Raw genomic sequence first — 57326 nt, forward strand, 5'->3', positions numbered from 1 at the left:
TTCCTACGTCGGTCCCTCCCGGGGCGAGAGCCGTGACGGATATTATCAACGCTACTGGCACTACAATGCCCGTGGCAAATGCCTGTTACCCGGCTTCGTCGACTCGCATACACACTTTGTTTTCGGTGGCGAACGTGCCGAAGAATTCTCCTGGCGGCTGAAAGGCGAAAGCTACATGTCCATCATGGAGCGTGGCGGCGGCATTGTGAGCACCGTGAAGGCTACCCGCGAATGCAATTTTATTCAACTTCGCTCCAAAGCCGAAAGTTTCCTGAAGCAAATGAGTTCCATGGGTGTCACCACTGTAGAGGGTAAAAGCGGTTATGGACTTGATAAAGATACGGAACTTCTGCAACTCAAAGTCATGCGCAGTCTGAATAGCGACGAGCATAAACGGGTAGACATCGTTTCCACTTTCCTGGGTGCACATGCTGTGCCCGAAGAATACCGGGGGCGTACGGACGAATATCTCGATTTCATCATCCGCGACGTCCTGCCTTGTGTGGTAGAAGGCGAGCTTGCCGAATTTTGTGATGTCTTCTGCGAACAAGGCGTTTTCTCTGTAGAGCAATCCCGCCGTCTGTTGCAGGCCGCCAAAGAATATGGGCTTGGTCTGAAACTCCATGCCGACGAAATCGTACCGTTGGGCGGTGCCGAACTGGCTGCGGAACTTTCCGCCGTTTCTGCCGACCACCTGTTGCACGCATCCGATGCCGGTATTCGTGCCATGCGAGATGCCGGAACCGTAGCAACCCTGCTCCCTCTGACCGCTTTCGCTTTGAAAGAAAACTACGCCCGTGCCCGTGAAATGGTAGATGCCGGCTGTGCCGTGGCTCTTGCCACCGACCTTAATCCCGGTAGTTGCTTCTCAGGTTCCATTCCGCTGACCTTTGCCTTGGCGTGCATCTATATGCAACTTACCATTGAAGAAGCCATCACCGCCCTCACCCTAAATGGTGCCGCCGCCCTGAATCGTGCGGACAGTATCGGGAGTATTGAGGTAGGTAAGAAAGGGGATTTCGTGGTATTGAATACGGATAATTATCATTTCCTGCCCTATTATGTAGGTATGAACTGTGTCAACACTACTATTAAGGAAGGAGTGATTTATCCCGTGCTATAACTTTTCATAAGCGAGAGTAACTGTCATCCTGAGCTTGTCGAAGGATCTTATCCCCCTGAAAACATAAAAAGAAGAGATGCTTCGGCTTCGCTCAGCATGACGGGAATAGAACTGAACTATGATTGAGAAGATGAATCACAATCGATAACCATTAAAAGAAAAATACCATGTTAGTTGATTTAACTGTAAAAGACTTTTTGAATAAAGTGGCGGGCAATGACCCTGTTCCCGGTGGCGGAAGCATTGCTGCCTTAAACGGTGCCGTAGCTTCGGCACTCACCGCTATGGTTGCCAATCTCACCATCGGCAAGAAGAATTACGAAGAACACGAGGAACTGATGAACCATATAGCTTCCCTTGCCATGAAAGAGAAAGATGTTTTCATAGCTGATATCGACCGTGATTCGGAAGCCTACGATGCTGTGTTTGCCTGCTTCAAGATGCCTAAAGCTACCGACGAAGAGAAAGCCGCCCGCAGTGCTGCCATTCAGGAAGCCACCAAGCATGCGGCTCTCGTTCCCATGCAGGTGGCTCGCAATGCCTATGAATTGATGTCCGTCATTACCGATGTCGCCCGCCTCGGAAATCAAAATGCCGTGACTGATGCTTGCGTAGCACTGATGTCCGCCCGTACTGCTGTGCTGGGTGCTTTGCTGAATGTCCGCATCAATCTGGGTTCCATTAAGGACAAAGCCTTTGCCGATGATTTGCAAAGGGAAGCCGACATCCTGGAACGCCAGGCTTGCGAACGCGAAAAAGAAGTGTTGGATGCTATTAACCAAGAATTAAGAGTATGAAAAATGTCTATCATATAGGGTCCGGTGAACTCACATTCGACATCATCGAACGCATCATTAACGAAAACCTGAAACTGGAACTGGCTCCCGAAGCCAAGGAGCGGATACAGAAGTGCCGCGACTACCTCGACCATAAGATAGCCGAGTCCGAAGAACCCCTCTACGGTATCACTACAGGTTTCGGCTCTCTGTGTAGCAAAAACATTTCTCCCGATGAATTGGGTACCTTGCAGGAAAATCTGATTAAGAGCCATGCTTGCAGTGTCGGCGAAGAAATACGTCCCGTTATCGTTAAGCTGATGATGTTGTTGAAAGCTCATGCCCTTTCGCTGGGACATAGTGGCGTACAAGTCATTACCGTGCAGCGTATTCTTGATTTCTTCAACAATGATGTGATGCCTATCGTCTACGACCGAGGTTCACTGGGCGCATCCGGCGACTTGGCTCCCCTTGCCAATCTCTTCCTGCCGCTTATCGGTGTGGGCGATGTCTATTATAAAGGTAAGAAGCGCGAAGCTATCAGCGTCCTCGATGAATTTGGTTGGGAACCGGTGAAACTCATGAGCAAAGAAGGGCTGGCCCTGCTCAACGGTACGCAGTTCATGAGCGCCAACGGTGTATTTGCCATTTTGAAAGCTTTCCGTCTTTCTAAGAAAGCCGACCTTATTGCTGCTCTTTCCCTCGAAGCTTTTGATGGGCGTATCGATCCTTTCATGGATTGTATTCAGCAAATCCGTCCTCATCAAGGGCAAATCGAGACTGGCAATAACTTCCGTAAACTCTTGGAGGGCAGTGAAATCATTGCTCAGTATAAGGCGCATGTACAAGATCCGTACTCTTTCCGTTGTATTCCCCAAGTACATGGAGCTACGAAAGATGCCATCCGTTATGTTTCCTCAGTCCTGCTGACAGAAATCAATTCCGTAACGGATAATCCTACCATCTTCCCTGATGAAGACCGTATCATTTCCGGCGGCAACTTCCACGGTCAGCCGCTTGCCATTTCCTATGACTTCCTTGGTATTGCTCTTGCCGAATTGGGTAATATCTCCGAACGCCGTGTGGCACAACTTATCATGGGGTTGCGTGGTTTGCCCGAATTTCTGGTTGCCAATCCCGGTCTGAATTCCGGTTTCATGATACCGCAATATGCTGCCGCCTCTATGGTCAGTCAGAATAAGATGTATTGCTATGCTGCCAGTAGCGACTCCATCGTTTCCTCCAACGGACAGGAAGACCATGTCAGCATGGGTGCCAATGCGGCTACCAAGTTGTATCGTATCATGGACAATCTGGAACACATCCTTTCTATCGAACTGATGAATGCCGCCCAAGGCATCGAGTTCCGCCGTCCGCTGAAAACCTCTCCGGTCTTGGAACGCTTCCTGAACGAATATCGCAAGGAAGTTCCTTTTATTAAAGACGATATCGTCATGTACAAGGAGATTCATAAGACAGTTGCTTTCCTGAATCGGACAAAGTTCGATTATTAATCAGCATTCTTCCAAATAAATATGCTATATCTATAATAAATATTAATATAGCAAACCTTAATAAGAAAACTCAATCCATAGGTTGAGTTTTCTTTCTATATTTGCCCAGTTTTATTCCGAAAGTGGACATATCTCTGCTTGAAATCAAAAATTCTAAGGAGACAATAGAAATGAAAACGGGCGACAACATGAAAGAAACCCCTTCGAGGTTGGAGTTACGGGAGCGTATCATTGATACTGCTCTGGAATCTTTTGTTACACATGGTATCAAAAGCATTACGATGGATGACATTGCGGCAGCACTGGGCATCTCCAAACGTACTTTATATGAAGTCTTTGCTGATAAAGAAACCTTACTGATGGAATGTCTTCGAAAGGCTCAGGACGAGGGGGATGCGTATGTGAAAGAAGTCTACGAAAAAGCCTCTAACGTACTGGAAGTTTTGTTAAAGCTCTATCAAAGGAGCATTGAGAAGTTCCATAATACGAATAAAAAGTTCTTTGAAGATATCAAGAAATACCCCAAGGTATATGATATGTTGGTAAAACGTCGTAACCGTGACTCTGAAGAGACAATTGCTTTCTTTAAATTAGGCATAAAGCAAGGCTACTTCCGCGATGATGTTAATTTTTCTATTGTAAACCTGTTGGTACGCGAACAGCTCGACTTGTTGATGAATACAGACCTTTGCAAGGAGTATTCTTTCCTCGAAGTGTATGAGTCCATCATGTTCACCTATCTTCGTGGAATTTCGACGGAGAAAGGAGCCCGGAAGTTGGAGGAATTCATTCAGGAGTACCGGCAGAAGCGACAAACCAGTTCGGAATGACCAAATAATCTTTAAACATATAGATTGATTTTTTTATGGACAGACAACTAATTTTAGTAGGCAAAAAGATGATGTTGACTGTGGTTTTGGCGTGGGCTGTAGGCTCCGTGCAAGCACAGGAAACGAAAGAAACCCTAACCTTGACCCTCGACAAAGCACTGGAAATTGCACTCAGCGATAATCCGACCATAAAGGTGGCTGAAGAGGAAATAGCCCTGAAGAAAGTGGCTAACAAGGAAACTTGGCAGAATCTGTTGCCGGAAGCCAGCATTGGCGGAACATGGAACCATACGATTACGGCAGCCCAGATGAATCTTGGCGGGCAGTCATTCAAGATGGGTCAGGACAATTCAAATACTGTGAGCGGAGCTTTGAATATCAGCTTACCGTTATTTGCCCCTTCGGTTTACAAAGCAATGTCTATGACGAAAACAGACATAGAGTTGGCAGTAGAGAAATCCCGCGCTTCCAAGCAGGATTTGGTTAATCAGGTCACTAAGGCTTATTATCAGTTGATGCTATCGCAAGACTCTTATGACGTTTTGCAGAAAAGCTATAAGCTGGCAGAAGACAACTACAATGTGGTCAATGCGAAATACCAACAAGGCGCTGTCAGCGAGTTCGATAAGATCAGTGCTGAAGTGCAGATGCGCAGTGTTAAGCCGAATGTGATTTCAGCAAGCAATGCTGTCACTCTATCCAAACTTCAGTTGAAGGTACTGATGGGGATAACGGAAGATTTTGATATTAAGATAGATGACAGTCTGGCTAAATATGAAACGGATTTGTTTGCCAACCAACTCAATACGTTTGATGAAGGATTAGTGAACAACACTACTATGAAGCAGTTCGAATTGAATCTGAAATTGCTTAATCAGAACCTGAAATCCTTGAAGACGAATTTTATGCCGACATTGGGCATGAATTATCAATATCAGTATCAGTCGTTGTATAATGACAACTGGAATGTCTTCGATTACAACTGGGGTGGAAGTTCTTCATTGGTGTTCACCTTGAATATCCCTCTTTATAAGGCAAGCAACTTCACAAAACTGAAAAGTACACGGATTCAGATGAACCAGTTACGGGAGAATCGTACGAATACGGAACGCCAACTGAATATGCAGGTAACCAGTTACAAGAATAATATGGCGGCAAGTTCCGAGCAGGTTGTCAGTAACAAGGAAAACGTGATGCAGGCTCAGAAGGCGGTGGAAATTGCCGGTAAGCGTTACGAAGTAGGTAAGGGCACGGTGCTGGAACTGAATAGCTCACAAGTATCTCTGACTCAGGCTGAGTTGACTTATAACCAATCTATCTACGACTATCTGGTGGCTAAGGCTGACCTTGATCAGGTTTTGGGTCGTAATTATTAAATTAACAAGTAGAAATATATAATCACAACGATATGAAAAAAAGTTTTCAATTAATTGCCCTGGTGGCCGTTGCACTACTGAGTTCATGCAGTGGTGGAGAGAAAGACAAGGCTGCGACTGAAAAAGTAGAAGAAAAACCAAGAGTGAAACTGGCCTCTGTGACCGCACGTCCTGTTGACCAGATACAAGAATATACAGCTACGGTGCAGGCTGAGGTGAAGAACAACATTGCTCCTTCTTCTCCCGTACGTATCGACCGGATTTTTGTAGAAGTAGGCGACCGCGTGGCTAAAGGCCAGAAGCTGGTGCAGATGGATGCTGCCAGCCTGAAGCAGGCGAAGTTCCGTCTGGACAACCAGGAAATAGAGTTCAAGCGTACTGATGAATTATATAAGGTGGGCGGTACTTCCAAATCCGAATGGGATGCGGCCAAGATGGCGCTGGACGTACAGCAGACCACTTATAAAAATTTGTTGGAAAACACTGCTTTGCTTAGCCCCATCAATGGTGTGGTGACAGCTCGTAACTATGACAATGGTGACATGTACAGTGGCGGCAACCCTGTACTGACCGTAGAGCAGATAACTCCGGTGAAGCTGATGATTAACGTTTCCGAAGGTTATTTCACGAAGGTAAAGAAGGGGGCTCCAGTAGCCGTAAAGGTAGATGTTTACGGAGACGAAGAATTTGAAGGTAAAATCAGTCTCGTTTATCCGACTATTGATGCGAATACCCGTACCTTCCCTGTAGAAGTGCAGTTGGCTAACCGCGACCAAAAGGTACGTCCGGGAATGTTTGCGCGTGTGACGTTGAACTTCGGAACGCAGGATCACGTGGTTGTGCCCGATTTGGCTATTGTGAAGCGTGCCGGTTCAGGTGACCGCTATGTTTATGTGTATAAAGATGGCAAAGTATCTTATAACAAGGTGGAACTTGGCCGTCGGATGGACACTGAATACGAATTACTTTCAGGTGTGGACAATAATTCGCAGGTGGTTATTGCCGGACAGTCGAAACTGGCCGACGGTGTGGAAGTGGAAGTAGAGAAATAATTATAAATGAAGAATTAAGAATTAAGAATGAAGAATCTGGTTGTGCAACGCAGTCTTGCCGCAGGGTAATTCTTCATTCTTCATTCCTCATCCTTAATTAAAAAAAACATGAGTTTATACGAAGGAGCGGTTAAAAAACCGATTATGACCTCGCTTTGCTTTCTGGCAGTAGCGATATTTGGTCTGTTCTCTTTGTCGAAATTGCCGGTGGACCTCTATCCGGATATCGAGACCAACACCATCATGGTGATGACCTCCTATGCCGGTGCCAGTGCGTCGGATATTGAGAACAACGTGACCCGTCCGTTAGAGAATACGCTGAACTCTGTCAGCAACCTGAAGCATATCACCTCCCGTTCATCGGAGAACATCTCCGTAATTACGCTGGAGTTCGAGTATGGATACGACATCGATGTGTTGACAAACGATGTGCGCGATAAGCTGGACATGGTGAGCTCTCAGCTCCCCGATGAGGTGGAGACACCTATCATCTTCAAGTTCAGCACGGATATGATTCCTATCTTGTTGCTTTCCGTGCAGGCGGATGAAAGTCAGCCGGCACTCTATAAGATATTGGATGATAACATCGTGAACCCGTTGGCGCGTGTGCCGGGCGTGGGCACGGTGTCTATCTCCGGTGCACCCAAGCGCGAGGTCAATGTGTATTGCGACCCCAATAAGCTGGATGCCTATAATCTTTCCGTGGAAACCATCAGTTCTATTATCAGCGCTGAAAACCGCAATACTCCGGGTGGTACGTTCGATGTGGGAAATAATACCTATTCGTTGCGCGTAGAGGGTGAGTTTAAGGATCCTAAAGAGATGGCGAACATCGTGGTGGGCACGCATAACGGTGCTTCGGTTTATCTCCGTGATGTGGCAACCATAGTGGACTCTGTGGAGGAACGTGCACAGAAGACTTACAGTAACGGTGTGCAAGGTGCCATGATTGTGGTACAGAAGCAGTCCGGTGCCAACTCTGTGGCCATTTCGCAGAAGGTTATCGACATGTTGCCGCAGTTGCAGAAGTCGTTGCCGAGCGACGTGAAGTTGGGCATCATTGTCAATACTTCCGATAACATTCTGAATACCATTGATAGTTTGGAGGAGACCATCATGTACGCCATGCTGTTCGTAATTCTGGTGGTATTCATCTTCCTGGGACGCTGGCGTGCTACGGTAATTATCTGTATCACAATTCCGATGTCATTGGTGGCCTCATTCATTTATCTGGGCATCATTGACGGTGGTTCGCTGAATATCATCTCGCTCTCTTGTCTCTCCATTGCTATCGGTAATGTGGTGGACGACGCCATTGTGGTACTTGAGAATGTAACGACCCATATTGAACGAGGGTCTGAACCGAAACAAGCGGCTGTGCATGCCACGAATGAGGTGGCTATTTCTGTAATTGCCTCGACGCTGACCATGATTGCGGTATTCTTCCCGTTGACTATGGTAAGCGGTATGTCCGGTGTGCTGTTCCGTCAGTTGGGTTGGATGATGTGTGTGATTATGACCGTTTCCACAATCTCAGCTTTGTCGTTCACTCCGATGATGTGTGCGCAGCTTTTGCGTTTGCAGAAAAAGCAGAGCAAGATATTCATTGCATTTTATAAACCTATTCAACGCGGGCTTGATAATCTGGACGTGTGGTATCAGAACCGTCTGAACTGGGCTGTCCGCCATCGTGCTACTATTATCGTGGGTTGTGCCATTTTCTTTGGGGCAAGTTTGTTCTGTGCCAAGTACATTGGCTCGGAATTCTTCCCGGCAGCCGACAATAGTCGTATCGGAGTGAAATTGCAGTTGCCTATCGGTGCTCGTGTAGAGCGTGCACAGGCTTTGGCTTCGGAATTGACGGATAAGTGGATGAAGCGTTATGAAAATGTTATGAAGGTTTGTAACTATACTGTGGGTCAGGCTGATTCGGATAATACTTTTGCTTCGATGCAGGATAATGGTAGCCATATCATTAGTTTCAATATCAGTTTGGTGAGTCCTGCTGAGCGTGACGTTTCGTTGGAAAAGGTCTGTGACGAGATGCGTGAAGATTTGAAGGCCTATCCCGAATTGGACAAGGCGCAGGTAATCCTCGGTGGTAGCACTGGTGGTATGAGTGCCCAGGCCAGTGCCGACTTTGAGGTTTACGGTTATGATTTTACCGCTACGGATAAAGTTTCGGCCGAATTGAAAGAGAAGCTGCTGAATGTAAAAGGTGTAAGTGAGGTGAATATTAGTCGTCAGGATTATCAACCTGAATATCAGGTGGATTTCGATCGTGAGAAACTTGCTTTGCACGGTCTGAATTTGTCGACGGCCTCCGGTTATCTTCGTAATCGCGTGAACGGATCTTTAGCTTCTTATTATCGTGAGGACGGTGACGAGTACGATATCCGGGTGCGTTATGCTCCTGAGTTCCGTACAAAGATTGAAGATTTGGAGAATATTCTGATTTATACACCTTCGGGTGAGGGTATCCGTATAAAGGATCTCGGTAAAGTGGTAGAACGTTCTGCTCCTCCTACCATCGAACGTAAGGACCGTGAACGTATTGTTACCGTATCTGCGGTTATTTCCGGCGTTCCGTTGGGTGATGTGGTAGCTGACGGTAATAAAATTATTGAAAATATGGATCTGCCGAGTGGTATTTCTATCCAGATTTCGGGTTCTTACGAAGACCAGCAGGATTCGTTCTCCGATTTGGGTACACTGGCTGTGTTGATTATCATTCTGGTATTTATCGTGATGGCAGCCCAGTTCGAATCTCTGAGTTATCCGTTCATCATCATGTTCTCCATCCCATTTGCGTTCAGCGGTGTGCTGATGGCACTTTTCTTTACGGGCACTAACCTGAACGTTATGAGCTTGTTGGGTGGTATCATGTTGATTGGTATTGTGGTGAAGAATGGTATTGTGCTTATCGACTATATTACGCTTTGCCGCGAACGAGGCATGGCAGTGCTCCACTCTGTGGTTACGGCAGGCCGTAGCCGTTTGCGTCCGGTATTGATGACAACGCTGACCACTATCCTCGGTATGGTGCCGATGGCTGTTGGACAGGGTGAAGGTGCCGAGATGTGGCGTCCGTTGGGTGTGGCGGTAATTGGTGGTCTGACGGTATCTACTATTCTGACATTGATTCTCGTTCCTGTGCTTTACTGTTCGTTTGCTGGTATCGGTATTAAGCGTAGCCGTCGCAAGATTAAGAAAGACCGTGAACTGAACGATTACTATCAGGCTCATAAGGAGAAGATGACGAAACCTAAAAAACAATAAATCAAAAAGATATGAAATCCGTATTTATAACATTCGACCAAGCGTTCTTTGAACGCATCATGGCGTTGCTCGACCGCCAGGGGTGTCGTGGATTCAGCTACTGGCAGCAGGTGCAGGGGCGTGGAAGCAAGACGGGTGAACCACATTATGGCAGTCATGCGTGGCCCAGTATGTGTTCTGCTATCATAACCATAGTGGATGATGCTAAAGTAGACCCATTGCTCGATGCACTTCACCGGATAGACGAGGAAACCCAACAACTCGGACTCCGGGCATTTGTCTGGAACATTGAGAAGACGATATAAGTGTGACCATACAGGATAGGCACCCTGTACAGTGAAGAAAGGGAAATCTTACAAAACGTGAAGATTTCCCTTTCTTTTTATGTCTTTTCCCTATCTTTGCAGCTCCTTTATGGGTAATATGGAAAAGAATTATCTGAAATATACTTGCATTTGGGCATTTACGATATTGGCAGGGCTGCTACTGATGTACTTTCTGCCGGGATTTTCGGTAGGTGAACACGGGATGAGGCGTGTCGATCTGCTGGGTGATGTGCGTGTACAGGTTGAGCCTGTCGAAGAAGTGGACAGCTTGCTGCCCCCGCCGCCAAAGGTGAAACCGGCTTTTGTGGATACCTGCCGTGCAGGCATGACGTGCATTGAAGATTATAGTGATTCTACCCTACGGGGAATGACGCCTTTCTATCGGGCACTGGATGAACTGGCTCAACGCCCGCGCCAGGTACGCATTGCCGTTTTTGGAGACTCTTTTATCGAAGCGGACATTCTGACGGCAGACTTGCGCGATATGTTGCAGAGCAAATACGGTGGTTGCGGAGTCGGCTTCGTTACCATTACTTCCATGACCAGTGGCTTCCGTCCCACGGTGCGCCACTCCTTTAGTGGTTGGCAAAGCCATTCCGTGATGGATTCCACCTTCTTCGACCGTAAGAAGCAAGGAATTTCCGGACATTATTTCGTTCCCCGTCCCGGCGCTTATGTGGAACTGAAAGGACAGAGTAAATACGCTTCACATCTGGATACTTGCCAGCAGGCTTCCATCTTTTTTTATAGTAAAGGCGAAGTTACCCTTTCCGTCAATGTCAATCGGAATGAGAAACAAACCCGCACTTTCTCTCCTACAGAAGACTTGCAGGAAATGAAAGTGGACGGTCACATCGGTTCTGTCCGTTGGATGGTGGATGAGGCGGATTCTACCTTATTCTATGGTTTGGCAATGGATGGCAAGCAGGGAATTATCCTGGATAATTTTTCTCTGCGTGGCAGTTCGGGTTTGTCATTGCGTTCAGTTCCTATATGGATGATGCACGAGTTTAATGACCAGCGTCCTTACGATTTAATCATCCTGCAATATGGTCTGAATGTTGCCACCGAGCGCGGGCGGAATTATGATAAATACATTGCAGGCATGCAGACCACTATTGAGCATCTGAAGGAAGCATTTCCACAGGCGGGTATATTGATTGTGAGTGTGGGTGACCGCGATTATAAGACCGAGGACGGAACCCTGCGCACTATGCCCGGCATCAAGAATCTGGTGCGCTATCAACAGAACCTTGCGGCCAACAATGACGTTGCTTTCTGGAATATGTTTGAAGCGATGGGCGGAGAGGGGAGCATGGTGAATCTGGTACATGCCAAGCCTTCTTTGGCGAATTACGATTATACACACATCAATTTCCGGGGTGGAAAACATCTGGCAGGCTTACTTTACGAGGCGCTTGTGTATGGAAAAGAACAGTATGACAGGAGGCGGGCGTATGAGGCGGAATAATTTCTTTAGTATACTCTTTTTCTTGTTGTGCTTCTTGCCTCTTCATGCCCAGGACCCTATTCCTTCCTGTCCCCTTGTCAGCAAAATCACGGCAGATTGTGATACCATCCGTTCCTATTCCCAGCGCACGGACACTGTTTTCATTCCTCAAATCGCTTTCCCGGCTGCTTTCCGGCAACCCGGTGTCAACGAACTGACGGATAGTCTCGGCATCCTTAACCCTTTCTGGGAGAAGTTGCGCCTGTTGCACTCCGGCTTTTCTACTGATACCATCCGTATCGTACACGTCGGTGACAGTCATATCCGTGGGCGTATTCTTCCCCGCACCACCGGAACACTGCTGGCAGAAACTTTCGGTGCCGTTTCCTATATAGATAAGGGTATCAATGGTGCCTTTTGCATCACCTTTACCCGTCCCGACCGCATCTCAGAAATTGCCGCCTTGCATCCCGACCTCGTTATTCTCTCTTTCGGGACGAACGAGAGTCATAACCGCCGTTACAATACTCTGGTTCACTACCGCCAGATGGACGAATTGGTGCGTATGCTTCGTGATAGCCTACCCAACGTCCCTTTGCTGATGACGACACCACCCGGTTCCTATGACAGCTTCCGGAAAAGTCGTCGTCGCCGCACGTATAGCATCAATCCCCGCACCTCCATTGCCGTAGAAACCATACGGCGCTTTGCCGATGACAACGGACTTGCTGTGTGGGACATGTACGAAGCTGTGGGCGGAAGAAGACGTGCCTGCCTGAACTGGCAGGAAGCCGGACTGATGCGTCCGGACCATGTGCACTATCTTCCTGAGGGATATGTATTGCAGGGAGAATTACTTTATCAAGCTCTTTTAAAAGCCTATAATGATTATGTGGGATATTGACTTCAACCGTCTGCGTGATGTATTCGTTTATGACCCGCAAGCGCCGATGATATTCAGTAGCGGCATTTTCTTGTGGTTGTTTGCAGCATTTATTCTGATATATCTGCTGTTGCAACGCCGTCTGACTGCACGTTTACTATTTGTAACCGCGTTTTCTTATTATTTTTATTATAAAAGTAGCGGCACTTACTTTTTCCTGTTGGCGCTTGTCACGGTGGCGGACTTCTTCATAGCCCGTCTCATGGCAATCAGTACTGTGAGCTGGCAACGTAAAACGTGGGTAGTGGTGAGCCTTTTCATTAATCTCGGTTTGCTTTGTTATTTCAAATATACCAATTTTCTGGGAGATGTGTTTGCTTCACTTGTGGGCGGTACGTTTCATCATTATGATATATTCCTTCCTGTTGGCATTTCCTTCTTTACTTTCCAGTCGCTCAGTTACACGATTGATGTGTATCGTAAAGACATAACTCCTCTGACCAATTTGCTGGATTACGCCTTTTATGTTTCTTTCTTCCCGCAGTTGGTTGCAGGACCCATTGTGCGTGCCCGTGACTTCATCCCGCAGATTCGTCGTCCGTTGTTTGTCTCCCACGAGATGTTCGGGCGAGGAATATTCCTGATAGCAAGCGGCCTTTTCAAGAAAGCGATTATTTCGGATTATATCAGTGTGAATTTCGTAGAGCGCATCTTTGATAATCCTACGCTCTATTCAGGAGTGGAGAACTTGATGGGTGTTTATGGATATGCCCTGCAAATCTATTGCGATTTCTCCGGTTATAGTGATATGGCTATCGGCATCGCCTTGCTTCTTGGCTTCCACTTTAATAAAAACTTCGATTCACCTTACAAATCCGCTTCTATTACTGAGTTCTGGCGACGTTGGCATATCTCACTTTCCAGTTGGTTGAAAGATTATCTTTATATCTCTTTGGGAGGAAACCGGAAGGGAAAGATACGGCAATATGCCAACCTAATCATCACTATGTTTCTGGGTGGTTTGTGGCATGGCGCTTCCTGGAATTTTGTCGTTTGGGGATTATTCCATGGCGTGGCTCTGGCTGCACATAAATTCTGGATGACGTTGACCGGACGGAAAAAGGGAGAAAAAAGTCACGGCATCCGCCGCTTCTTCGGCATACTTATCACATTCCATTTTGTTTGTTTCTGCTGGATATTCTTCCGCAATGCAGATTTTTCCACTTCGTTGGATATGATAAAGCAAATCTATACCACTTTCCGCCCGCAACTTTTCCCGCAACTGATTGCAGGCTATTGGGAAGTGTTTGCACTGATGGCATTGGGTTTCTTCCTGCATTTCTGCCCCGACCGTTGGGAAAATGCTTGCTGCAGAGCAGTAATCCGCCTCCCCCTTGTGGGAAAGGCGGTTCTGATGCTTGCTTTAATTTACTTGGTAATCCAGATGAAGAGTACGGAGATTCAGCCTTTCATTTACTTCCAGTTCTGATAGGATCACTCTCAAACTCTTTCAGTTCCGTCAAACCTTGCTCTACTTCTTTGATTCTTTGTTCGTGCTGTTTCATTTTCATATAACTGTAGATGCAGCCCACAATCATTACTGCCAGTACAGGCACGAAAGCGTAGGGATTGGTAATTTTACTCTCTGAAATCAAAAAGACTATTACGGAGCCAAGGCCAAGAATAGTACCATACTTCTTGTTATAGCTATAGAATCTTCTATATTTCAAGATGGTACGGGTCAACTCATTTACTTTCATATAGTTCAGCTTAAACTTGGATAAGCTATAGAGGATTACCAATTGAAACAGTAAGGCCAGAAACATCACAGCTTCCAAAAGTATGAAAGAATTCAGTTTCATATTGATTCCCAGGAACCTGTTTACAGGCAGTACAATCAGGCCGCAGAGCAGGATTATATAAAGTCCCCGTAATTCCTGATTATAAATACTGTCATAAGCAGATTTTGTTTTACTTGCAATCATTTCTTCGATGATCCTCTTGTTCAATATCTCATTTTGTTCCAAACGCTCATTCAGGACATTCCAGCTATTTTTCATTTCATCTATATTCATCGTTCATTCTATTTTAGGAATTAGACATGTTTTTCAGATTCTCTTTGATACGATAGAGTTTTACGGCTACATTATTTTTGGAGATACCCAATATATCGGCAATTTCCTGATGACTCCGTTCTTCGAGCCAAAGCAAAATCAGCGCGCGTTCCAATTTGCCCAGTTTATTTATCATATGATAAAGTTCGCGGAGTTGTGATGTTTTTTCTTCCTCATCGGCAAAGTCAGATTCCATATCAACTGTGATAGGGATCACGGTTGGTCTTGAATTGGATTTGCGGAAGAAAGAGATACAGGTATTCAAAGCAATCCGGTAAACCCAAGTGGATGCTTTGCACTCGCCCCGGAAGCAAGGAAAGGATTTCCATAGATTTATCACTGTCTCTTGATACAGATCATTGAGATTGTCGTTGTCAGTGGCGTAGATATAGCAGACTTTGTAGATAATCTGTTTATGTTCCGTCACGAAGTCGACAAATTGCTTTTCCAACATTCTTGTGTCCATAAATTAACTCTTTTACTTCATTAGTCGCACGAAAAATAAAACGATTACAAGACTTTTGCAAAATTATTCAGATGTAAAAAAAGCGAATTATATGGATTCTCAATTAGATGAATCCGTATAATTCGCTCAATTTCCGCTAAAAGAGGTTGTACAAGATAACCTCCGGCGTATTTTTCTGAGAATGGTCAGAAGTTGATATCAACAATCAGTCAATTTCTATTTCGTCAATGAACATATAAGCCGCTTTGCCCTCACCTGCATGTCCTTTCGGTAGGGCGGGGCTACGTTTGATGACCACCTTCACATACCGTGCTTTCACCGGATCGAAAGTGATGTCGTAGTTTTCCACACCTTTCTTATCGATATTTGTTTCCGCCGGAATATCTTTTGAAGCGATTTCGTGGAACTCTTTATTATCATCAGATACAGATACTACCAGTCCCGTGCTGCCCATAATCCAGGCACTCATATCAACCACTGCATTTGTAGCTACCCGCTTGATTTCCGTTTCCTGGCCGAGGTCGATAATAGCTTCCACATCGCCGCCTACAAAACCTAACCAGGCACCGGTGGCATAGCTGTCATTTCCTTTCATACCATCCACCAAAGTAATGGCACCACTGAATTTATATTTTTCCGATGGCTGGAACGTCAGTTCAATGGGGCAATAAGTAGCCTTGTTGAAAGAAATCTTCTTGTTTACTACTTTGCTCTTTCCTTCCGGGCGGATCACTGCTGCCTGGAAATCTGCTGTTTCAGTGATGATAACAGGTTCTGTATATTTCAGTGAAGCAGTAGTCGGTTCCGTTCCATCCAATGTATAATAAATAGGAGCGTCATCAATGGTGCTCAATGTAACTACAACCGCTTTCTTATCTGTATCAGGTGTGAAATCAGCTTTCAGGTCGAACACATGCTTGGCATAGTTGAAGCCGTCTCTTTGATAGAACTTCATCAGGCGGGCCAGACGTGTGGTGAAATCCTTGAAATCTTTCTTTTCTGGCTGTGTCCATTGCACTTCGGCAAGGGCAGCCATACGGGGCAATATCATGTATTCCACATGTTCGGTGCTGGCTATATACTCTGTCCATAAGTTGGCCTGGGCACCGAGAATATGCTTGCTTTGCTCTTTGGTAAGTGCTGCCGGCACAGGTTCCAGACTATATACTTTCTCAATGGGCACGTAGCCACCGATACCAAGCGGCTCATCTTGTGTGTCTGCGGTCTGGTAATAGTCGAAATAACAGAAAGAGGTGGGGGTCATGATAACATCGTGCCCCAGTTGTGCAGCTTCGATACCACCTTCCATACCGCGCCAAGACATTACTGTTGCATTGGGTGCTACGTCACCTTCCAAGATTTCATCCCAACCGATAATCCGGCGTCCCTTGCTGTTCAGGAAATTCTCGATGCGTGTCATGCAATAACTCTGCAGGCGATCTTCGGCCGTATGGTTTTTATCTGCTTTCAGACCTTCCGCTTTGATGCGTGCCTGACATTTCGGACATTCTTTCCAACGGTTACGCGGAGCTTCATCACCACCGATGTGTACATACTCTGATGGGAATATTTCGATGATTTCACTCATTACGTCTTCCAGGAATTGCATGGTTTTATCATTACCGATGCAGAGCACGTCTTCAAATATACCCCAACGCGGACACACTTCATATGGACCGCCCGTACATCCCAATTCGGGATAAGCGGCCAATGCAGCAAGCATATGTCCCGGCAAGTCTACTTCCGGAATTACTGTGATGTAACGTTCCTGCGCATATTTCACGATTTCTTTCGCCTCTTCCTGTGTATAGAAACCGCCATACGGAGTGTTGTCATACTCTTGCGTATTTTTCCCGATTACAGTGCGGCTGCGTTGTGAGCCTATTTCTGTCAGTTTCGGGTACTTCTTGATTTCAATCCTCCAGCCTTGGTCTTCGGTGAGGTGCCAGTGGAAAGTGTTCATATTATGAAGTGCCAGCAGATCTATGTACTTCTTTATGAATTCGATGGGGAAGAAGTGACGTCCTACGTCGAGGTGCATACCGCGGTATGAGAATCGCGGTTCGTCTTTAATTTCTCCTGCCGGTATCAGGATGGTTGCTCCTTTGGCTTCGGCGGGGATGGATTTACGCAGAGTCTGAATACCGTAGAATACTCCGTTTTCGGTCTGGCCGTTGATGCTGATACCTTCGGGGGTGGTAGTCAGCATATAGCCTTCTTTGTTTGTAATGCCTGGGTCGAGTCCCAGTGTGATTGCATTTTTAACTTGCTCGCCTGCTGCGATAGCTTTTGTTTTTGGTGCATAATCCGTGGATTGCCGGATGTACTCCGACAGAAACTCTGCGTTGCATTGCAGCAAGGCAGAGTTTTCCGGATAAGCAATGAGAACATTTCCGTTTAGTTTGAATGGGGGGGCCTGGGTTAAGCTTGCCTCTTGGGGGAGAGGTGTCACTTGGTAGTTAGCTTCTTTCTCCGCGGTACACGAAGCGCATGCCAAGGCGAGAGCACCTGCAAGAAGTGCGTGGTTAAGTTTTCTCATGGTGTTAGTATTTAATTGATTCGTGTACAAAGTTATCAAATAAATGCTAAAAACCTATACTAATTGGTATATTCATGTATTTGCGGGGGCCTTTAGCAGTATTGAAAGATAAAATATTCATATAGTATTTGTATGCTTATTAGCTAAATAAAAGTTTCATGCTTTTAATATATTTGATATTTATTCTTCCTGCTGCTTACTTTAGCATCTGTTATACGAAAAGAAAAATCCCAGTTGTTAGTTGCTTTTTCCAACTTAAGTAATATTCTATTTCTCCCTGTTTTAAGATGCAGTTTACATTGATATTCGTCTGTAATCATAGTCTCACTACCCTGTTTCTTAAAGACAGATACTCCATTACAAATAATATCAAGTTTTCCGGTAAAGCCAAAGCTGGCAGTTACAATTTGTTCTTCCGATGATTCTAATGTACAGTAAGCATAAGACAGGGCTTTGCCTTTTGCTTCTAAAGGTATATCCAACGAAACACGATCGGAAAGTGAGGATGAGTATTTCATCCACTTGATATTTTCTCCCTTATCGTTGAAGAATGAGAATCCGGGGAAAGGAGCAGCAGTACTTTCTCCACCCATTCCTTTTAGTAAGTCTGTATCGAATGTTGTTCCATTTTCAAAGTTGAAAACTGGGGATATCAGCCAGTATGTGAAGTATGAGTTTTTGAGTTCTCGGATATCTAAACGAATATCAGCCGGAGCAATTAAAGGCAAACCTTGCTCAAAATATCCGACTGATTTATCGAGTGAAGTTATTATGTCATCGTAATCTGTTAATAACTGATTAAACGGCTCCATTTCAAAGTTATTCCAGTACTCACGATTTTCTGCTTTCCAAATAGCATCATAATCTTTTTGAACTTTAGCTAAATCGTTCCGGCATTCGGTTATGTTAGCGTAAACTTTATCCAATAAAGTTTTGGCTTTTATTTTATCCTGGCGTTGAATATCAATAGCTTCAACATATAAAGATGCAGCTTCGGCCAATTTCAGTTTGGCTTTTGCCAGATATTTATATTCAGCGGTTACCATGCCAAATGCTTTATATTCACGTGTATAATTTAGGGCAGTTGGGTTACTTAAAATAGAATCAACTTCTAAACAGGCCTCAAATACATCTTCCCAGTCTGTTAGGCTATATTTAATGTGTTTACCTCTTTCAGGGATTATCGTTTTCCAAAATACAAGCTCACTCATATTATCAAGTGCCTCGATTTCGCTCATTTCTGTAAGTTTGCGGATGGCTGTGATAAGTTCTCCCTTTTCACTTCGGTAAATGGCTTTAGAAAGACGAACATCAAAATCACTGAGTTCCTTTTTATTCGGATTCCATGAGTGTTCTGCACCATAAGCAACTCCATACCAGTCGCGATCGAAAGTATGTAAACTACCTTCGTCCCACACTGTATTAAGTACTCCTATGGCTCCTTTCTCAATTCCTTGTTTTATAAACTTCTGAATGTTAGGAATGGCCATTTTGTAGTTTGGAGAGATACGAGATGAATTTAATACACCGGGGCATACGATAAAATCAAATCCCTTTTCTACAAACGGATCAATCCATTTGCTGTAGGAATCATAATCACTGTACTCCCAAGTCATCATTACTGTTTCCTTTGGAAGAATATCTAATATTTCTGGATGTTGTAGTACGATATCTCCCCACATCATCATACGTTTGCCATTGTCTTTTAATATTGAAGACAGCTGGTTCATATAATCTGTATACACACGTCCTACACCAAGTTCTTTCACTTTTTCGGATGATGGCCCGCGTCCAATATCAAAAGTCTCATCACAATTCACATGAAAGAACTTAGATTCAAATGCAGGACTCATTTCTGTATAAATATCCCGCATGAATTCTAATGTTTCAGGTTTAGTTAAAGCATACATTGTATTGCTTTCAGCGATATTTTGAAATTTAGGACAAAGTAGCACTTTTTCGGCATGACCAAGTGACTGAAAATTGGGTATTAACTCTATATAATACTCCTTTGCATACTCTGATAATTCTTTCCATTCGGCTATGGACAATGCTCCGCCAGGAGGTGCAAACTCAGGATGCTTTTCTGTACGTACTACATGTTCCGTATAGTAAGTTAATGTATTTATTTTCAATTCAGCGAATCGGCGAATCTGATATTTCATGTACTCCAAGGTCGGAACGGGACCACGACTTATATCATCCATTACCCCACGGTATTTCACTGCTGGCTTATCTATGATATGAAGTCCCTGAAGTGTATTATCCTGTGCTCCACGAATCAGTTGAATTAAAGATTGCTTTCCATAGAAAAGTCCTTGAGGGGTATTAGCTGCCAATACAACCTGATTGTTGTCTATAAAAAGTTCATAACCTTCATTGCCTAGTTCTTCTTTGAAAAAACCTAGTTTCTGGAAAAGTCTATCCATTTTTTCTCCACGAATACCTATTTGAAACGATTTGATAGATGTATCTTTTCTCATCAAAAGTCTCTCATAATCAACGTCCTTTTCTAAGGAGAACTTTTTATTTGTAGTTGTTACTTTATAAGGTAATGGTACTATATCCACCGCAGAAAGGTTGAATATCATTATTACCATCAATAAGCCTATACTTAATATACGTTTCATATTTAATCTGTTATTTATTTAAAAAATGATACATTTCCGCCCCAAAGGTTAGTACGGCACCCATTCCGCGCGGATCACTTTCAAGCGTTTTCTGTTTTTTATAATAATTGGCATCTTTACCCATGTCTGTTCCTTGACAAATACCATATATTACACCATTTTCATCGATCTGTGCCGAAACAGCTTCCCATGTTTTCATTAATTGGGGAATGTAACGTTGTGAGATCCATTTATGGTTAATCGCCCTTGCCAATGCCAATCCGAACATGGCGCTTCCAGAGGTTTCAAGATAGGAGTCTGGGTCATTTAGGATTTGATGCCATAAACCGTTTTCAGACTGATAATTGAGTAAATCTATTAAGCGTTTAGTAAATGTATCTTTTATCTTTTTATACTTCTTGTGGTTTGTTGGCAACTTGAGCAACGTTTCGGACATTGCCCAGACTATCCAACCATTTGCCCTTGACCATGCAACAGGTGCTAACTCCTTTGTTTGATTGTACCATCCATGTCTGCACAGGTTGGTGCGTGGATCAGTTAGATAATGATTGATGTGCAATACCTGGAAAGCAGCTTCATCATATAATTTGCTATCTTTATTTAATTGGGCCATGTTCAACAAGAACGGAACGGACATAAACATATCATCGGCCCAAATGGTTTGTTCAACCGGTTCGGGACGACACAATGTTCCGTCCGCAAGACGCGATTGTTTGTTAAGTATATGATTGAGGACCTGATCAAGTATTTCCCGATGTAAAATTTGTGGCTTGGCATTTAAAGCTGTTTCAGCTAAAGGTAAAGCAGCACCTCCAGTGTCATCAAGCATGGTAGCTCTGAATAAACGAAAGTATGCTCCCCGCATTATACGCAGTGAACAATATTGTTCTTTAAAAAAATGATAATGGTCGAATACGTGCTGATTGAATTTGTCGACAAATGCCTGATATGTATAGTCATTCGAAGCTTTGTACAAGTTCAACATTCCTAGTAAAGTATTTGAATTTGCATAATGCCAATCGGCATTAAAACCTTTTTTGTTATTTGTAAATGATGAAATTTTTATGGCTTGCTGGATGAGAGGCTGCTGCATTTGCCACGTAATCATCTGGTCGTTATAGACATAATATTCACGTATCGTTCGTTCAGGTTCGAACATAAAATCCATAGGGTTAACAGAAGTTGTTTCAAAAGGTGCTGTTACCAGCCAGTTGTTGGCGTATGAGTTTGCAATATTATTCCTTATTTCAATAGTATTATCGAACAATTGATCTGGTTTCAAAGCACAACAGGCAAATTCAAGCCCTTTACTTTCACCAGATGTTTTTAATAAAAGTCGATTTTCTCCTTTATATAAATTGACCTTTATTTCATGGCTAAACCGAAAGCGGTTATAGGTATATTCTTCAAACTGTTCTTTATCGGATTTTCCAGCATAAATAAGATTCCCGTTCAAATAGAGTTTTATATTACCACGGAAGGAAAAACCGAGTTTTGTTTCTTTTGCTTCTTTGGTGTTTAGATTTATCAGCCCATAAGCGATCTGACCTGGATGATTCAGTATCTGCTCGGAAATTCGTAATCGGGATATATTAGCATTGAAAGTTACCACTTTGGGCTCAAATTCAAATAGTGTGTTCTGTATTAAATAATCTGCAGCTTTCTTTGCTAATGCTAATGCTTTCTGAGCTTCTGAAACTAGTTTCGTAGGAATAGATGATGCCCATAAAGTGACATCATCACCATCTATACTTTGAGGCTTTTTAATAACTGACAAATAAATATTATTAAAGGGCAATGTCTTATTTGCTGTTAATATAAGTAAACAGTTCTCTTCCTGGAGACTAAAACGTTGAAAACTAATATCATTTAGCATGAAATTTCCAGTATTAACGGTCTGTTCGTTTAGAGGATAGGAGAACCAGAGTTTCAAGGTATTATTTTCCACTTTATGTTTCACAATACGGGGCTTTTCCCGGTCTGGCATTTCTATACCTGGATTTACATACCGGAAGATTGGCCCTTCTACTAACTTGCCATCATCATAAGCACCAATATCCAACTTTTTTCCGGTATAATAAATCGAAATATCATCCGGTATTATTCCTGCATTCTTACAAGGCGAGTTCTCTTTTAACAAAAAGTTACCATAAGCACCATCAATAAACATTGGGTCAGCTACTATACTCGAATATTTACTGGTTCGGGCTACTTTATTCGGAAAAGGGATATTAGCACAGTCATTCTCAAAATAGTTGTTTTTTCCTAAATAATAGATACCAACTGTATCGGCATTTGAGAGATGATAAGCATTGTTGAAATGATGAATGTAGTCATTGTGCCAATGTTGTTCATTAATACGTCCTAATATATCAGAGTTAACCTGCCAACTATTATTGAATATATATAACGGTTTCGTCAGGCGTCTTTCTTTGCCTACGAATTTGAAGATCGTCCAACCGTCATTACAATTAGGTAATTTGACTCCTGTATTTCCATAGAAGTAGATTGGTCCTCCTCCTACTTCGGTTATTGAGATAAAGGCATGGCTGTTGATCATTTTATTATGATAAAAGTGAAGATTTTTGCAATAAACTTCGGGCTCAAAGGCATTATCAGCCGAATTTTCAATTGTATTCCGATAGATCTCTCCATTAGTACAAGCTAAAGTATCATTTTCTGCATCGCCCATTATCGATAACCGTATTCCGTTATATACATTTTTAATATAGTTGTCGCGAATAACAAAGGATCCTCCAATCATTTTTGCTTGAAAGATGCTACCGTTGTAATGTTTAAACTCTCCATGATGTAACTCAGCCCACGAGAATTTACCTTCTTTTGTCCAAACATGTTTACCTTGTTCCCAATAACAGTTCTCTACAAGAAAATGATGACTTCTTCGTCCCTGAGCAAAAAGTGCGCGCCGTCCACCTTCTATAGTACAGTTGACCAATGATATATAATTTGATTCATGAACTCGCACAACATCTACCCAGCAATTCTTGAAAGATAAGTTGTCTATCGTGATCCATGAACTATTTTCAATGAATACCCCGTAATTTTTCAAGTTACTGCCCGGTTTAGTTGCTCCACCATCTATCGTAGTATATGCCCGATCTTCCCCCCTTATCACGATAGGGGTATCCTGAATACCGCTTTTATTTATCAACTTCAGATTTACACGATAATAGCCTTTTTTTAATAAAAGTGTATCTCCACTTTGAAGAGCAGCAAGCTTATCATTGATTGTTTTGGTTGATATTTTATCGTCAACAACAACAGTCTTACTTGATGCGCAAACACCTGAGAAAAGGAGAACTATAGTAAAAGCGAATTGCAATTTATTCATATATTATAGGTTTTGAATTGTTTTTAATTACCGGGTAATTTTATTCAGTTTCAAAGTTTTTTCAGACCTTTCATTTCTGTTTTATCTGTTACTTCTTTAATGCTGATAGCCACTCCACCACCTGGGGCTAAATATTGTTTAAGATTCGATTTATGGGTAACGACTACTTTTCTTATTTGATAAGACATTGGGTTCGTTTGCCAATGTGCAGTCTTTGAATCTTCATAAATAGTTGCAATATACTGTTGTCCCGATGGCAGATAATCGAAGGTTATATTTGCAGTGCGGGCATTCTCGTCAGTGATACCACCAATAAACCATTCGTTCTTGCTTTTGGCTTTACGGGCAATTGTGATGTAATCACCAGGTTCTGCTTCCAGAATATAGGTATGATCCCAGTCTATTGCCACATCTTTGATGAATTGAAAAGCATCAGCAAAACGCTCATATGTTTCGGGAAGATCGGCAGCCATTTGCAGCGGACTATAGATGGTTATATAATAAGCTAATTGTTTAACAAGTGTAGTACCTGCCTGTTTTGTTTTCTTTGGGTTATGATAGCTGAATATGGTTTGTAGAATGCCTGGCGTATAATCCATTGGTCCACCTATTAAACGAGTGAATGGAAGTATAGTTGTATGTTCGGGTGGTAATCCTGCCATAGCTTCAAATTCGGTTCCACGGGCAGATTCCTGCGCCAACCAATTGGGATAAGTACGGTGTAAACCTGTAGGACGTACTGCTTCATGTGAATTTACCATGATCTTGTATTTGGCAGCTGTATTGGCTACATGTATATAGTGATTTATCATCCATTGTCCATCGTGATGTTCTCCTTTGGGCCTAATCCAACCTACATATCCCGTCTTCACGGCATTGTATCCATGGTTACTCATAAATTGGAAAGCATCATCTAACTTACGTTCATAATTGGCTACGGAAGCACCTGTTTCGTGATGCATCATTATTTTTACACCTTTACTGGCAGCATATTGTTGTAACTCTTCTACGTTAAAATCTGGATATGGGGTTACGAAATCAAATAAATTGCTTCTTACTTTGCCTCCCCAGTCTTCCCAACCAATGTTCCAACCTTCGACTAATACCTGATCAAATCCATGTTTTGCAGCAAAATCAATGTAGTATTTTACATTTGTTGTGTTTGCGGAATGTGTTGTATTCTGCTGCACTTTTGAGTAGTCAGTAATACCAAGTTTTATATGAGTATCATCCGTGTAATTCCATGTTCCTTTACCTACAAACATTTCCCACCAAACTCCGATGTATTTTATAGGTTTGATCCAGGAGACATCTTCGAACTGGCAAGGTTCATTTAAATTAAGAATAAGCTTTGAGGCTAAAATATGGCGAGCATCATCACTTACGATAATCGTTCGCCATGGGGATTTCCCCGGAGTATAGACATCTCCTTTTCCTCCCCAAACATCGGGCACCAGATGAGAACGAAGTTTCAGATCATTTACTTCGACATTTAAATGCATAGCAGGGTAATCGACCAATGCTGCTTCATGGATGTTGATATATAATCCGTCATCCGATTTCATCATAAATGGAGTTTGTACAGCAGCATCTTCAATGGGTACTTGTGTTTTTATACGTGTAAGAGCCTTTTTCCTGTTAGCTGCTATTTCTGATATCTTGGTTGTAAGATACATATATTCATTGGTTTCATAATCGCCCGGCATCCAGAATGCATTGTGATCTCCTGCCAGATTGAATTCCGTTATTTCTTCTTTTATAATGAAGTCATATAGTATCTTCTGTTTCGGGAACTCGTAGCGGAACCCTAGTCCGTCATCGAATAAACGGAAACGGATATTCATCAAACGATCTGTATTTGATAGCTTTACAAGCATCTCGTTATAATGGTTTCGAATTTCTTTTTCTTCGCCCCAAACAGGTTTCCATACTGAATCCTCTGAATCAGTAGTTACACTGATAACTGTAAAATTCCGAGTTAAATCAATAATTCCCAATTTGCTCAAAACAATCTCGAAGCCCAGCTTGCTTGGCTTTATTACTTCTTTACCTTTATAGTTGAGTGTGTAGATAGGTGTACCTTGCTGGTCAAGTGTAAATGATAAAGCCATGTTTTGATTCGGTGAGTTCAAGATCTGAGCGTGAACAGGCAGACTAGCCAGATATATCCATAAAACAAAAAATATATTGCGCATATAAGATTCTTTTTAGAAATAGTTCTGAATTTATTTTCTTACAGTGGAGTTAAAAGTGATATACTTTGAAACTCTTCTTTTAAATTAATTTATAACAAAATTGGATAGTTCTTCTCAAGTCATTTTTTTTGCAAACTATATTTAGGATAATTGGGAAAGCCTTTAAGGCAGGATAACTCCATTTGTATTTTTCCTTATCTGTTCCTAATTCAAGATCTGCATTGTTTGATGTTATTTTCATTTCTACTATCTTGTTATTCATTTTTATATGTACTGTTTTAGAGTCTATTTGCTTGAATTCCATGCCAGGATAATAGATGATTGGTTCAATAATACGTACAGAGGATTTAGTATCATGATAAATAAGTTCAATCTCTTTGCACAAACTATTATCGTTTATTATATGCTTCAATTGATAAGCAATGCCACCTTCCTGTTGTTTATTATTTTTTAGTTCACCAAAGCTTGTTACGATATACGCTCCATTTTTTTCATTGTTGGTCATGATAGCATCAAATTCATACAGATTGGTGAAGTAGCCTAAGTCACTACTAAATTCAATCCTTGGGGTCAATGGTAGTGGAGTCGGAATTTCCGGGAAGCTCATTGGTTCCCATCTTTTATAGATGGTTTGCGAGGATGCTTGAAAGTATCCATGTCCATTTAACCAAAGGTTGGTTATTGTACCTCCACCAGGGCGGTGCATATATTTTGTGCGATCTCCCGCCGGATCTTTGTACGTATATCCTGATATAGTAACACACCACTGTGCTGTTCTTGACACCGTCAGGTTCAATGTCGGAAAATAATGTATGCCCTTTTTATCAAGAGGTAACTGTGGCACTTTACCCACATCTGCTTTTGCTAATGCTACTGCCATTGCCATATTCTTGGCTTTGGTAAAAGTGGGATAAATGCAAGGTTGGTAATCATATATATCGTAATGCAAAGGTCCAAAACCAACAATACCGTTTTTCATACAAGTTTTAAGAAATTGTATGTTTCGGATAGCGGCCGTACGATACTGATCGTTTTTATCCATAAACAGGCTAAAGAGTACCTGACATCCATCAGAAGTACCACTACCAAAACAAGTCCATTTATTGGAACGGATTCCCCACGAAGCGTCCATTGAACCGTCAGGATAAATGAAATACAGGTGCTGTGCTAGTGATTTTTCTACAATTTGTTTAATCACATCATCTTTTGCCAATTGCGCAAATAAAGCTAATCCCCAAAGAGACATTTCAAGGTTATATCCTAGATCTATTCCATATTTCACTCCGAATACACGACCACCTTCGCCTGTAAGGAAGTAATCCTGATCCATTTTACCAACCACTTGGTAGGCCAGTTCTCGTGCTTTATTCTGATAGGATTGTTTATTTATGACTTCGTTTACAGCCATTAGACTGGCGGTAGTTGTTGCACAATAATTGATACTGGCGAATTGGGGTGACATCACTTTGACAAGATAATCGCCTGCTTTCTCAATGGAATGCAGCCACGAATCTTTCTCTTTCTTCGATAAATGTGATTTTAGAATGGGATATGCTAATGCCATCATTAATACCTGATCGGTAGTTGTACCTGTCCATTCTTCCGGTGTTTCGAGCCATGCTCCGTTATCTTCCTGCTGTTTTATGAGCCAGTTCCCGGCATTGATTGCCGCTCTCAAATAGGTCTTATTTCTCGTTTTATGATACTCATATGCAAAAGGATAAACTGTCTCTGCTGCTCGCGTATGATATAATTTACAATGTGGGCAGTAGATGCCACCATAATCCGGAGAGTCTTTGTCAGAATTGACATGCTTCATCACAGAAGCATTCAATTCCGAAAGCATACGCATAGCATGTAAACTGAGGGTGTCAATCCTCTTTGTTGTGTAATATTCTTTACTAGATATACGACATGTATCTCTATAAGAAAATGTCTTTGGTATCAGGAATATAAAACTGACAAATAGTAAAATCAATTTCAACTTGTTCATCCTATTTTTTTTTTATAAATCAGTAATCGGTTTATATCTGGGGACCAATGCTTTCATAACCACCCAACCAATCAAGTGAGAGAAGGCACAAACTGAAAATATAATAAAATATCCGGCTTCTTCTCCTTTGAAGCCCATGAAAACCATTTGCGTTTGATCTGCATAATCAAATAATACGCCTGAACCTTTGTTGATGATAAACGCACCAATACCACCGGCCATTCCACCAATTCCGATAATTGTTCCGACCGCTTTCTTAGGAAACATATCACTAACAGTAGTGAATATATTTGCCGACCAGGCTTGATGACCTGCCATTGCAATACCTACACATATGATCGGTATCCAATAAGATATGTGTCCTAATGGCTGGGCAAAAAGGGCAATCAGTAAGAAGGATGCAAAAATCAACATTGTTTTCATGCGTCCATCATAAGGATTCATTTTTTTCTTGTCTACAAAATAAGATGGTAACCAGCCTCCAACAATGGATATTAGTGAAATCAGATATAACAAAAATATAGCTAATTGTCCTTTGGGGTCGGATGATTTAATATCATATACGGCACTTAGATAAGCTGGAGTCCAAAATAAAAAGAAAAACCAAACACCATCTGTTAGAAACTTGCCTAAGGCAAATGCCCAGGTTTGCTTATATTTTAGACAGGTCAGGTAAGGAATTTTCTCTTTTCCCTTCTTCGTATCCTGTCCATCCTGATAAATGTACTGTAGCTCACTCTCGTTTACTTTTGGATTCATATATGGTTTTTTATAAATCAACATCCATGCTCCCATCCAAATGAAGCCAAGTGCACCGATCACAAGAAAGGCCATTTCCCATCCCCATGCTTCCGCTATGGCAGGGATGGTTACAGGAGCTGCCAATGCTCCGACAACGGAACCGCAATCAAAAAGACTTGTTGCCAAAGCTCTGTCTTTTTTAGGAAAATATTCCGCTGTTGTTTTTATTGCTGCTGGATAGTTACCAGACTCACCAAGTGCCAGAATCATACGGGCGATGATGAATAATGTTACGCTTACTGTTACAATAAGAGTGGTATTACCAATTGTGGTAATTGCTTCTTTGGCGCCGGTAAATCCAACTAGCCATTGACCGGCAACAGCTCCTGAGGTGATAATACCACAGAAAGCGTGTAAACATGCTCCGATGGACCAAATACCAATGGCCCACAAATATCCTTTCTTTGTACCTGTCTTATCAATAAACTTTCCAGCAAACAGCATACTCACAGCATAGAATATGGAGAATAAAGCTGTTATTGTTCCATAATGGGTGTTTGTCCAGTGGAATTCCGGAGCGATGAAATCTTTCCAGGTAAGCGAAAGTACTTGACGGTCCAGGTAATTAATGGTTGTAGCAAAAAACAGCATAGAACATATGACCCAACGATAATTGGTTCTTTTGTTCATTGTTACGTGGTTGAGTGTATTGTTCATCATTTCTTATTTTTGATTATTCTTTTCCAATTTCATTATTTCTGATCCGGCTAGGAGGAAAGCGCCTACACCATACACATCTGTTGTATTCTCATCAGCTGGTTTTGGATCATGTCCTACAGGTTGAATATACCCCATTTTCCCATCTTTATGTATATAGCTGCATAATGTAGCCCATGCCCTAAGCACTGGTTCCATATAGGTTCTTCTATCAAGTAATCCATTTCTTATTCCCCATGCTATGCCATAACAGAAGAATGCCGAAGCACTGTTTTCGGGTAAAGGGTATGAATCATTATCTAATAAACTCGCATGCCAGGATCCTCTCTCATCTTGTGTTCTCAAAATACCTTCAGCTAAATCTTTGAACAAGTTGATATAATATTGCCTGTTGTGATAATCCTTTGGCAGATTGTCTAAGATAATCGGGATACCGGCTAATACCCATCCATTACCACGTGCCCAGAATTGTTTTTCTCCGTTTGCTTCGCGAAGGTTGATCTTCGTACAATCGCGGAAATATAATTTTGCACTTTTATCGTAGAGTGAGTCGGTACATTCTTTAAATTCTTTATCCATAAAGTCGGCGTATTTTTTATTACCGGTTAACGTATATAACCCGGCATAAACAGGTGGAGCCATGAACAGTGCGTCGCACCATGACCAACGCTCATCCCGGCCCTTGGGGTGTTTTTTTTCCAAAGGTGCTTTTGATGGGTTGTTTATTACATAGTCAAGTCGTTCTATGGTATGAGTAATGAATTCTTTATCACCATATCTTTTGTATAGCTCCAGATACATTTGCGAGACACAAATGTCATCGGCATGATAAGGTCTGTAATAAACGTTATAGCCGTGACGTTCACCCTGGGCTTTTAAGAAATCAAAATAAGTTTCTTTGTTTGTTTCTTTTGCCCATTCTGACAGACCTTTATACCAGGCTCCGTTTGTCCAATCCAGTGCGTGATGTTTTGCCGAGGCTTGGTGGTTTATCTGCCAAGTAGCAACACGGTCACATATCTCCTGTATTTTATCCATGCTTTGAGGGAACAAACGTACCGTCAACGTTTGAGTTGTTTGGGGCGTAAGCTTTATTTTGTAACCAATGATACTCACGTCTGGGTTAGGTGCATCAAAGTCTTTAACAGAAGTTGCGGGCGTAACAAATGGTTCTGTTCCTGCAGGAACAGATACAAATATAGATTTTCCATTTTGTATCAAGAAAAATCCGCCATCAACTGCTTTTACTTTAGCTTTAGTGAGCATTTGCCAGCTTAAATCTGCTGGCTCAGTATTGGTCCTTACCTCATCTTTTATTTCAATATACTCTTCATTGACAATAGCGATATAACGTGAAGCATAAGCCAACTGACCGTTATATAATGATGAAAGGTCAATCTGGGTTTCCTTTAACTTCGGTGTATTCTTGTGTGATTTGATTTTAGCATATCCTTTTACATCAAAGAGTTTGTTATTTATAGTAAATACATTATGAGCTAAATTTGTATACCTGAATATTTTCCACCGATCACTGTTTTGAGTCACATCCCAAATGGAAAGTCCGTGTTTTTCAAGCGATCCGTAATCTTGTGGACCTAAGTCAATAGCCCAACGTACTCCCAGTGCATCGATTACGAATGAGCCTTGGTCCAAATGGTTGTGGGTGTTATCAGAAGGCATACCACCTTTTATACCTACATAAATTGCGTCTTTTGTCCCCCAAGCTGTACGCATTAATGATACAGGAGTCTCATTTTGAGCAACAAAAGTAAGGGGTAGCCTGTCAGTATTTACTTTATTTAATTTAAAATTATGTCCGAAAAGAAATATGGAGGGCAACATACGACTATACTGTTCATAGTTATATTTTTTGAGGTTAAGTAGATAATTGATTTCATAATTTAACAAACTGGGATCGTTCATTTCCTTTGCAAACCAGAACATAGATGTGTTGAGGCGAATTCCCGCATCGGAGTCTCCAAAGTTGAAAGGTTGAAGTGTAGGACCAATCATATGCATAATGTAATATGCACTTTTAGTAAAGCCAGGAATGTCCGACAGGCCAAAGTCCGTTCCATACATTTGTTTCAATAAAGCCAAAAGCATCACATTGTAGGTAGTGCCATAATGCCAGTACCCATACCCTTCGGGATAGGCTCCGTCCGGTCCATATCGTTTCATGGGTTTGCGAATGCTTTCAATAGAGCGTTTAATGATTTCTTTTGCCAGTTTAGGCTGGTCTTCCATTATAGCTATAGCACCATAAGCCATAGCTGTATTGCATACTTGATTCCAATTGTTCTCTCTTGCGAGGAACCCATTATATTGGTTGTTTAAGGAAGGATTGATTCCTTTTTCTAAAATTGCATTTCTTATTATCTTCCGGGAATCTTTATCTAATGTATTATATAGCCAGTCGTAACCTATTGAAACAGCCAGCGTCATTTCGGCTACATCAAGAAAATGAGTCGGATTCCAATCTGAGTATTGCGAAACGGCCAATAACTCGGCTTTGGCACGTTTGGCGTATTTGCTTTCTGCCGTTGTACGGTAAGCATACGAAAGCATAAAAATACGATATAGAACTTCTCTCGATGTCCCGAGTAAACGTATACCTTCTAATTTCCGTTTAAGAGGTGTAGTTATAAGAAGTTGATCACAGGCTTCCAACGTATTTTGTTGCAATACACTCCAAATCGGATCATTAGATACATTTTTAACTAACTGTATCTTTTCTTCTTCAGTCAATAGAATACGAGGATGCGGTATTTGCTTATCGGGAATGTTATCTTGTCCGTATAAAAAATGTATAGACAAAATGGCACTGAAGATAATGGATAATATGATCGTATTTGCTTTCATAAGTTGATATTTTTAAGAGTTCGATGCCATATTGAACCAATATGGCATCGAAAATCTGATTACGGCACTTTATTATTAGAATTTATATGTAAATCCTCCACGGCCGGTTACACCATTGTATTGAAGCTTATATGCACGCTCTTTATTACCGAAGTAAGCATAACTTTCGCTGTTAAGTGCATTTACAACTTCCACCCAGAAAGTTAGCCCTTTATATATGTTTACCGATCCGTTCAAGTCTAGCTGCCAGCGACCATCTTGCCAAATATCACGTTCTGAATTAGAGCCTAAAGCGTTGATGAATGAACCCATATAATTCATAGAAGCTTGTAACGTGAAACGTTTGGTTGAGTATGCCAAAGCTAAATTAGCTGTACTTTCAGCCTGACCTGGTAAACGAGTAACCCCTCTGTCTTTATCTGTTGTGGCTTGCGAGAATACATATGTATAATTCGTTGTAAGCACTAAGTTTTTCAGGAATGAAGGTAAGAAAGTTAAGGCTGAATTTAACGTTATTTCAGCACCGAATACTTTAGCAGATTCACCATTCTTAGTTTGTATAACTTGCCATCCATTATAATTGCTGGTAGGGTCATCCAGAATACCTTCATTCAAGAATTGGAATTTTTGTATGTTCTTATGAAATGCTGCTAACGAAATAAGACCTACACTTGGTAAATATTGTTCGATAAGAATATCGAAATTATTAGCATAAGCTGGTTTTAATTCCGGATTCCCAAGAGTTACACGTTCCAGATCCTGAGAAACACCTTGACTAGGTACAAGGTCAAGAATATTAGGACGCGAGTATCCTGTTGTCCAAGATATACGAAGAACTGTATTCTGAGACATATCGGCCTTCATTTGAAGGTTTGGCAAGAATTTAGTATAATGTAATTTTTCACTAACAAGTGTACTTTTGTAAGCATTAAATGCGTCCGGATTGTCGTTCTGTATCGGAGCATTCGGATCTACATAAGGTTCTATTTTGTTTGCCTTGTAGTTCACGCGAGTATGTTCAACACGTACGCCAGCCAACAACATAACATTGTCTATTTGTGTTTTATTCATTACATATCCTGCAAAAACTTTTTCCTGAGTATCATAATAAGTTCCTTCACGATTCATATTTGAAAAGTATTCGTTTACTCTTGCATCACCGGCATTTGCAGGATTGTTCATGTATGCTTTGGTCTTATTAAAGCTAGGTACCTTGCCAAAATGAAGTTTATTATTCAGGAATTTCGTATCCAATTGTTCAGTGTATAATAAGTTGCTTAGATTGTTTGCTTCACTTGCTGTATAGGAATATGTGTTTGTTCCTACGGGTACTTCTCCGGTGTTATTCATAAATTTACTTTTAACTCCGAATGAGAATGTTGATGCATAATCTTTTATATAGTAGTTTTTCGAAACGTTAGCTCTTGCGGTAAAGTTTGTACCTTCAGTAATTTGATTGTTATTCTCTACTGTATAAAGGTTATATCTTGATATAGCATCCGGAGCCTCTGTCCCCATATTGCCTGTTGGCTCGTAAGTATACTTTCCCGTTAAGTATTTGGTATAAATAGTGGGCATTACTCCAATAACTGTTCCTTTTGGAATAGAAACTCCATTTACTTTCTTTCCAGCTCTCCATTCGGGGGTTTGGAATCCCATCATTTCACTTTCGTAATTACGTTTTGACAGTGTGTAGAATAATCCTCCATCAACTTTCCAACTACCTATTGTCGATTCTCCGTCCAGATTGATATTAAAATTACGTATTTTCTCGTTTTGAGTTGAAACCTGTGTGATACTACGCATGCGTTCCGAACCAATAGAACCGTCTTCCATTAAATAATAGCCATTTCCATTGTCGCGGAAACGAAGTCGGTTTCTATATCTTTCAGCATCATCTTTACGTTCATTATAAACGGCACTTAATGTAAATTTAGTATTTACAGTTGGAGCCCAATCTGCAACAAATGTCATACCGTTACGGGTTGCCGTACTGGTTTGGTAGCGGTAACGATAATCTGTAGGAATATACATTTCATCGGAAACAACTTCACCTGTAACTTTTTCTGTCAACTTGTAAGGCTCCCATGCTTCGGCTTCCAAACGGTCATATCCACTATTGTTTCTTAAGAAACTGTAGTTTGCTGCAATCCCTAAAACGCCATTTGAGTTCTTGCTGGTTGGGAAGAAACGTTGTGAATAACCTGCTTTAGCGTTATAGTTTACTTTTTCGCGTATGTCAGAATATCCGCTCCCCAGATCTACAGAAAATTTAGGTTTCAATGAACGTGCAGTTCCGGTACGCATATTAATAACCCCTGCGATGGCGTCTCCGTCATTAGAAGGTAACAGCGTTTTCTGAACTTCCATCGAAGCTAACAGGTCAGAAGGGATAACATCTAGCGCTTCATTTCGTTTACCTGATTCTTGACTACTCATAATCTGTTCACCATTCATATTGATATTAGTGAAACTGGCTGGAGTACCACGGAGTTGAACTTCTTTTCCATCAGTTGTAATACCACTCAAACGTTTTAAAGCGTCGGATACATTCGGATCAGGGAATTTTCCTATTTCGTCGGCAGAGATAACCTGCATCAGATTATCAGCTGCTTTTTGCTGATTCAAAGCACGTTGTTGTCCACTGACAGCTGCTGAGATGACAATATCGCCCAGTTCATAAGAATTCTCCTGCATAATAAAATCCCTTGAAACGGTTTTTCCGGCAGTGATGGTTATAGTTTCGGATATTTGTTTGTATCCTAAATAATTAACTTCAATGTTTACTTCTCCTATAGGTATTCCCTGCAATACGTATTCACCATCCATATTGGATGCTGTTCCAAGCGTGCTCCCTTTAATTGAAACAGATGCCCCCGGCAGTGTCCCACCGGTATTATCTTTTATTGTTCCGCGAAGGTTTCCTTTGTCTTGTGCAAACATTGATACTGGGATCAACATTACAACCCAAAAAACGAATAATTTCAAAGTATCTCTCATAAAATTTAAGGTATTAAATTTCTAATAAACTTGCAGCATCTTTATCTATAAACAAAGTTGCATCATTGTGTATTCTTAGTATTGATGCCGGACATTTTTCTGAAACCGGTCCATTTAGTGTTTCATATACAGCTTTTGCCTTACGAACGTCAGGAACAACTCCAATAACTGTTTTGCATGACATTAATGCCGGAATCGTTAGCGTGAGGGCTGTTTCGGGAACTTCGTCAAGACGCGAAAATTCCTTGTCATTGACCTGTTGTTGGCGACAGACCACATCCAGAGATGTTTCTCTCACCCATTGAGGATCATAAAAACGAGCTTCATGCGGATCGTTAAATGCTATATGCCCATTTTCTCCAATACCAAGGCTGACGATATCAAGAGGGGCTTCTCTCAGTAGTTTTTCATATCGTTTACATTCAGCGTTGATATCGTTTGCACTTGGATTCACATAATTCACTGAATTGAAGTTCTGTCTGGAGAAGATTCTGTTTTTCAGGAAGTTTCCGAAATTTTGAGGGGCATCATCGCCTAACCCCATATATTCATCCATGTGGAAAGCGTCAATACGGCTAAAATCAATTTCTCTGTCATTGGCTAGAACTTCGAAGAAATCACTTTGAGAGTGGGCAGCAGCAAATATCGCTCTGACGTTTTCTTTTCTGTTAGCCATGATTTGTAAAATCTTCTGCTTGTAAAACTCATAAGCAGATACGCCCATTGCCGCCCGGGTTTCGTAAACGTAAACCTTCAGGGCATCTACTTTTAATTCTTTAATTAAATTCATCATTTCTTACTTGTTGTATTTTAATTGATAATATGCAGCAATAAAACGCAACCCGAACGATGTACCTACGTCGCGACTGGTAAGCCACACCTTTCCTTTCTTAGAGCGGTAGCGCGTATTCACTACGGCTCCACGAAGATTAGGATCAGGATGATTTATTGCATATCGGTTTTTTAGCACCCAGTTTATACTCCTCTCATAATAAGGGGTAAATTCATCGTAACCATATCCAGCCAAGCGTATCCAAAGTATTCCGGCAAAAGCAACAGCCGAACCACATATTGAACCTTTATCCGAAGGCTTTCCGTCTGTATAATTCACATAATAAATGGTCCCGTCTTTTTGCTGTGCTTTGGCATATGTACGAGCTGTCTTTGCAGCCGCTTCAAGATATTTTCTATCTTTTGTTAGTTCATAAGCTTCAAGTAGAGATTCGGCATACCACAAATTGAAACGGGGATGAAAAGAGGAGACTTCCATGTGGTTAGGCATATAACGCATCCATATTCCGTCTTTATCCTGTTTTTCTATCAATGAATTAGATAACAGGATATGTGCATCCCTGAACTTTTCATCTTTTGAGAATTCATAGGCGTCTTTAAAAGGAGACCCTTCGGTATTGGGGCGAGAAACATCTTCCAATTTTTGGTCTTTCTTATTTTTATAAAAAGGACTGTTTTGTGTAAGCACTTCACCTGTTTTCAAATCGGCAAGATCATAGCAAACACCTTCTTCGGGATAATACATATTTTCCAATAACCACTTGGAGGCTGATGTTGCGACTTCTGCATACTTCGGATCACCCGTAACACGGCTTAATTCAAAAATACCCGGTGTACCATCACTTGTTGTGGCAAACACGATTTGGTCATTACCAATATCATCGCCATGAGTAGCCGCAACCATACCAGCAAACCGTGGATTATCTTTTATCTCAAGATTTATCCACCAGTCTCCGGCTCTACGAGCAGCAGCTAAAGCTTCTTTATTTCCGGTAACTTTGTAGGCTTCTAGCAAACCTAATATTACTTGTCCCGTGTGCCAGGGTTCTTCGTAAGGATACCATTTCCCTTCAATCACGTTGTAATCGCAACGTGATTTTCCTTCTTCATCCAGTAATACGTTAGTAGCATATGATGTACATTCATTCAGGGCTTTTATAAGCTCGACCTTTGTTGGTTGTTTTACTATCTGTGCATTTAATATACAGCTGATGAATAGCAATACAGAAAATAATTTTGTTTTCATTATGGTTATTATTTAGTTTTATATATCAAGTGATTTTATCTGAAAATTATTTTAATTCAATGACTGAATTATCCAGTATTCTGATTTCAGCCTTTTTCTTTGCTCCTATTGTGGTTATATTCCGGATATTCCCACCGGTTACGTCATCACAAACAATCGCAGGGCGAGAGTCTTCCTGTTTCAGCTCAAAGACGATGTTATCCAAATTGATGTCATTAACGTGTCTCACATACAAACCATAAGAAGGTAATAATCCGAACATAGTTGATTCGGGATATAGCTCTTCAAGTTCTTTCATAATCACATTATCCATATTTTCGGATATCCCACCGAGACACGCAAAACGACAGTTCGACAATGAGATTCCTTTGATCTTACCTTTGAATATCCCAGTAATAGAGCAACCAATAGGTGAAGAGGCATAAGCGGTTATACCACTGATATTTATATTTGAGATTGAACCGATAGGAGGTTGAGGAGCTTCATTGTAATGTTTGCGTGCTCTATTTCCAAGACGAACAAACAGTGGTACGCGAGGACCATCAACCACAATATTTGAAATATTGATATTTTCCATAATACCACCATCCACTATTTCAAGTGCTATACCGCAGATACCCTCAGGAAATCCAGTCTTCGCATCCTTGGCGGCAGATTTCCGGATTATACAATTGGTAATGACTACGTTCCGGAATCCAGCTGTACTTTCTGTTCCGAATTTTATTGCATTACAATGGCTACTAAGGATACAATTCGATACAACTATATTTTCACTGATACGATCTGTAGTACTTTTGAAGGTAATTCCATCATCATCGGCATCACCAACAATATTGGTAATAACAACGTCCTTGCAACCATCAATATCCATCAAGTCATTGTTTTTATTGGCATGATTGAACACTCTGATTCCATCAATCCGGAGTTTTTCGCATCTTATATAAGATTGTAACCACATTGCCGAACTTCTCAACTCAATGTTTTTCACTGTTACATTCTTACAATCGGCTATCCATAAAAGATATGGACGATTACGATAACGATCGGGCTTTACTTTGGTCGTAACAGGAAAGGCTGCTCCTTGTCCGTCAATAGTGCCTTCGCCTTCTATTGTGATATTATTTACGTTATGGGCAATAATTAAAGACTGGTACACCCATGTATCGCCAAAGAACCTGAATTCAACTGTTGTTTTTGGATAATCGCTTAATTCTTTAGAACCTAATAATCGTGCATTTTTCTCAAGAACCAATGTTGTATTGTCTTTCAAGAATAGTGTTCCAGTAATAAAATCACCAGCTGGAATAATAACTCGCCCTCCATCTTTTGAGCTTTCATCTATTGCCTTTTGTATGGCTTTAGTAGAAACTGTTATACCATCGGTTTTAGCACCGAAGAATGTAATGTTATGATCCGCTCCATAGGTATGAATGAAGGGAATAACGGTCAGAAGAAGAATTTTAATAAGCTTCATATAACGCATACTTTTATTATTTATATAACCGTGTAAAATATATATAAAACGCACGGAATTTGGATGGTATTTTAAAAACAACTGTGGAACAGTGTTTTAAATTAATCGTGTATTTCCGTGTGATTGCAAATATATGAGATTTAATAGAGATAAAACAAATCAAATAATATGTTTTATAACACATGTAGTGGACCTGTAATCAGTGTAGTATATCGTTTTTACCATAAAAAAACAATTCCGTGTATTTGCACGGTAGCGGTTTTATTGTTATCTTTGCACAAAAATTAAATTGCAGAAGGTATGGCAAAGAAGTATAGGATTAAGGATATTGCTGAATTAGCAGGTGTTTCAACTGGCACTGTCGATAGGGTTATACACAACAGAGGTGAAGTCTCGTTAGATAGTAGAAAAAAAATCGAAGAAGTATTAATAAAGATTAATTACTCTAAGTCTTCTGGTGCTCAAATCAAGGAGGGAAATAAACGATTTCGAATATTAGCCATTCTTCCGCAACACGCGGAGGGGGATTATTGGCATGCTGTAAAAAAGGGGATAGAACATATGATTTATTACTCTGCTCATGTTGAGATAAAGCTTAATTTCCTTTATTACAACCAATTCAACATACATTCTTGTCGTGAAGCTTTTAACAAAGCGATATCTATGAAGTCGGATGCTATACTTATAGGGCCCTCTTTTTTTGATGAAACCTTCATGTTTGCCAATCAATTGTTTATAAAGAATATCCCCTATATTTATATTGACACCTTCGTTGAAAACACAAAACCTCTGGCTTTTTTCGGACCACATCCATATCAGACTGGCATTGTACAAGCAAGGTTATTAACAACTATATTAGAAAATGGAAAAGATGCTGTTCTCTTTCAACCTAAAAGAATTGGCGACAAGACGTCAATACAATCACTAAGTAGATCTTATGGCTTCATAGCTTACCTGAAAGAACATTTCCCACATATTAAAGTGCATTCAGGGCAATACAATTATGAAAATAAAAAAGAGAATGACAGGCTTCTTGATCGTTTATTTGATGAGTATCATAACATTGGCGGTGCCGCAGTTTTTGACACTAAAGGATATCTTATCGCTGACTATTTTAAAGAACGCAATATCACTAATATCAAATTAATTGGCTTTGGAACAAACAAGAAAAATGTCGATTGCCTGAAAAGTGGTAGTATAAATTTTCTTATAGCCGAGCGTCCGGAATATCAGGGCGAAGCAGCTATGAGAGCTGCAATTGATTATTTACTGTATAATGAAACTGGAAATATAGAAAACTATACTCCAATAGATATATTAATCAAAGAAACTGTTGACTTCTATAAATAGGTGGCGAGGGCAACTTCGTACTGTTGCCTTTTTCTCATGTCCTTGCTGTCCTGTACTCCTTCGGTGACATTCCCGTGTGTTTTTTAAAGTACCGTCCAAAAAATGATTGGTCGGGGAAATTATAACGATCGGCTACTTCTTTTAATGATAGGTTGGTAGATTGCAACGTTACCTTTATTTCCAGTATAAGGAACTCATCAATGAGCTCTTTAGCAGAAATCTGGCCTACCTCTTTAGTGATGGCAGAAAGGTAGCGTGTAGAAATACAAAGCTGCTCGGCATAAAAGGCTACATCTCGTTGTGCGGTACAATTGGTGTGTACCAGATGAATGAACTTTTTGAACAACTGCCCTTTCCGGTTACCTCCTTCCAATTGTTCTTTGGTGAAATATCGCTGCACTTTATCATAAGTATCCAGAAAGAATATCTGAAGCAGGTTCTGGGCAATGCTCTCGCGGAACTGATTTTCTCTGTCGGCATAGATGGCAGCGCTTGCATCTATCATTCTCAGAATGGGGCGTATTGTTTCGGGTTTGGTATGTGTATAACAGGAGTTTTCTTTCATAAAATGCATGAATGCCGGGTCCAGGCGGAAACACGCCACCCTCATCATCTCACCCGAATAAGCGAAATAGTGTATCCGGAAGTCTGGGCTGGCTGATCTCAGTGAGAGGATGGAACCGGGTAACAACATGATATTCGTATTTGGTATAATGTGATGCTTCTCTAGATCTATGGTGATTTCCGCCTCTCCGCCGGAACAGAACATAAGGACTCCGTTTGTCAGTTTGACGAGTCGGTTGTGGTAAAACTCCAGGTTATCGCTTCCGGATCTGAAAGATTCTGCTTTTGTAGTTAATAGTGGATTCATACTTTATCTTTTTAAAGTTTTGCTGGAACAAAGGTAGCAGTTCTTTTGGAAATGCTAAGCAAGCTGTTCCGAAAATGAACAAAGGAGTGCGACAAATGAAACAAGTTGTTGTTCAAAAACGGCATACCTTTGCAGCCGACATAACAAAAGATGTTTTTAAAAAGATTGTAGTATGACAACAAAGGAGAGATTGATTAGACAGATGATGACATTCATCTGTGGTGTGACATTGGCAGCATGCGGACAGGCTCCCGTCGTGCAGACCAGTTCAGAGTATGAAGTGATGGGAATCACAACTTCCGATAGGGAATTGCAAACGACCTATTCAGCGAGTATCCGTGGGCGACAAGACATTGACATTTATCCGCAAGTATCCGGTTTCCTGACTAAACTTTGTGTGGAAGAGGGGCAGTCTGTCCGCAAGGGACAAGTGCTGTTCATTATCGACCAGGTGCCTTACCGTGCAGCTTTGCAGACTGCCGAGGCCAATGTGGAAGTAGCCCGTGCAAGTGTGGCGACCGCGCAACTGACGTATGACAGTAAGAAAGAATTGTTTGCACAGAACGTAATTTCAGAATTCGACTTGCAGACGTCTTACAATAACCTGTTGACAGCAAAGGCGCAGTTGGCGCAGACGGAAGCGCAGCGCGTGAGTGCTGCCAATAACCTTTCGTATACCGAAGTGAAAAGCCCTGCTGACGGGGTTGTAGGTACGCTGCCTTATCGTGTAGGCGCTTTGGTTAGTGCCAGTTTGCCTAAACCTTTAACCACGGTTTCCGATAATTCAGATATGTACGTGTACTTCTCGATGACAGAAAACCAGTTGCTGGATATGACCCGCCGCTATGGTTCCAAGAACAAGGCACTCGAAGAAATGCCTTATATCTCGCTGATTCTGAATGATAAGTCGATATATCCCTCACAAGGAAAGATTGAGACCATCAGTGGTGTGATAGATACATCAACCGGAACCGTTAGTCTGCGTGCAGTATTCCCCAATAAGGATGGATTGTTGCAGAGCGGAGGTTCGGGTAATGTAGTGGTCCCTGTTCAAAAACGGAATTGTATCGTTATTCCGCAAGCGTCCACTTATGAATTGCAGGATAAAGTGTTTGTATTTAAGGTGATAGACGGCAAAGCACAGTCTGTTCCGGTAGATGTAACCCGCGTGAACGGCGGAAAAGAGTATATAGTGGATAATGGTTTGAGTGTAGGCGACATCATTGTGGCCGAAGGAGTGGGATTGCTGCGTGAAGGCACACCGATACAGCCCAAGTCAGCATCTTCTGCCGCACAACCAACTGATAATCAACAAACAAAGGAGGATTAATTCATGAATTTGAGAACATTTATTGAACGCCCGGTATTTTCGGCAGTCATATCTATTACGATTGTCATCCTGGGCATCATCGGGCTGTTTACCCTGCCCGTAGAACAATACCCCGATATTGCTCCGCCTACCGTCATGGTAAGCACCAATTATTTCGGTGCCAGTGCGGAAACATTGCAGAAGAGCGTTATCGCACCGTTGGAAGAAGCTATCAATGGTGTGGAGAACATGACTTATATGACTTCCAGCGCCACCAATGCCGGTACGGTTTCCATCACCGTTTATTTCCAACAGGGCACTGACCCCGATATGGCGGCGGTTAATGTGCAGAACCGTGTGTCCAAAGCTACGGGACAGCTCCCGGTGGAAGTTACCCAGGTGGGTGTGACGACTATGAAGCGCCAGACCAGTATCTTGCAGATGTTTTCGCTGCATAGTCCTGATGACTCTTACGACGAAAATTTCCTGGCCAACTATATCAGCATCAACCTGAAACCGCAGATACTCCGTATTTCCGGTGTGGGCGATATGATGATTATGGGTAGTGACTACAGTATGCGCGTTTGGATGAAACCCGATGTGATGGCACAATACAAACTGATTCCGTCGGATGTGTCGGCAGTCCTTGCTGAACAAAACATTGAGTCGGCTACCGGTTCGTTCGGTGAAAATTCAGACGAGACTTACCAGTACACCATGAAATATAAAGGTCGTCTTATCACACCGGAGGAATTTGGTGAAATTGTTATCCGTTCTACGGAAGACGGCGAAGTGCTGAAATTGAAAGATATAGCCGACATCGAGCTAGGCAAGGACAGTTACGCTTACAAAGGTGGCATGGACGGTCATAATGGCGTATCCTGCATGGTGTTCCAGACAGCCGGTTCCAATGCAACGGAAGTGAACCAGAACATCGACGACTTGCTGGATGAAGTGCGTAAGGATTTGCCGAAAGGCATAGAACTCACGCAGATGATGAGCTCCAACGACTTTCTGTTCGCTTCTATCCATGAGGTGGTGAAGACGTTGATTGAGGCTATCATCCTCGTTATCCTGGTGGTGTATGTCTTCTTGCAGGACATCCGCTCTACGTTGATTCCGCTGGTGGGTATCGTTGTTTCGCTGATTGGTACGTTTGCTTTCATGGCAGTGGCGGGATTCAGTATCAACCTGATAACGCTGTTCGCCCTGGTGCTCGTGATTGGTACGGTGGTGGATGATGCCATAGTCGTCGTCGAGGCGGTGCAGTCGCGTTTCGACGTAGGGTATAAGTCCTCTTATATGGCAAGTATCGACGCAATGAAAGGCATCAGTAATGCGGTTATCACCTCTTCGCTGGTATTTATGGCGGTGTTTATTCCGGTGTCGTTCATGAGTGGTACGTCCGGTACGTTCTACACCCAATTCGGATTGACGATGGCGGTTGCCGTAGGTATCTCGGCCGTTAACGCTTTGACGCTGAGTCCGGCACTTTGCGCCTTGTTGCTGAGACCTTATATTAATGAGGATGGCACGCAAAAGAATAATTTCGCAGCACGTTTCCGCAGGGCATTCAATACTGCTTTTGATGTGGTGGTTGAGAAGTATAAAGGTGCGGTGCTGTTCTTTATCAAACGGCGCTGGCTGTCGTGGTCATTGCTGGCTTGCTCGGTGGTGTTGCTGGTGGTTCTGATGAACTCGACGAAGACCAGTCTCGTGCCCGATGAAGACCAAGGGGTACTGTTTGTCAATGTAAGCACGGCTCCGGGCAGTTCTCTGAAGACGACGGACGAGATTATGCTCCGCATTGAAGAACGCCTGGAAAGTATGCCGCAGAAGCTGCATATTCAGAAGGTGACCGGTTATGGTTTGTTGTCCGGACAGGGAAACTCTTTCGGTATGATTGTGGTGAAGTTGAAACCTTGGGATGAACGTACGAAGAAAGAAGACCAGGTGCAGGCGGTCATCGGACAGATTTATGCCCGCACGGCAGACATCAAGGATGCCACGGTATTCGCCATTGCTCCGGGTATGATTCCGGGTTACGGTATGGGTAACGCTCTCGACCTGAATGTGCAGGATAAGTTGGGTACGGATGTGAATACATTCTTCCAGACCACCCAGCAATATCTGGGCGCCTTGAATCAACGTCCCGAAATCTCCATGGCCTATTCTACTTTCGACGTGCGCTATCCGCAGTGGATGGTGGAGGTGGATGCTGCCAAGTGCAAGCGTGCCGGTATCACTTCCGATGCGGTGCTCTCCACGCTGTCGGGCTACTACGGCGGACAGTATGTGTCCAACTTCAACCGTTTCTCTAAAGTATATAAGGTGATGATTCAGGCCGACCCACAGTATCGTATGGATGAAAGTTCATTGGATAACGCCTTTGTCCGTATGGCAAATGGTGAGATGGCTCCGTTGAGCCAGTTCGTTACGCTGACGCGTACGTATGGCGCTGAGACGTTGAGCCGTTTCAATATGTACAACTCTATTGCGGTGAATGCCATGCCTGCCGAGGGATATAGTACGGGTGACGCTATCCGTGCCGTGAAAGAAACGGCGGAGATAAGTCTTCCGAAAGGTTACGGTTACGACTTTGGTGGTATCACACGTGAGGAAAACCAGCAAAGCGGTACGACGGTAATTATCTTCGCTATCTGTATCCTGATGATTTATCTGATTCTGAGTGCGCTTTATGAAAGTTTCATTGTTCCGTTTGCGGTGATTCTGGCCGTTCCGGTGGGGTTGATGGGTACTTTCCTGTTCGCCAAGATGGCGGGATTGGAGAATAACATCTACTTGCAGACAGGTCTGATTATGTTGATAGGTTTGCTTGCCAAGACTGCCATTCTGCTGACGGAGTATGCTGCCGAACGACGTAAGGCTGGTATGGGGCTGATTGCTTCTGCGGTCAGTGCCGCCAAAGCCCGTCTGCGTCCTATCCTGATGACGGCGCTGACGATGATTTTCGGTCTGTTCCCGCTGGTAGTGGCTACCGGAGTGGGTGCTAACGGTAACCGTTCGTTGGGTACAGGTGTAGTAGGTGGTATGACTATCGGTACACTGGCATTGCTTTTCATCGTCCCGGCTCTGTTCGTCACCTTCCAGTGGCTGCAGGAGCGTCTTCGTCCGGCACAATCCATGCCGACCAAAGATTGGCAGATTGAGGAGGAGATGGAAGTGAGTAAGAAAGAAATAGAAGAACATCAATCAAAAGAAAAATGAAGAAACAAATCATCACTTTAGTTGTCGCAAGCTGCCTGTTGAGCAGTTGTGGCATCTATACCAAATATGAACGTCCCGAAGTCAAGACCGACGGACTTTACGGGCAGGATGTAGAGGTGGAAGACACCACTTCTATCGCCTCCCTTTCCTGGCGGGAGTTGTTCACCGACCCGCAACTGCAATCTCTCATCGAGCACGCGCTGCAAGGCAACACCGACTTGCAGTCCGCTCACTGGCGCATCAAAGAGGCGGAAGCCACTCTTTCTTCCGCCCGTCTGGCGTACTTGCCTTCGTTTATGCTGACCCCGCAAGGTGGTGTCAGCAGCTTCGATAAATCCAAAGGCTCCTGGACGTACACCGGCATTGCATCCGCCAGTTGGGAGATTGATATTTTCGGCAAACTGACCAATGCGAAACGTCGTGCGAAAGCTCTCTATCTTCAAAGTCTGGAGTATGAACAAGCCGTCACCACATCGCTGATAGCCAATGTTGCCAATATGTATTATACCTTATTAATGCTCGATGCCCAATACAACGTCTCTGCCGAAACTGCCGTGAAATGGCGCGAAAGCGTGAAGACCATGCGTGCCATGAAGGCGGCAGGTATGACGGATGAGGCCGGAGTAGCCCAGACCGAAGCAAATTGCTACATGGTGGAGGCTTCTTTGCTCGACATCAGGCAGCAGGTTCGTGAAGTGGAGAATTCCCTTTCCATCCTGTTGGGCGATGTACCCGATGCCATTGACCGGGGAAAACTGGAGGGACAGGAATTTCCGGAAGAGCTTGCTATCGGCGTGCCTTTGCAGTTGCTTTCCCGCCGTCCCGATGTAAAGAGTGCGGAACTTTCTCTGGCACAGGCTTTCTATGGTACTAATGCTGCCCGTTCGGCATTCTATCCGTCCATCACATTGGGAGGCACGGCGGGCTGGACCAACTCTGCCGGAAGTATGATTATCAACCCTGGAAAACTATTGTTGTCTGCTGTCGGTTCGCTGACGCAACCTTTATTCAATAAAGGTCTGAATATGGCGCAACTGAAAATAGCCAAAGCTCAACAGGAAGAAGCTAAACTTTCGTTCCAGCAAGCCCTGCTGAATGCAGGTAGCGAAGTGAACAATGCACTGACGCAGGTGCAGGTGGCCCGTGATAAGACGGAGTTGCGTGACGGGCAAATCTCTTCTCTGGAAACCGCCGTGCGCAGCACCCAGTTATTGATGAGGCATGGTAATTCCACCTATCTGGAGGTACTTACCGCACAGCAATCCCTGCTCTCTGCCCAACTGACGCAGATAGCCGACCGGTTCGATGAAATACAGGGAATTATTAATCTCTATCAGGCCTTAGGCGGTGGTAGGGAATAAAAGAAAGCTTGTTTTTTCATCCCCTTTTGCTCCTTTTTCCGGATTTCATAACCCCGGTGAAAGTGGCGAAAGGGGATTTTAACGTTATTGCCGCTGTTGCAGATACTGTTCTATCTGTCCCACAACCGCATCTTTCAGCAACACCTTCTTATTCTTATCCAGTAAATACAAAGTAGGTATTGCTTTCAAATCATACAGGTTCTTTTCCTTAATCATTAATTTCTTATCATACCCGTTTATCCACTCCTTCGGGAAATCGGACAGATGTCTTTCCCATTCCTCTTTATCTTCATCCGGATAAACAGACAGTATCTTTAAGTTTCCAGCTTCAAATTCCTTGTTGATGGCGGGGGCTTGCTTCAACTCCTTGATGCCTTCCTCGCAGGCATGGCATCCCGGATTGTTGATGAACAACAGCGTGTAGTCTGCCTTTACTCCGTATAGCGTACCACTCTTTCCCGATACCAGCGTATAGGTGAAATCTTCCGCCTGTCTTCCCAAACGGTTCTGTTCTGCCAGATCCCGCCGTCCTTTCGGAAGTATCTTTTCCGTATCATCCAGCACGGTGCTTTCCAGCATGGCATCCAGCACCGGAATATAAAGTTCTTCGTTCCGCATGGGCGAGTTCGGGTCGTACAGGTATTTTTCGGCTAAATCCGTAAAGTAGAAGAAAACCTTTTTCTTCTTTCCCGCATCCTTATACATCTGTTTGATGGCACTAATCGCAGCTTCTTCTGGCACAAGTTTCATAATGTCGATATAATCCACCCACGCCTGTTCCATCACTTCCCGATGGTCGAGATAGGTGGTATCAGCGAAATTCACATTTTCCCAGTAGTGGCGCACCAGATAATCCGCGCGCGATTCGGGAGTACTCAGCATAGCTGGTATGACAGGCAGGGCAAATATCTTTATACTGTCACTTTTAATGTCTTCTGTTTGATTATCAGATGCCTTACGATTCCCGCATGCAGTGCAGAGAATCAGGAACAGAAAGAAAATGTTGAGATAAGTTTTCATAATCCGGTTGATTTATAATATTCTAAAGCACAAAGATAAAGAAATTGCTTTAATTACCATTTGTTAAGTATCAGCAATTTTATGAGTCCTACCTTTGCCCCGCTTTTTTAAAAACAATGAGATATGCAAAGGGATAATCTGGATTTCAGAAACATGAGTGTGAGTAAGTTGTATACAAAACAACTCTTCCCCACGTTGTTGGGTATGGTGTCATCCGCGTTGTTTACCGTGGTCGATGGGATATTCGTGGGACGTGGAATAGGCAGTGATGCGATTGCGGCAGTGAATATCGCAGCACCTGTTTTTATGATTGCCGCCGGGCTGGGACTGATGTTCGGTATGGGTGGAGGCATTCTTGCATCCATCAACCTCTCGCGTGGCAAGTGGCTGATAGCTAATATCAACGTTACACAAGCGGTGGTCATACTGACGATTGTCAGTGTTGCCATGGGGATATTGCTGACTGTTTTTCCGGAAACGGCAGTAACCTTGCTGGGAGCCGAAGGGCATCTGACGGAACTGGCGGCGGAATATCTGTTCTGGTTCTCCATATCCATTCCGTCCACGGTGTTGTTGGTGGCACTGCCTTTCTTTGTGCGCCTGACGAACCCGAACTTTGCCATGTGGGCCATGCTGGCGGCTACGTTTGTCAACATCCTGCTCGATTATATTTTCATCTTCATTTTCGGATGGGGACTTTTCGGTGCTGCCATTGCTACCGACCTGGGTGAGTTGGTCGGAACCTTCATGTTGCTGGTTTATTTGTTCCGTCCGTCTGTGGCTATCCGGTTTGCCCGTTTGAAGGTGAGCGTCAAGAGTATCCGGCTGACACTGAGGAACACGTGGTATATGCTGAAACTCGGCGTGTCATCCTGTTTGAGTGAAGTCACCATTGCCGTAATGGCTATTGCGGGCAATTACGTGTTTATGAGTCACTTGGGAACCGACGGAGTAGCGGCTTATAGTATCGTCTGCTATCTGTTCCCCATTATTTTCATGGTGTTCAATGCGATGGTTCAGTCGGCACAACCCATTATCAGCTATAATTATGGCTGCGGACAGATTGCGCGTTCCAATAAGGCATTGCGTTTATCAGTGACCTCTGCCGTTATTTTTGCTTTGATGATAAGCGGATTGTTCGTGTATTTCTCCGGAGAAATTGTTTCGTTGTTCTTGCCGGACAGGGAAAGTCATGCCTGGCAGTATGCAGTTGCCGGTCTTCCCCTGTTTGCCGTTGATTATATTTTCTTCGGAATCAATGTCATCGCTATCGGGTATTACACCAGTATCGAACGGATAAATCGTGCGATGAGGCTTACTTTGTTGCGAGGTGTGCTGCCGGTACTGTTCTTTTTTGTGTTGCCTTTGTTGTTCGGGGTCACTGGCATCTGGCTCGCGGTGGCGGCAGGAGATATGACTGCTGTGGCGATTATTGTGATCTTGACTTTAAGGGATAAAAAGAGGTGATGTTTATGATTATTTTGTGAGGTCACGAAGGTGATAGAAATGAGTGTTGCGTCAAAAGACTGATAAACTTATCTGGCTTTTGACGCAACTTATTGATATAGCATGGTTTAATTGTTCCTATTAATCAGATTCACCACTACCTTTACCACGATGTCTTTTTCTTCTGTCCGGTTCTCTGCAATCATCAATGTGAGAGCTACCAAGGCATTGTTGTCAATGAGCCGTAAACCGTCTTCTTTTGATGGTGCTCTTCAAATCTACCAGTTGTTGCTCTTTCATTTGTTGGTTGACGGCGTATCCTTTTATCAGATAGCTTTTCAGGACTTTGTTTGCCCATTGGCTTTCATATAATATATGACATATTCTATACGAACATCCTGCTCTTTGTCGAGCCCATTTTCTACTTCAAATGAGAAAGCCAAAGAAGGTGCTTCGATCATACAGTCATTTGTTTTATCATCTTTTCGCCCCATACCTGATGATAAAAGGACGCATGGCAAACTCACAACTGATGAAGCGGGTTATTCGTTCAAAAGCGATAACGGACGTTTCATAATCGTCTATACCATATAATTCCACGTAATCAGATAGAAACATATAAGCAATCAAACTATCTTCGGCCGCGACCTTTTCCAACTCGCCGGTCAGTTTCAGCAATATCTCCACTGCTTTCGGGTAATCATCCGGCATATAACTGTGCAGTACCCGTGTCGTGTACCGCATTTTTTCTTGTATTCCATAATTGTCGAAACCAGCGGAGAAAATATCTTTTATAAAATTCTCCTTCTCGAATATTGGGGATAGAGCCTGCAAAATATCGGTTAGTTGGTTGTAACCCCGGAGATTATATGCATCTTTTATTAATTCCATAATTTTAATCGATAGCTAAATGTCCTAATTTATTTGATACGAGATTTCGCAGACGCTCCCGGTGTTCATCTCCCCACTCGCCTAATACGGATATAACAGGAATTAAAGATTCTCCAAGTTCGGTCAGGTTGTATTCCACCTTGGGAGGAACTACCGGATAAATCTTTTTTGTAATCAATTCGTGTTCTTCCAACTCTTTCAACTGTATATTCAGGACCCTGCGAGAAGCATTCGGGATCTTACGTTGTAATTCGCTCGGGCGTTTATGCCCTTCATGGATAAACCACAATAAACGGATTTTCCATTTGCCGTAAAGGACTTCACCAATCAGGTCAAGGCCGCAATTCAAATCCAATGGTATCTTTCTTTCATACATAGGCACAAATATACCCATACATTCAAGATCGCACAATAGGGGAATAAATTATCCCTATCCGAATCATTTTTCCGTACTTGCCTGAACGCAGCATATAGTCTAAATTTGCACAAAAGAGTGAGACTGATTACCCTATGTAATAACTTAAAAAAACAGAAAGATGAAAACAGATAACAGTAATTTGAAGGCAGACAAAGAAATCCTTATCGCTATGGTCAAGGATATGACAAAATCAATGACCGGCAAGCAAAGCACCATGAATTGGGCTGAAAATGCCTTGTGGTTCGATATAGCTCCCTTTGTCTCGAAAGGGATTAAGCCTGCGGTTAAGATGTTCGACGATGTTTTTATTCAATTAACATCATGCGATATCGAAATCATGGAACATGAAATATTCATAAACGAAAGTCTTGCGATAGTCTGCTCCATACAACGTATGGTAGTAGTAATGAAAGACAGTACGGCAAACACTACCCGTATAGTCCGTCAAACGGATTGTTTTGAAAAACAAAATGGCGTATGGAAATTAATTCACGAACATACTTCCGCTCCTCTTGGAGGCGATTGGGATGGTACAATTGTAGAGTAGTTTAATTTTGTGGGCATATCGTTGGCTATTCCTAATAAAATCCGTATCTTTACAGTCATATAAAAATAAGAAGCGCCTTTATGAGATTTGATTCCGTGTAAATATTCTTTGTATTTCCTCGTCTATTGGAAAGTTGTACCTTGTCGTGATAGGAGGAATTTCAGCTTTTTAATCAACTACTTTTTGTTTAACTGTATTGTTCTGTTGGTGTCTTTCTGCCGACAGAGATGTAGCAGTGGACAAAAGCGAATAAATCAACTATATAAAATTGAAGAAGTATGGAAATCAAATTAAGATTGGAAGAAGAAAAAGACTATCGGCAAGTTGAAGAAGTAACCCGCGAAGCATTCTGGAATGTTTACGCCCCGGGTTCCGATGATCATTTGCTTGTTCATAAACTAAGAGATAAACCGCAGTTTATTAAAGCGCTCGATTACGTGGCAACCCACGACGATAAAATCGTGGGGCATATCATTTATGTGGAAGGGGAAATAATCGCTAACAACGGTAAAGAGCATAAAATAGCGGCTTTCGGCCCTGTAAGTGTATTGCCCGAATATCAACATAAAGGCGTCGGTAGTAAATTGATAACCCACACTGCAAAACTGGCAAAAGAGATGGGCTACCCGGCTATATTAATATATGGCGAACCTGAATACTATAAGCGATTCGGATTCAAATTGTCGAAAGAGTATAAGATAACTAATCAGGACAAGAAATATCCGGCTGCCATGCAGGTATGGGAATTGTATCCCAATGCCTTGAAAGGAATTGAAGGGATATATGACGAAGGCGGTATTTATGAGATAGACCCCTTAGAGTTGCAGGAATTTGAGAGTGGATTTCCTGTAAAAGAAAAGAAACATACAAAAACACAGGAAAGATTTATGGAATTGATAAGCAAGTTCATATAATCACAATCCCCTGAATCTGATAAGGAATGAAATGAAAAGAGCCATTTTGCTGCAAAGCGAATGGCTCTTTCTCAATGTTCGTACAGAAACGGGGTAAATTGCCAATAAATCACTACCTTTGCACCCATGAATGCAGATATCCGGACATTTGAATTTAAAGCCCTCCCCATTGAAATAGAGGTGAAAGACTTGAGGTTTGCCAAAGAGTTACCGAAACTGCTCGGACAACCCCACAAAGCCACCTTCTACCAAATTATTTGGATTACAGACGGCGAAGCTATATTCCGTATCGACTTCCGGGATATAACTATACAATCAAATGAGATTCTGATTATATCGGCAGGTCAGGTCTGCGAATTCGACACAAAATCAAACTATTCCGGTAAACTGATCCTATTCACAGGAGCATTCTTCACGATGACAGAACTTGATTCTAATTTCCTGCATACCGCTGAAATACTTAATCCCGTCAGTCTGAATAAAACAGTTTCCATTTGTCCGCAGCTTACAGGAAATCTCACCGCTCTGCTGGATGAAGAGCTGAAACATTCTGTCGATAAATTCCAGGCAGGCATAGCCCAAAGTTTCTTGCGTGTCCTGCTGCTTGAAACAGAGAGGCAACTGGCTGCAAATCCTTCTTCTTTATCTAACAACATTGGGCGAAAGTTTTACAATGCAGTGGAACAGCACTTTAAAGAAAACCGTAACACTGAATTTTATGTCAATCTGTTAGGAGTAAATGAGAAAGCCCTATCGAAGGAAGTAAAAGCCCTTACAGGGAATACACCAAAAATCTATATAGATTCGCGTATCATACTCGAAGCTAAACGACTATTATCATACAGTAACCTATCAATAAAAGAAGTAGGCTTCGAACTTGGTTTTGACGAGCCAACCAACTTTAACAAGTATTTCCGTAAGCATACAGGCATAACACCCACCCAATTCCGGGATTCCACAAAGAAATAACCCGCCAGCGGAGATTTACCATTATTTGACGCTGATGTATTATCACCCCCACTTAGTTTGCCTGTACTTTTGTATTGTTAAGCATTATAATAATTTTAAAAGTATAGCAATGAAAAAGATCGTATTAATAGGAGCAAGCGGATTCGTAGGTTCTGCTATCCTGAACGAAGCATTAAACAGGGGTGTTAAAGTTACAGCAGTAGTCCGTAACCCCGAAAATGTAAAAATCTCAAACCCTGACGTAACTATCGTTAAGGCTGATGTGTCGGATGCCGATAAGGTAGCCGAACTTTGCAGAGGAGCTGATGCTGTTATCAGCGCATACAATCCGGGATGGGCTAATCCTGATATTTACGACCTGACATTGAAAGTGTACCCACAAATTCTTGCAGGTGTTAAAAAAGCAGGTGTTAAAAGATTGCTTATTGTAGGCGGTGCAGGTACACTCTTCGTAGCTCCGGGACTTCGTGTAGTGGATTCAGGTGCAATCCCTGCCGAAATTATGGGCGGTGTAAAATCACTCGGCGAATTCTACCTGAATACCCTGATGAACGAAAAAGACATCGATTGGGTATTCTTCTCTCCGGCAGGCTCATTGGAACCGGGCGAACGCACAGGCAACTACCGTTTAGGTAAAGACGACCTGATTGTGAATGATAAAGGCGAAAGTAAGATTTCTGTTCAGGACTATGCTAAAGCAATGGTAGATGAACTGGAAAACCCTGCACATCACAACGAACGTTTCACTATCGGTTATTAATTCATAAAAGGAAGAATAAATGAAAAAGATATTATTTGCAATCGTAGCAATGGCAGTTACTTTAACTGCATCGGCACAATTCAAAGGCGAAATAGAGGTTTACAAACTGGATAATTTTACGATCCATTCCTATAAATCATTCGAAGCAATGGCCGACCTTTCTTTCATTATAGAAGGAAAAGACGGATTGGTTATATTGGAACAACAATCATTCTTTCAGTCCATGACAGATTTCAATAATTATCTGGCAACGTTGAATAAACCAGTGGTAAAAGTTATTGCCAACTATCATACAGGCGGACTTGCCGAATGGAAACCGGAACAAATTGTAATGGTGGAAGGGATGCCTGAATTTGAAAAGGGTGAAATGTATGGCGGTATGCTCAGCTATTTTGCCCAAATCTTTGAGGGGGCGATGGACTTACGTCCTCATGGAGAAGTGGCAACCGTGGCTTTCAACAGTACCCAGAACTGGGCAGGTCTAAACTTTAAATTCCTACATGGCGCAAAAAGTGATTTCCCTGCTGCATCTATCAATATAGCAAATAAAGTCTATTATACTCATTTCGCCCCTGCATTTGCCCATATGGGAGGTGAACAGCTTAACAGTGTTGCAGCTATCGATGCAACGATTGCCGAACTGACAAATGCAAAAGCATCAGGTTGTGTGTTGTTTATCGGAAGTCATGGTACACCAAGCCGATTGGATGCTGTAGATTTTCAACTGGCTTACCTTGCCAAGATGAAAGAAACACTCAACAAAACCAACGATAAGAATGAGTTTGTAAAAATAATGACTGATTCTTTTGTTGGAATACCGGGCGTTGACAACCTGACAAAAGTTGCTGGTACACTTTATAAATAATAGCCACTAAGTTAAGGATTTGCCACAGGATATTATCTATTGCCGGGGGACCTCCGGCAATAGATAAAGAATATTTGAGTGCGCAAATAACCATTTAAGTAAAATATGAACGAGATATACGATTTCTTAAATAAGAATAGGAATGTTGCTTTCGCAACGGTTGGCGAGGACGGGAAACCTAAAATCAGGGTTTTCCAGATAATGAAGATTGACGAAAAAACAAATACGCTTTATTTCGCGACTTCGCCTAAGAAAGAGGTTTTTGTACAATTACAATCAAAACCTTCGGTCGAACTGCTTGCCATGTCCGGCAATATCTCTGTACGTATATCCGGTGATGCCCCGTTTAATGTATCGGACGAGGTGTGCCGGGAGATGTATGATGCGAATCCTGTTCTGTCAAGGCTATATAAAAGCTATCAGGACTTGGCGTATTTCAGTGTTCCGATAGTAACGCTTGATTACTTCGATCTTACGACAACTCCGCCTACATTGGTCAATTATAAATTTTAGATTTTGTATACATAAACAATTGCCTTGCTCCCTTCCACACTCTTCTATTCCTTTATCCATTGACCTTAACGTGTGGAAGACTCTTTTGTGTTTCTCTTTTGTGCCTTCTCAATGTCCCCAACTCCTGTTTTTGCCGGCAAACAGCGTTCTATTAAGTAATAGGGCAAAATCCCCTCTTATATATAAGAATAACACATTTTAGCCAGGCTCTTATAAAAGAACTACTGGAGTAGGTCAATCGAACAACACTTGTTGTTTAAATAATCGACTCTAGTTGTTCAAGTAACCGACTACAGTCGTTCTTTTATAATACTGCCCTTTAAAATCCTTCTCCTTTAGTCTTTGAGACGTTAAGAAAGCACCTCGTTTATTAAAATAATCTGATAATTAATTCCGCTAAATACTTGAAAACCGCCATTCCTGTGTAGCTAATTCGTGCCATTAATCACTAAATAAACAATGGAATTATGAAGACAAAAATCATGCAATTCATCGCCTCTCTTTTAGATCATTGGTACGAGCAATCGTTTCGACCTGCTTGCCGATCCTGCCGGCAGTCGGCGTTTTCTCTGCGTTGAGGTAAAAGACAAGATAGACTGTGCTCATATCGAACATAAGCAAATCTATGCCCAGTTGAAGCAAGAACTTCTGGCCGGTGCCCGTTATTGGTTTACGGCAGAGGAAGAATGTGAGTTGCAGGAGCATAATCGGGTATTCCAGCGTTGCAATTTGATGGAAGAAATTCTTCGTTCCTGTTTCAGTCCTTCCACTGCCGAAGATCAGAATGGAGTGGTGCTGCATCTTTCGGCTGTTGACATTTTTAAGGCCTTGAAGAAACAGAACCCGGTAGCTATGCGGGGAATAAATCCGAATGCATTTGCGCAACAGCTTGCCCCATTGGGATTTCCTCGTTCGCGCAGCCGTTATGGTAATTATTATTCAGTTGTTTCCCTATCTACACCCCCTTCCACTCGTTAATGCCGATGAATAAGCCGTTCCATTGGTGTGGAAGGGGGAGGGAGCATTTTATAGTGAGGTACTTATCTATTGATAAGCAGTTTGAAAGACTTTTATTTTAGAATATATTTTGGATGGGAGTCAAAACAAATGAATGTTTTTGTTGTTGGGTATGAAAAAAAACGTATCTTTGCAACTGAAGCATTGACATGATAATATTTCAATATAGTCATGTCCTCTTCCGGAGTAGTCTAAATGTGGCAATTTAATTGATGCCCGGATGAGCGTAGCCTGTATCAGTCATTGGTACGGGCTTACTCGTCCTGTGTCAAGGGTGCGCCACATACCTGACTACTGGGATTGGTAAGACCCCGTACCTTTATAATATACCATTATAGCCGTATAGGGTTGATTTTAAACTAAATAATCAAACACTATATGGCTAATTGGGTATCTGTGAAATTAGCAGCCGGAAAATACGGCATTTCCGAGGAACGCATCCTTGAATGGATCAGGCTTAGTTATCTAACGTATTCGTCTTTAGATAAGGAGCCTTATGATGACACCAATCCGATGGTAGATACGGAGGAGCTTGATAGAGCCCTTGTCTTTAATTCGATAAAATCTTATCCTGATGATGAAACTGTTGAGCGTCTTCCGATAGAGCATGTGAATTGGCTTTATCAGGAAAATGCCCGATTGGAGAAATTCAACAATGATTTGCTGGAACAAAACTATGTGCATACTCAACGGGAAGAGAAATTAATAGCCGATTTGGAGAAAATGACTGATCTTGCCAATGAGGTTCTTTTGCTGCATGCTAAAGTTGTGGACAATTATAAGAGCAAGATTTCAGAAAAGGAAGGCATATGGGCTTTCCTCTGTAGTCTGTTTACTTGGAAAAAGAAGAAATTCCTCATCTAACCAATTATATATACCGTTTCTTTTTCAATCCTTTTTCATTTCGTGAATGCGGAGTCCTTTTTTAGGGCTTCGCATTCTTTTGTCTTTCGCACGCGCGCATAATATAATTATGTGTAGTGTCTTGTGCCCGTCCACGTTCTTCCTTAAAATTATGTTCTACAACATCCTTATCAATCAGCGTTTTATGAATTAGTTTCTGAAATCCGGTGAAAAAATGTTAGATATATTTGGATTGAATAGTAATATCGACTAC

Annotated in this window: 40 protein-coding genes and 2 pseudogenes; 24 read left to right on the forward strand and 18 right to left on the reverse strand. The window is 42.3% G+C overall.

Features of this window, described 5'->3' with window-relative positions; genetic code table 11:
- From hutI to QZ135_RS12030, 11 genes are all read left to right on the forward strand, one after another.
- On the forward strand, window positions 1-1123 hold a 1123-nt coding region (gene hutI / locus QZ135_RS11980), incomplete at its 5' end, for an imidazolonepropionase (RefSeq protein ID WP_294609266.1).
- A gap of 167 nt (window positions 1124-1290) precedes the next feature.
- On the forward strand, window positions 1291-1920 hold the full coding sequence (locus tag QZ135_RS11985) for a cyclodeaminase/cyclohydrolase family protein (protein WP_294609268.1): 630 nt from the start codon (window positions 1291-1293) through the stop codon (window positions 1918-1920).
- Window positions 1917-3413 (forward strand): histidine ammonia-lyase, encoded by a 1497-nt coding sequence (gene hutH, locus QZ135_RS11990; protein ID WP_294609270.1) that lies wholly within the window; start codon window positions 1917-1919, stop codon window positions 3411-3413. Before QZ135_RS11985 ends, hutH begins: the two co-directional genes overlap by 4 nt.
- A 170-nt stretch (window positions 3414-3583) precedes the next feature.
- The gene (locus tag QZ135_RS11995) at window positions 3584-4243 is read left to right on the forward strand and encodes a TetR/AcrR family transcriptional regulator (protein WP_294609272.1); all 660 of its coding nucleotides are present in this window, start codon (window positions 3584-3586) and stop codon (window positions 4241-4243) included.
- Window positions 4244-4278: 35 nt separating this feature from the next.
- On the forward strand, window positions 4279-5619 hold the full coding sequence (locus tag QZ135_RS12000; RefSeq protein ID WP_294609274.1) for a TolC family protein: 1341 nt from the start codon (window positions 4279-4281) through the stop codon (window positions 5617-5619).
- Between the two features lie 32 nt (window positions 5620-5651).
- Window positions 5652-6671, forward strand: a complete 1020-nt coding sequence (locus tag QZ135_RS12005) for an efflux RND transporter periplasmic adaptor subunit (RefSeq protein WP_294609276.1) — start codon at window positions 5652-5654, stop codon at window positions 6669-6671.
- Between the two features lie 108 nt (window positions 6672-6779).
- Window positions 6780-9950, forward strand: a complete 3171-nt coding sequence (locus QZ135_RS12010; protein ID WP_294609278.1) for an efflux RND transporter permease subunit — start codon at window positions 6780-6782, stop codon at window positions 9948-9950.
- Window positions 9951-9961: 11 nt separating this feature from the next.
- Entirely contained in the window at window positions 9962-10255 is a 294-nt protein-coding gene (locus tag QZ135_RS12015) for a PG0541 family transporter-associated protein (RefSeq protein ID WP_294609280.1), read from the forward strand.
- A 118-nt stretch (window positions 10256-10373) separates the two neighbouring features.
- Window positions 10374-11747, forward strand: coding sequence for an SGNH/GDSL hydrolase family protein (locus QZ135_RS12020; protein WP_294609282.1), 1374 nt, complete (start codon window positions 10374-10376; stop codon window positions 11745-11747).
- Window positions 11701-12630 carry an SGNH/GDSL hydrolase family protein gene (locus tag QZ135_RS12025; RefSeq protein WP_294609283.1) on the forward strand — a complete coding sequence of 310 codons (930 nt, stop codon included), beginning with the start codon at window positions 11701-11703 and terminating at the stop codon, window positions 12628-12630. The genes QZ135_RS12020 and QZ135_RS12025 overlap by 47 nt, the downstream gene beginning before the upstream one ends.
- Window positions 12611-14098: an MBOAT family protein gene (locus tag QZ135_RS12030; protein ID WP_294609285.1), complete on the forward strand. Its 1488-nt coding sequence runs from the start codon at window positions 12611-12613 to the stop codon at window positions 14096-14098. Before QZ135_RS12025 ends, QZ135_RS12030 begins: the two co-directional genes overlap by 20 nt.
- Here the strand turns inward: QZ135_RS12030 and QZ135_RS12035 are convergent.
- The 13 genes from QZ135_RS12035 to QZ135_RS12095 all read right to left on the reverse strand — a co-directional run bounded on the left by QZ135_RS12035 (window position 14079) and on the right by QZ135_RS12095 (window position 38730).
- Window positions 14079-14684 carry a hypothetical protein gene (locus QZ135_RS12035; RefSeq protein WP_294609287.1) on the reverse strand — a complete coding sequence of 202 codons (606 nt, stop codon included), beginning with the start codon at window positions 14682-14684 and terminating at the stop codon, window positions 14079-14081. The two genes, QZ135_RS12030 and QZ135_RS12035, sit on opposite strands and share 20 nt — an antisense overlap.
- A 13-nt stretch (window positions 14685-14697) precedes the next feature.
- Window positions 14698-15189 (reverse strand): sigma-70 family RNA polymerase sigma factor, encoded by a 492-nt coding sequence (locus QZ135_RS12040; protein ID WP_294609289.1) that lies wholly within the window; start codon window positions 15187-15189, stop codon window positions 14698-14700.
- A 205-nt stretch (window positions 15190-15394) separates the two neighbouring features.
- On the reverse strand, window positions 15395-17728 hold the full coding sequence (locus tag QZ135_RS12045; RefSeq protein ID WP_294609291.1) for a glycoside hydrolase family 20 protein: 2334 nt from the start codon (window positions 17726-17728) through the stop codon (window positions 15395-15397).
- 164 nt (window positions 17729-17892) lie between these two features.
- Window positions 17893-20358 (reverse strand): family 20 glycosylhydrolase, encoded by a 2466-nt coding sequence (locus QZ135_RS12050; protein WP_294609293.1) that lies wholly within the window; start codon window positions 20356-20358, stop codon window positions 17893-17895.
- Window positions 20359-20368: 10 nt separating this feature from the next.
- Window positions 20369-23710, reverse strand: a complete 3342-nt coding sequence (locus tag QZ135_RS12055; protein ID WP_294609296.1) for a glycoside hydrolase family 88 protein — start codon at window positions 23708-23710, stop codon at window positions 20369-20371.
- Window positions 23711-23760: 50 nt separating this feature from the next.
- Window positions 23761-25905, reverse strand: a complete 2145-nt coding sequence (locus QZ135_RS12060; RefSeq protein WP_294609298.1) for a glycoside hydrolase family 97 protein — start codon at window positions 25903-25905, stop codon at window positions 23761-23763.
- A 79-nt stretch (window positions 25906-25984) separates the two neighbouring features.
- Complete coding sequence (locus QZ135_RS12065) at window positions 25985-27898, reverse strand: hypothetical protein (RefSeq protein WP_294609300.1); 1914 nt, start codon at window positions 27896-27898, stop codon at window positions 25985-25987.
- 12 nt (window positions 27899-27910) lie between these two features.
- Window positions 27911-29356, reverse strand: coding sequence for an MFS transporter (locus tag QZ135_RS12070; protein ID WP_294609346.1), 1446 nt, complete (start codon window positions 29354-29356; stop codon window positions 27911-27913).
- A 6-nt stretch (window positions 29357-29362) separates the two neighbouring features.
- Window positions 29363-32218: a glycoside hydrolase family 88 protein gene (locus QZ135_RS12075; RefSeq protein WP_294609301.1), complete on the reverse strand. Its 2856-nt coding sequence runs from the start codon at window positions 32216-32218 to the stop codon at window positions 29363-29365.
- A gap of 75 nt (window positions 32219-32293) precedes the next feature.
- The gene (locus QZ135_RS12080) at window positions 32294-35218 is read right to left on the reverse strand and encodes a TonB-dependent receptor (RefSeq protein WP_294609303.1); all 2925 of its coding nucleotides are present in this window, start codon (window positions 35216-35218) and stop codon (window positions 32294-32296) included.
- 13 nt (window positions 35219-35231) lie between these two features.
- Window positions 35232-36011 (reverse strand): glucosamine-6-phosphate deaminase, encoded by a 780-nt coding sequence (locus tag QZ135_RS12085; protein WP_294609305.1) that lies wholly within the window; start codon window positions 36009-36011, stop codon window positions 35232-35234.
- Between the two features lie 3 nt (window positions 36012-36014).
- The gene (locus QZ135_RS12090) at window positions 36015-37256 is read right to left on the reverse strand and encodes a beta-L-arabinofuranosidase domain-containing protein (protein ID WP_294609307.1); all 1242 of its coding nucleotides are present in this window, start codon (window positions 37254-37256) and stop codon (window positions 36015-36017) included.
- Between the two features lie 46 nt (window positions 37257-37302).
- On the reverse strand, window positions 37303-38730 hold the full coding sequence (locus QZ135_RS12095) for a glycosyl hydrolase family 28 protein (RefSeq protein WP_294609309.1): 1428 nt from the start codon (window positions 38728-38730) through the stop codon (window positions 37303-37305).
- 300 nt (window positions 38731-39030) lie between these two features.
- On the opposite strand from QZ135_RS12095, the gene QZ135_RS12100 reads away from it, so the two are divergent.
- Window positions 39031-40080, forward strand: a complete 1050-nt coding sequence (locus tag QZ135_RS12100; protein WP_294609311.1) for a substrate-binding domain-containing protein — start codon at window positions 39031-39033, stop codon at window positions 40078-40080.
- Between the two features lie 34 nt (window positions 40081-40114).
- On the opposite strand, the gene QZ135_RS12105 is transcribed toward QZ135_RS12100, so the two are convergent.
- A complete protein-coding gene (locus tag QZ135_RS12105) occupies window positions 40115-40951 on the reverse strand; it encodes a response regulator transcription factor (RefSeq protein ID WP_294609313.1) in 837 nt (278 codons plus the stop codon).
- Window positions 40952-41123: 172 nt separating this feature from the next.
- Here QZ135_RS12105 and QZ135_RS12110 point away from each other — a divergent pair, with 172 nt between their 5' ends.
- Genes QZ135_RS12110 through QZ135_RS12120 form a run of 3 tightly spaced genes read left to right on the forward strand, consistent with a single transcriptional unit; the run spans window position 41124 to window position 46849 of the window.
- Entirely contained in the window at window positions 41124-42281 is a 1158-nt protein-coding gene (locus tag QZ135_RS12110; protein ID WP_294609315.1) for an efflux RND transporter periplasmic adaptor subunit, read from the forward strand.
- A gap of 3 nt (window positions 42282-42284) precedes the next feature.
- Window positions 42285-45488, forward strand: a complete 3204-nt coding sequence (locus QZ135_RS12115; RefSeq protein WP_294609317.1) for an efflux RND transporter permease subunit — start codon at window positions 42285-42287, stop codon at window positions 45486-45488.
- A complete protein-coding gene (locus tag QZ135_RS12120; protein ID WP_294609319.1) occupies window positions 45485-46849 on the forward strand; it encodes a TolC family protein in 1365 nt (454 codons plus the stop codon). The genes QZ135_RS12115 and QZ135_RS12120 overlap by 4 nt, the downstream gene beginning before the upstream one ends.
- Before the next feature lie 84 nt (window positions 46850-46933).
- On the opposite strand, the gene QZ135_RS12125 is transcribed toward QZ135_RS12120, so the two are convergent.
- Entirely contained in the window at window positions 46934-47869 is a 936-nt protein-coding gene (locus tag QZ135_RS12125; RefSeq protein WP_294609321.1) for a DUF5106 domain-containing protein, read from the reverse strand.
- A 123-nt stretch (window positions 47870-47992) separates the two neighbouring features.
- On the opposite strand from QZ135_RS12125, the gene QZ135_RS12130 reads away from it, so the two are divergent.
- Window positions 47993-49336: an MATE family efflux transporter gene (locus QZ135_RS12130; RefSeq protein ID WP_294609323.1), complete on the forward strand. Its 1344-nt coding sequence runs from the start codon at window positions 47993-47995 to the stop codon at window positions 49334-49336.
- A 107-nt stretch (window positions 49337-49443) separates the two neighbouring features.
- Here QZ135_RS12130 and QZ135_RS12135 read toward each other — a convergent pair.
- From QZ135_RS12135 to QZ135_RS12145, 3 genes and pseudogenes are all read right to left on the reverse strand, one after another.
- Window positions 49444-49575: pseudogene (locus tag QZ135_RS12135) on the reverse strand (cytochrome C biogenesis protein CycH); the annotation flags it as partial.
- Between the two features lie 217 nt (window positions 49576-49792).
- Window positions 49793-50206: a hypothetical protein gene (locus tag QZ135_RS12140; protein ID WP_294609325.1), complete on the reverse strand. Its 414-nt coding sequence runs from the start codon at window positions 50204-50206 to the stop codon at window positions 49793-49795.
- 4 nt (window positions 50207-50210) lie between these two features.
- The gene (locus tag QZ135_RS12145; protein ID WP_294609327.1) at window positions 50211-50600 is read right to left on the reverse strand and encodes a winged helix-turn-helix transcriptional regulator; all 390 of its coding nucleotides are present in this window, start codon (window positions 50598-50600) and stop codon (window positions 50211-50213) included.
- Window positions 50601-50742: 142 nt separating this feature from the next.
- On the opposite strand from QZ135_RS12145, the gene QZ135_RS12150 reads away from it, so the two are divergent.
- The 8 genes and pseudogenes from QZ135_RS12150 (at window position 50743) to QZ135_RS12185 (ending at window position 57073) form a co-directional block, all read left to right on the forward strand.
- Window positions 50743-51171: a nuclear transport factor 2 family protein gene (locus tag QZ135_RS12150; protein WP_294609329.1), complete on the forward strand. Its 429-nt coding sequence runs from the start codon at window positions 50743-50745 to the stop codon at window positions 51169-51171.
- 278 nt (window positions 51172-51449) lie between these two features.
- Window positions 51450-52085: an N-acetyltransferase gene (locus QZ135_RS12155; RefSeq protein WP_294609331.1), complete on the forward strand. Its 636-nt coding sequence runs from the start codon at window positions 51450-51452 to the stop codon at window positions 52083-52085.
- 126 nt (window positions 52086-52211) lie between these two features.
- Window positions 52212-53054, forward strand: coding sequence for a helix-turn-helix transcriptional regulator (locus QZ135_RS12160; RefSeq protein ID WP_294609333.1), 843 nt, complete (start codon window positions 52212-52214; stop codon window positions 53052-53054).
- A gap of 109 nt (window positions 53055-53163) precedes the next feature.
- Entirely contained in the window at window positions 53164-53814 is a 651-nt protein-coding gene (locus QZ135_RS12165) for an NAD(P)-dependent oxidoreductase (protein ID WP_294609335.1), read from the forward strand.
- A gap of 19 nt (window positions 53815-53833) precedes the next feature.
- Window positions 53834-54679 carry a hypothetical protein gene (locus tag QZ135_RS12170; RefSeq protein ID WP_294609337.1) on the forward strand — a complete coding sequence of 282 codons (846 nt, stop codon included), beginning with the start codon at window positions 53834-53836 and terminating at the stop codon, window positions 54677-54679.
- Window positions 54680-54784: 105 nt separating this feature from the next.
- Complete coding sequence (locus QZ135_RS12175; protein ID WP_294609340.1) at window positions 54785-55192, forward strand: pyridoxamine 5'-phosphate oxidase family protein; 408 nt, start codon at window positions 54785-54787, stop codon at window positions 55190-55192.
- Between the two features lie 510 nt (window positions 55193-55702).
- Window positions 55703-56170: pseudogene (locus tag QZ135_RS12180) on the forward strand (DUF3874 domain-containing protein); the annotation flags it as partial.
- A 417-nt stretch (window positions 56171-56587) separates the two neighbouring features.
- On the forward strand, window positions 56588-57073 hold the full coding sequence (locus QZ135_RS12185; RefSeq protein ID WP_294609343.1) for a hypothetical protein: 486 nt from the start codon (window positions 56588-56590) through the stop codon (window positions 57071-57073).
- Window positions 57074-57326: the final 253 nt, after the last annotated feature.

It is taken from the genome of uncultured Bacteroides sp. (genome assembly GCF_905207245.1).
Classification (GTDB): domain Bacteria; phylum Bacteroidota; class Bacteroidia; order Bacteroidales; family Bacteroidaceae; genus Bacteroides.

Excerpts from the sequence above, each read along its gene's own strand:
- QZ135_RS12085 (WP_294609305.1), bottom strand. The coding sequence starts at position 36,011 with ATGATGAATTTAATTAAAGAATTAAAAGTAGATGCCCTGAAGGTTTAC.
- QZ135_RS12015 (WP_294609280.1), top strand. The coding sequence starts at position 9,962 with ATGAAATCCGTATTTATAACATTCGACCAAGCGTTCTTTGAACGCATC.
- QZ135_RS12065 (WP_294609300.1), bottom strand. The coding sequence starts at position 27,898 with ATGAACAAGTTGAAATTGATTTTACTATTTGTCAGTTTTATATTCCTG.
- QZ135_RS12150 (WP_294609329.1), top strand. The coding sequence starts at position 50,743 with ATGAAAACAGATAACAGTAATTTGAAGGCAGACAAAGAAATCCTTATC.
- QZ135_RS11985 (WP_294609268.1), top strand. The coding sequence starts at position 1,291 with ATGTTAGTTGATTTAACTGTAAAAGACTTTTTGAATAAAGTGGCGGGC.
- QZ135_RS12100 (WP_294609311.1), top strand. The coding sequence starts at position 39,031 with ATGGCAAAGAAGTATAGGATTAAGGATATTGCTGAATTAGCAGGTGTT.
- QZ135_RS12000 (WP_294609274.1), top strand. The coding sequence starts at position 4,279 with ATGGACAGACAACTAATTTTAGTAGGCAAAAAGATGATGTTGACTGTG.
- QZ135_RS12050 (WP_294609293.1), bottom strand. The coding sequence starts at position 20,358 with ATGAAACGTATATTAAGTATAGGCTTATTGATGGTAATAATGATATTC.
- QZ135_RS12020 (WP_294609282.1), top strand. The coding sequence starts at position 10,374 with ATGGAAAAGAATTATCTGAAATATACTTGCATTTGGGCATTTACGATA.
- QZ135_RS12040 (WP_294609289.1), bottom strand. The coding sequence starts at position 15,189 with ATGGACACAAGAATGTTGGAAAAGCAATTTGTCGACTTCGTGACGGAA.
- QZ135_RS12170 (WP_294609337.1), top strand. The coding sequence starts at position 53,834 with ATGAAAAAGATATTATTTGCAATCGTAGCAATGGCAGTTACTTTAACT.
- QZ135_RS12110 (WP_294609315.1), top strand. The coding sequence starts at position 41,124 with ATGACAACAAAGGAGAGATTGATTAGACAGATGATGACATTCATCTGT.
- QZ135_RS12160 (WP_294609333.1), top strand. The coding sequence starts at position 52,212 with ATGAATGCAGATATCCGGACATTTGAATTTAAAGCCCTCCCCATTGAA.
- QZ135_RS12130 (WP_294609323.1), top strand. The coding sequence starts at position 47,993 with ATGCAAAGGGATAATCTGGATTTCAGAAACATGAGTGTGAGTAAGTTG.
- QZ135_RS12035 (WP_294609287.1), bottom strand. The coding sequence starts at position 14,684 with ATGAATATAGATGAAATGAAAAATAGCTGGAATGTCCTGAATGAGCGT.
- QZ135_RS12055 (WP_294609296.1), bottom strand. The coding sequence starts at position 23,710 with ATGAATAAATTGCAATTCGCTTTTACTATAGTTCTCCTTTTCTCAGGT.
- hutH (WP_294609270.1), top strand. The coding sequence starts at position 1,917 with ATGAAAAATGTCTATCATATAGGGTCCGGTGAACTCACATTCGACATC.
- QZ135_RS12025 (WP_294609283.1), top strand. The coding sequence starts at position 11,701 with ATGGAAAAGAACAGTATGACAGGAGGCGGGCGTATGAGGCGGAATAAT.
- QZ135_RS12145 (WP_294609327.1), bottom strand. The coding sequence starts at position 50,600 with ATGGGTATATTTGTGCCTATGTATGAAAGAAAGATACCATTGGATTTG.
- QZ135_RS12080 (WP_294609303.1), bottom strand. The coding sequence starts at position 35,218 with ATGAGAGATACTTTGAAATTATTCGTTTTTTGGGTTGTAATGTTGATC.
- QZ135_RS12115 (WP_294609317.1), top strand. The coding sequence starts at position 42,285 with ATGAATTTGAGAACATTTATTGAACGCCCGGTATTTTCGGCAGTCATA.
- QZ135_RS12060 (WP_294609298.1), bottom strand. The coding sequence starts at position 25,905 with ATGCGCAATATATTTTTTGTTTTATGGATATATCTGGCTAGTCTGCCT.
- QZ135_RS12030 (WP_294609285.1), top strand. The coding sequence starts at position 12,611 with ATGATTATGTGGGATATTGACTTCAACCGTCTGCGTGATGTATTCGTT.
- QZ135_RS12095 (WP_294609309.1), bottom strand. The coding sequence starts at position 38,730 with ATGAAGCTTATTAAAATTCTTCTTCTGACCGTTATTCCCTTCATTCAT.
- QZ135_RS12105 (WP_294609313.1), bottom strand. The coding sequence starts at position 40,951 with ATGAATCCACTATTAACTACAAAAGCAGAATCTTTCAGATCCGGAAGC.
- QZ135_RS12185 (WP_294609343.1), top strand. The coding sequence starts at position 56,588 with ATGGCTAATTGGGTATCTGTGAAATTAGCAGCCGGAAAATACGGCATT.
- QZ135_RS12075 (WP_294609301.1), bottom strand. The coding sequence starts at position 32,218 with ATGAAAGCAAATACGATCATATTATCCATTATCTTCAGTGCCATTTTG.
- QZ135_RS12090 (WP_294609307.1), bottom strand. The coding sequence starts at position 37,256 with ATGAAAACAAAATTATTTTCTGTATTGCTATTCATCAGCTGTATATTA.
- QZ135_RS12155 (WP_294609331.1), top strand. The coding sequence starts at position 51,450 with ATGGAAATCAAATTAAGATTGGAAGAAGAAAAAGACTATCGGCAAGTT.
- QZ135_RS12120 (WP_294609319.1), top strand. The coding sequence starts at position 45,485 with ATGAAGAAACAAATCATCACTTTAGTTGTCGCAAGCTGCCTGTTGAGC.
- QZ135_RS12045 (WP_294609291.1), bottom strand. The coding sequence starts at position 17,728 with ATGAGAAAACTTAACCACGCACTTCTTGCAGGTGCTCTCGCCTTGGCA.
- QZ135_RS12005 (WP_294609276.1), top strand. The coding sequence starts at position 5,652 with ATGAAAAAAAGTTTTCAATTAATTGCCCTGGTGGCCGTTGCACTACTG.
- QZ135_RS12125 (WP_294609321.1), bottom strand. The coding sequence starts at position 47,869 with ATGAAAACTTATCTCAACATTTTCTTTCTGTTCCTGATTCTCTGCACT.
- QZ135_RS12175 (WP_294609340.1), top strand. The coding sequence starts at position 54,785 with ATGAACGAGATATACGATTTCTTAAATAAGAATAGGAATGTTGCTTTC.
- QZ135_RS11995 (WP_294609272.1), top strand. The coding sequence starts at position 3,584 with ATGAAAACGGGCGACAACATGAAAGAAACCCCTTCGAGGTTGGAGTTA.
- QZ135_RS12140 (WP_294609325.1), bottom strand. The coding sequence starts at position 50,206 with ATGGAATTAATAAAAGATGCATATAATCTCCGGGGTTACAACCAACTA.
- QZ135_RS12010 (WP_294609278.1), top strand. The coding sequence starts at position 6,780 with ATGAGTTTATACGAAGGAGCGGTTAAAAAACCGATTATGACCTCGCTT.
- QZ135_RS12165 (WP_294609335.1), top strand. The coding sequence starts at position 53,164 with ATGAAAAAGATCGTATTAATAGGAGCAAGCGGATTCGTAGGTTCTGCT.
- QZ135_RS12070 (WP_294609346.1), bottom strand. The coding sequence starts at position 29,356 with ATGAACAATACACTCAACCACGTAACAATGAACAAAAGAACCAATTAT.